Source organism: Streptomyces sp. NPDC046303, assembly GCF_055588085.1.
In genome coordinates this window covers 1-56,635 of sequence record NZ_JBVJFA010000036.1, presented here as the reverse complement: position 1 = coordinate 56,635, position 56,635 = coordinate 1, and the positions used below count along the sequence as shown (strand labels likewise).

50 protein-coding genes and 1 pseudogene (1 of these 51 cut by a window edge) are annotated in these 56,635 nt (G+C 71.3%); 30 read left to right on the top strand and 21 right to left on the bottom strand.

Annotated features, from left to right (window positions below; translation table 11 throughout):
• The 5 genes from ACZ6I1_RS29245 to ACZ6I1_RS29225 all read left to right on the top strand — a co-directional run.
• Nucleotides 1-1,305, top strand: partial view of an MFS transporter gene (locus ACZ6I1_RS29245; protein WP_469291893.1) — the 3' portion only. Its footprint begins 66 nt before the window's first position; the window shows 1,305 of its 1,371 coding nt (coding positions 67-1,371); its start codon lies beyond the left edge, outside the window; the stop codon is at nt 1,303-1,305.
• Nucleotides 1,302-2,447 carry a GNAT family N-acetyltransferase gene (locus ACZ6I1_RS29240; protein ID WP_469291892.1) on the top strand — a complete coding sequence of 382 codons (1,146 nt, stop codon included), beginning with the start codon at nt 1,302-1,304 and terminating at the stop codon, nt 2,445-2,447. The genes ACZ6I1_RS29245 and ACZ6I1_RS29240 overlap by 4 nt, the downstream gene beginning before the upstream one ends.
• Nucleotides 2,444-3,592 carry a LuxE/PaaK family acyltransferase gene (locus ACZ6I1_RS29235; RefSeq protein WP_469291891.1) on the top strand — a complete coding sequence of 383 codons (1,149 nt, stop codon included), beginning with the start codon at nt 2,444-2,446 and terminating at the stop codon, nt 3,590-3,592. Before ACZ6I1_RS29240 ends, ACZ6I1_RS29235 begins: the two co-directional genes overlap by 4 nt.
• Nucleotides 3,589-6,150, top strand: a complete 2,562-nt coding sequence (locus ACZ6I1_RS29230) for an acyl-CoA reductase (RefSeq protein ID WP_469291890.1) — start codon at nt 3,589-3,591, stop codon at nt 6,148-6,150. Before ACZ6I1_RS29235 ends, ACZ6I1_RS29230 begins: the two co-directional genes overlap by 4 nt.
• Nucleotides 6,151-6,554: 404 nt before the next feature.
• The gene (locus ACZ6I1_RS29225; RefSeq protein WP_469291889.1) at nt 6,555-7,271 is read left to right on the top strand and encodes a TSUP family transporter; all 717 of its coding nucleotides are present in this window, start codon (nt 6,555-6,557) and stop codon (nt 7,269-7,271) included.
• Between the two features lie 51 nt (nt 7,272-7,322).
• Here the strand turns inward: ACZ6I1_RS29225 and ACZ6I1_RS29220 are convergent, their stop codons facing one another.
• Entirely contained in the window at nt 7,323-7,538 is a 216-nt protein-coding gene (locus tag ACZ6I1_RS29220) for a hypothetical protein (protein ID WP_469291908.1), read from the bottom strand.
• Between the two features lie 635 nt (nt 7,539-8,173).
• Between ACZ6I1_RS29220 and ACZ6I1_RS29215 the strand changes: the two genes are divergently transcribed.
• The 5 genes from ACZ6I1_RS29215 to ACZ6I1_RS29195 all read left to right on the top strand — a co-directional run bounded on the left by ACZ6I1_RS29215 (nt 8,174) and on the right by ACZ6I1_RS29195 (nt 12,400).
• The gene (locus tag ACZ6I1_RS29215; RefSeq protein ID WP_469291888.1) at nt 8,174-9,040 is read left to right on the top strand and encodes a papain-like cysteine protease family protein; all 867 of its coding nucleotides are present in this window, start codon (nt 8,174-8,176) and stop codon (nt 9,038-9,040) included.
• Nucleotides 9,041-9,054: 14 nt separating this feature from the next.
• Nucleotides 9,055-10,011: a hypothetical protein gene (locus ACZ6I1_RS29210; RefSeq protein WP_469291887.1), complete on the top strand. Its 957-nt coding sequence runs from the start codon at nt 9,055-9,057 to the stop codon at nt 10,009-10,011.
• A gap of 81 nt (nt 10,012-10,092) precedes the next feature.
• Nucleotides 10,093-10,824, top strand: a complete 732-nt coding sequence (locus ACZ6I1_RS29205; RefSeq protein WP_469291886.1) for a TetR/AcrR family transcriptional regulator — start codon at nt 10,093-10,095, stop codon at nt 10,822-10,824.
• A gap of 177 nt (nt 10,825-11,001) precedes the next feature.
• The gene (locus tag ACZ6I1_RS29200) at nt 11,002-11,316 is read left to right on the top strand and encodes a hypothetical protein (protein WP_469291885.1); all 315 of its coding nucleotides are present in this window, start codon (nt 11,002-11,004) and stop codon (nt 11,314-11,316) included.
• A 10-nt stretch (nt 11,317-11,326) separates the two neighbouring features.
• Nucleotides 11,327-12,400 (top strand): M14 family metallopeptidase, encoded by a 1,074-nt coding sequence (locus ACZ6I1_RS29195; RefSeq protein ID WP_469291884.1) that lies wholly within the window; start codon nt 11,327-11,329, stop codon nt 12,398-12,400.
• Between the two features lie 52 nt (nt 12,401-12,452).
• Here the strand turns inward: ACZ6I1_RS29195 and ACZ6I1_RS29190 are convergent, their stop codons facing one another.
• Nucleotides 12,453-13,844: a hypothetical protein gene (locus tag ACZ6I1_RS29190; RefSeq protein ID WP_469291883.1), complete on the bottom strand. Its 1,392-nt coding sequence runs from the start codon at nt 13,842-13,844 to the stop codon at nt 12,453-12,455.
• A gap of 6 nt (nt 13,845-13,850) precedes the next feature.
• Nucleotides 13,851-14,603, bottom strand: a complete 753-nt coding sequence (locus ACZ6I1_RS29185) for a hypothetical protein (protein ID WP_469291882.1) — start codon at nt 14,601-14,603, stop codon at nt 13,851-13,853.
• Between the two features lie 399 nt (nt 14,604-15,002).
• Here ACZ6I1_RS29185 and ACZ6I1_RS29180 point away from each other — a divergent pair, with 399 nt between their 5' ends.
• The 5 genes from ACZ6I1_RS29180 (at nt 15,003) to ACZ6I1_RS29160 (ending at nt 21,529) form a co-directional block, all read left to right on the top strand.
• Nucleotides 15,003-15,923 carry a helix-turn-helix domain-containing protein gene (locus ACZ6I1_RS29180; RefSeq protein WP_469291881.1) on the top strand — a complete coding sequence of 307 codons (921 nt, stop codon included), beginning with the start codon at nt 15,003-15,005 and terminating at the stop codon, nt 15,921-15,923.
• 156 nt (nt 15,924-16,079) lie between these two features.
• Complete coding sequence (locus ACZ6I1_RS29175) at nt 16,080-17,117, top strand: PP2C family protein-serine/threonine phosphatase (RefSeq protein ID WP_469291880.1); 1,038 nt, start codon at nt 16,080-16,082, stop codon at nt 17,115-17,117.
• Nucleotides 17,118-17,239: 122 nt separating this feature from the next.
• Entirely contained in the window at nt 17,240-18,805 is a 1,566-nt protein-coding gene (locus tag ACZ6I1_RS29170; protein ID WP_469291879.1) for an alpha/beta fold hydrolase, read from the top strand.
• A 12-nt stretch (nt 18,806-18,817) separates the two neighbouring features.
• Nucleotides 18,818-20,392: an alpha/beta fold hydrolase gene (locus tag ACZ6I1_RS29165; protein WP_469291878.1), complete on the top strand. Its 1,575-nt coding sequence runs from the start codon at nt 18,818-18,820 to the stop codon at nt 20,390-20,392.
• 30 nt (nt 20,393-20,422) lie between these two features.
• Nucleotides 20,423-21,529 (top strand): serine hydrolase domain-containing protein, encoded by a 1,107-nt coding sequence (locus tag ACZ6I1_RS29160; protein WP_469291877.1) that lies wholly within the window; start codon nt 20,423-20,425, stop codon nt 21,527-21,529.
• Nucleotides 21,530-21,630: 101 nt separating this feature from the next.
• Here ACZ6I1_RS29160 and ACZ6I1_RS29155 read toward each other — a convergent pair whose 3' ends face one another.
• Nucleotides 21,631-22,089, bottom strand: a complete 459-nt coding sequence (locus ACZ6I1_RS29155) for an RICIN domain-containing protein (RefSeq protein ID WP_469291876.1) — start codon at nt 22,087-22,089, stop codon at nt 21,631-21,633.
• Between the two features lie 161 nt (nt 22,090-22,250).
• Between ACZ6I1_RS29155 and ACZ6I1_RS29150 the strand changes: the two genes are divergently transcribed.
• Nucleotides 22,251-26,075: an nSTAND1 domain-containing NTPase gene (locus tag ACZ6I1_RS29150; protein ID WP_469291875.1), complete on the top strand. Its 3,825-nt coding sequence runs from the start codon at nt 22,251-22,253 to the stop codon at nt 26,073-26,075.
• Between the two features lie 4 nt (nt 26,076-26,079).
• Here ACZ6I1_RS29150 and ACZ6I1_RS29145 read toward each other — a convergent pair whose 3' ends face one another.
• Nucleotides 26,080-26,562 carry a hypothetical protein gene (locus ACZ6I1_RS29145; RefSeq protein WP_469291909.1) on the bottom strand — a complete coding sequence of 161 codons (483 nt, stop codon included), beginning with the start codon at nt 26,560-26,562 and terminating at the stop codon, nt 26,080-26,082.
• Here ACZ6I1_RS29145 and ACZ6I1_RS29140 point away from each other — a divergent pair.
• From ACZ6I1_RS29140 to ACZ6I1_RS29130, 3 genes are read left to right on the top strand one after another with little or no spacing between them, the layout of a single operon-like run.
• A complete protein-coding gene (locus ACZ6I1_RS29140) occupies nt 26,464-26,997 on the top strand; it encodes a helix-turn-helix domain-containing protein (RefSeq protein ID WP_469291907.1) in 534 nt (177 codons plus the stop codon). The genes ACZ6I1_RS29145 and ACZ6I1_RS29140 overlap by 99 nt on opposite strands.
• A 25-nt stretch (nt 26,998-27,022) precedes the next feature.
• Nucleotides 27,023-28,213 carry an NAD(P)/FAD-dependent oxidoreductase gene (locus ACZ6I1_RS29135; RefSeq protein WP_469291874.1) on the top strand — a complete coding sequence of 397 codons (1,191 nt, stop codon included), beginning with the start codon at nt 27,023-27,025 and terminating at the stop codon, nt 28,211-28,213.
• 10 nt (nt 28,214-28,223) lie between these two features.
• Complete coding sequence (locus ACZ6I1_RS29130; protein ID WP_469291873.1) at nt 28,224-29,162, top strand: sigma-70 family RNA polymerase sigma factor; 939 nt, start codon at nt 28,224-28,226, stop codon at nt 29,160-29,162.
• Here the strand turns inward: ACZ6I1_RS29130 and ACZ6I1_RS29125 are convergent.
• Nucleotides 29,146-30,678 carry a hypothetical protein gene (locus ACZ6I1_RS29125; protein WP_469291872.1) on the bottom strand — a complete coding sequence of 511 codons (1,533 nt, stop codon included), beginning with the start codon at nt 30,676-30,678 and terminating at the stop codon, nt 29,146-29,148. The genes ACZ6I1_RS29130 and ACZ6I1_RS29125 overlap by 17 nt on opposite strands.
• Before the next feature lie 131 nt (nt 30,679-30,809).
• On the opposite strand from ACZ6I1_RS29125, the gene ACZ6I1_RS29120 reads away from it, so the two are divergent.
• Entirely contained in the window at nt 30,810-32,006 is a 1,197-nt protein-coding gene (locus tag ACZ6I1_RS29120) for a sensor histidine kinase (protein WP_469291871.1), read from the top strand.
• Complete coding sequence (locus ACZ6I1_RS29115) at nt 32,003-32,662, top strand: response regulator transcription factor (protein ID WP_469291870.1); 660 nt, start codon at nt 32,003-32,005, stop codon at nt 32,660-32,662. Before ACZ6I1_RS29120 ends, ACZ6I1_RS29115 begins: the two co-directional genes overlap by 4 nt.
• Here ACZ6I1_RS29115 and ACZ6I1_RS29110 read toward each other — a convergent pair.
• Complete coding sequence (locus tag ACZ6I1_RS29110; protein ID WP_469291869.1) at nt 32,644-33,033, bottom strand: winged helix-turn-helix transcriptional regulator; 390 nt, start codon at nt 33,031-33,033, stop codon at nt 32,644-32,646. The genes ACZ6I1_RS29115 and ACZ6I1_RS29110 overlap by 19 nt on opposite strands.
• A gap of 83 nt (nt 33,034-33,116) precedes the next feature.
• Here ACZ6I1_RS29110 and ACZ6I1_RS29105 point away from each other — a divergent pair, with 83 nt between their 5' ends.
• Both ACZ6I1_RS29105 and ACZ6I1_RS29100 read left to right on the top strand, forming a co-directional pair.
• A complete protein-coding gene (locus ACZ6I1_RS29105) occupies nt 33,117-34,028 on the top strand; it encodes an NAD(P)-dependent oxidoreductase (RefSeq protein WP_469291868.1) in 912 nt (303 codons plus the stop codon).
• Nucleotides 34,029-34,161: 133 nt separating this feature from the next.
• Nucleotides 34,162-34,335, top strand: coding sequence for a CsbD family protein (locus ACZ6I1_RS29100; protein WP_469291867.1), 174 nt, complete (start codon nt 34,162-34,164; stop codon nt 34,333-34,335).
• A gap of 82 nt (nt 34,336-34,417) precedes the next feature.
• On the opposite strand, the gene xdhC is transcribed toward ACZ6I1_RS29100, so the two are convergent.
• The 5 genes from xdhC to sbnA all read right to left on the bottom strand — a co-directional run bounded on the left by xdhC (nt 34,418) and on the right by sbnA (nt 41,875).
• Nucleotides 34,418-35,233, bottom strand: a complete 816-nt coding sequence (gene xdhC / locus ACZ6I1_RS29095; protein WP_469291906.1) for a xanthine dehydrogenase accessory protein XdhC — start codon at nt 35,231-35,233, stop codon at nt 34,418-34,420.
• Nucleotide 35,234: 1 nt separating this feature from the next.
• On the bottom strand, nt 35,235-37,640 hold the full coding sequence (gene xdhB, locus ACZ6I1_RS29090; protein WP_469291866.1) for a xanthine dehydrogenase molybdopterin binding subunit: 2,406 nt from the start codon (nt 37,638-37,640) through the stop codon (nt 35,235-35,237).
• Entirely contained in the window at nt 37,637-39,109 is a 1,473-nt protein-coding gene (locus tag ACZ6I1_RS29085) for a xanthine dehydrogenase small subunit (protein ID WP_469291865.1), read from the bottom strand. The genes xdhB and ACZ6I1_RS29085 overlap by 4 nt, the downstream gene beginning before the upstream one ends.
• Nucleotides 39,110-39,421: 312 nt before the next feature.
• Nucleotides 39,422-40,678 carry a M20 metallopeptidase family protein gene (locus ACZ6I1_RS29080; RefSeq protein WP_469291864.1) on the bottom strand — a complete coding sequence of 419 codons (1,257 nt, stop codon included), beginning with the start codon at nt 40,676-40,678 and terminating at the stop codon, nt 39,422-39,424.
• Nucleotides 40,679-40,897: 219 nt separating this feature from the next.
• Complete coding sequence (sbnA, locus tag ACZ6I1_RS29075; RefSeq protein WP_469291863.1) at nt 40,898-41,875, bottom strand: 2,3-diaminopropionate biosynthesis protein SbnA; 978 nt, start codon at nt 41,873-41,875, stop codon at nt 40,898-40,900.
• A gap of 403 nt (nt 41,876-42,278) precedes the next feature.
• Here sbnA and ACZ6I1_RS29070 point away from each other — a divergent pair, with 403 nt between their 5' ends.
• The 4 genes from ACZ6I1_RS29070 to sbnB all read left to right on the top strand — a co-directional run bounded on the left by ACZ6I1_RS29070 (nt 42,279) and on the right by sbnB (nt 49,711).
• A complete protein-coding gene (locus tag ACZ6I1_RS29070) occupies nt 42,279-44,957 on the top strand; it encodes a Pls/PosA family non-ribosomal peptide synthetase (protein ID WP_469291862.1) in 2,679 nt (892 codons plus the stop codon).
• Between the two features lie 128 nt (nt 44,958-45,085).
• Complete coding sequence (locus ACZ6I1_RS29065; protein WP_469291905.1) at nt 45,086-47,572, top strand: non-ribosomal peptide synthetase; 2,487 nt, start codon at nt 45,086-45,088, stop codon at nt 47,570-47,572.
• A 46-nt stretch (nt 47,573-47,618) separates the two neighbouring features.
• A complete protein-coding gene (locus ACZ6I1_RS29060) occupies nt 47,619-48,674 on the top strand; it encodes a TauD/TfdA family dioxygenase (protein WP_469291861.1) in 1,056 nt (351 codons plus the stop codon).
• Nucleotides 48,671-49,711, top strand: a complete 1,041-nt coding sequence (gene sbnB, locus ACZ6I1_RS29055; protein WP_469291860.1) for a 2,3-diaminopropionate biosynthesis protein SbnB — start codon at nt 48,671-48,673, stop codon at nt 49,709-49,711. Before ACZ6I1_RS29060 ends, sbnB begins: the two co-directional genes overlap by 4 nt.
• A gap of 15 nt (nt 49,712-49,726) precedes the next feature.
• Here the strand turns inward: sbnB and ACZ6I1_RS29050 are convergent, their stop codons facing one another.
• The 5 genes and pseudogenes from ACZ6I1_RS29050 to ACZ6I1_RS29030 form a co-directional block, all read right to left on the bottom strand.
• Nucleotides 49,727-50,230: a GNAT family N-acetyltransferase gene (locus ACZ6I1_RS29050; protein ID WP_469291859.1), complete on the bottom strand. Its 504-nt coding sequence runs from the start codon at nt 50,228-50,230 to the stop codon at nt 49,727-49,729.
• A 41-nt stretch (nt 50,231-50,271) separates the two neighbouring features.
• Entirely contained in the window at nt 50,272-50,811 is a 540-nt protein-coding gene (locus tag ACZ6I1_RS29045) for a hypothetical protein (protein WP_469291858.1), read from the bottom strand.
• A 110-nt stretch (nt 50,812-50,921) separates the two neighbouring features.
• A pseudogene (locus ACZ6I1_RS29040) lies at nt 50,922-51,062 on the bottom strand (zinc-binding dehydrogenase); the annotation flags it as partial.
• Between the two features lie 196 nt (nt 51,063-51,258).
• Nucleotides 51,259-52,332: a zinc-dependent alcohol dehydrogenase gene (locus tag ACZ6I1_RS29035; protein WP_469291857.1), complete on the bottom strand. Its 1,074-nt coding sequence runs from the start codon at nt 52,330-52,332 to the stop codon at nt 51,259-51,261.
• Nucleotides 52,325-52,756 (bottom strand): tautomerase family protein, encoded by a 432-nt coding sequence (locus ACZ6I1_RS29030; RefSeq protein ID WP_469291856.1) that lies wholly within the window; start codon nt 52,754-52,756, stop codon nt 52,325-52,327. Before ACZ6I1_RS29030 ends, ACZ6I1_RS29035 begins: the two co-directional genes overlap by 8 nt.
• Nucleotides 52,757-52,858: 102 nt before the next feature.
• On the opposite strand from ACZ6I1_RS29030, the gene ACZ6I1_RS29025 reads away from it, so the two are divergent.
• Nucleotides 52,859-53,449, top strand: coding sequence for a TetR/AcrR family transcriptional regulator (locus ACZ6I1_RS29025; RefSeq protein ID WP_469291855.1), 591 nt, complete (start codon nt 52,859-52,861; stop codon nt 53,447-53,449).
• An 81-nt stretch (nt 53,450-53,530) separates the two neighbouring features.
• Here ACZ6I1_RS29025 and ACZ6I1_RS29020 read toward each other — a convergent pair whose 3' ends face one another.
• A complete protein-coding gene (locus tag ACZ6I1_RS29020; protein ID WP_469291854.1) occupies nt 53,531-54,007 on the bottom strand; it encodes a tautomerase family protein in 477 nt (158 codons plus the stop codon).
• Between the two features lie 195 nt (nt 54,008-54,202).
• Between ACZ6I1_RS29020 and ACZ6I1_RS29015 the strand changes: the two genes are divergently transcribed.
• Entirely contained in the window at nt 54,203-54,397 is a 195-nt protein-coding gene (locus ACZ6I1_RS29015) for a DUF1918 domain-containing protein (protein WP_469291853.1), read from the top strand.
• Nucleotides 54,398-54,479: 82 nt separating this feature from the next.
• Here the strand turns inward: ACZ6I1_RS29015 and ACZ6I1_RS29010 are convergent, their stop codons facing one another.
• Entirely contained in the window at nt 54,480-54,881 is a 402-nt protein-coding gene (locus ACZ6I1_RS29010) for a J domain-containing protein (protein WP_469291852.1), read from the bottom strand.
• 150 nt (nt 54,882-55,031) lie between these two features.
• On the opposite strand from ACZ6I1_RS29010, the gene ACZ6I1_RS29005 reads away from it, so the two are divergent.
• Complete coding sequence (locus ACZ6I1_RS29005) at nt 55,032-55,415, top strand: hypothetical protein (RefSeq protein WP_469291851.1); 384 nt, start codon at nt 55,032-55,034, stop codon at nt 55,413-55,415.
• Nucleotides 55,416-55,421: 6 nt separating this feature from the next.
• On the opposite strand, the gene grpE is transcribed toward ACZ6I1_RS29005, so the two are convergent.
• Both grpE and ACZ6I1_RS28995 read right to left on the bottom strand, forming a co-directional pair.
• The gene (gene grpE / locus ACZ6I1_RS29000) at nt 55,422-56,114 is read right to left on the bottom strand and encodes a nucleotide exchange factor GrpE (RefSeq protein WP_469291850.1); all 693 of its coding nucleotides are present in this window, start codon (nt 56,112-56,114) and stop codon (nt 55,422-55,424) included.
• Nucleotides 56,111-56,635, bottom strand: a 525-nt coding sequence (locus ACZ6I1_RS28995; protein ID WP_469291849.1) for an Hsp70 family protein, incomplete at its 5' end; no start/stop codon positions are given. The genes ACZ6I1_RS28995 and grpE, both read right to left, overlap by 4 nt.

Below are 56,635 nucleotides of genomic sequence, written 5' to 3'. Positions count from 1 at the left end.
GCCGGGGCCGACGGCCGGCGGCGTCCGCTGATCCTGCGCAACCGTGCCTTCGGCGCCGTGTGGCTCGGCCAGATCCTCACGCAGGCCGCCGTACGCATGTTCCAGGTCGGTGTGTCCTGGTGGATCGTCGCCTACGCCGTGCGCGACGCCCGCGGTCTGGCCTCCGGGCTGTTCATGGCGGCCTGCACGCTGCCCGCCGTGGCGCTGGCGCCCGTCGTGGCCGGGGCCGTCGCCCGGTTCGCGCACCGTTCGGTGCTGCGGACCGCCGCGGCCGTGGCCGGAGCCGCCTCGGCTTCCCTCGCGGTGTGGGCGTACGGCAGCGGCCTCCCGCTCGCCACCCTGTACGCCGCCGGCCTCGCGCTGGCCACCTGCCAGGCGTTCTTCGACCCCTGCCTGACCACCTCGGTGCCCGAACTCGTCGACGACGCCGACATCGAGACCGCCACCGGATTCGAGCTGTCCACCCAGTCCCTGGCCGGCCTCGGCGGAGCGCTGCTCGGCGCCCTGACCGTCGACCGGGTCGGCGTGGCCGGGCTGGCGGCCGGCTGCGCGGCCGCCTACGCGGGCGCCGCCCTCCTCGTCGCGAGCGCGCGTTTCCGCACCGTCGCGACCGACCCGGCCGCAACCGGTCCCGCCGCAGCCGTGCCCCAGCGGCGCACGCTGCGCCGCATCCTCGGTGAACAGCCCTACGTACGACGCATCCTGATCTGTTTCACCGCGGCGAACCTCTTCACCGCGGGGGTGTTCGTCGTCATCCCCCTCTACACCCGCTCGGTCCTGCGGGGCGGTGGCGGCACCGTGGCACTGCTCGAGGCCTCGCTGGGCGCCGGCGCGCTCATCGGAGCCTTCACGGGCGCCCGCGTGCCGGGGCGGCCCACGATCGCGGGTGCCTACTGCCTGGGCCTGATGGCCTTCGCCCTGGTGCTGCCCGGGCTGGTGGCGCAGCGTCCGGTCGTCGCGGGCTGCCTGGCCGTGGCCGGCTGGTGTGCCGGGGCCGTCAGTGTCCGCTTCGTGGCGCTCTTCCAGCGGCTGGTGCCGACGGGGGACAAGCCCGGCTTCTTCGCCGTCATGCAGGCCGTACTGGGCGCCTCCCTGCCGGTGGCGTCCCTGGTGTTCGGCTTCGCCGGCGACTTCCTCTCGCCCCGGACGCTGTGCCTGGCGCAGGGCATCGGCCTGGTCCCCGCCGCATGCGCGCTGGCCCTGCTCGGGTCCGGTCCCTCCGTGCCCGCAGCCGAGCCGGATACGGATACGGATACCGACACCGATGCGGGCCGCGGCGCGGAACCCGTCGGAGGGCAGCGGTGAACCCCGTCATCACCCCGGCCGCCGCCGCGGACATCGCCGAACTGCGCCAGCTCTACTACGCCGTCTACGGACCGCACTACCCCGTGGCCCTCGGCACCGACCCCGCCGAGATGGCCCGGCTCATGGCAGACCCGCACTCCCTGTGGCTCGTCGGCCGCTGCGCCGACACCGGGGCCCTGACCGCGTCCGCCGCCATCCACGGTGAGGCGGGCAGCCGCATCGGCCGCCTGGAGGGCATCGCCGTACACCCCGGGCACCGGTCGGCGGGCCTGGCCGCCTCCCTGACCGAGGCGCTGTGCGCACGGATGCTGGACACGGGGCGGCTGGACTCCGTGTACGCGACCGTGCGCACGGTCAGCGCCGGCCCGCAGCGCGTCGTCGCACGCAACGGCTTCCGTCCGTTGGGCATCCTGCCCAACGCGGTGGATCTGAGCAGCCGCGAAAGCCTCGCGCTCTACGCGCGTCACGCCGCCGGGGTGCTCGACCGCCGGATCCCCGTCACCGAAGTGCCCGCCCCGCTCCTGCCGTTGCTGCGCACCACCGAAACCGCGCTGGGCATCGGCTACCCCGGGGTCCGGGCAGCCGCCGGCCGGCTCCCCGCGCCCGCACCCCAAGGGGCCGTCGAACGGCTGGAGATGATCGAGGCACCCGCCTTCGTGCGCCGCCGCTTCCGCGAGCGGTTCCCCTGCTCCGAGGGCTGGTTCTACCCGCTGCACACACCGAACGTGCTGCTCACCCCCGAGGACGGCCGGTTCGAGGTCTACGCCTACCTCAACCGCGCCGGAGGGTACGGGTCCCTGCTGACCGCCCACCCCGACCCGGCCGCCGCGGCCGGGTACCTCGAACCCGTCACCCGGGCCCTGGCCCGCGCGGGCGCCGGATACGTCGAGGCACTGGTGCCGCTCGCGCACTCCGAGGCCCTCTCGGCGTTCCTCTCCCAGGGGTTCGTCGCCGGGGCCGTCTACCCGGCCATGCGCGCGGACGGCGACGGCTTCCACGACTACGCCGTCCTGTCCCGTTCCAGCGAACGGATCGACTTCCGAGGCGTCGCCGTCGAACCGCCCCTCCAGCCCTATCTGGACTGCTACGTGTCGGCCTGGGCGTCGACGCACCTGCCCACACCATCCGAGGTTGCCCCATGAACCCCCATCTCGCGCCGGTCGCCGTACCCGACCCGGCCCTCCTGCCGCACGTACAACAGCTGTGCGACCTGACCGACCCGTACGCCTTCGGGCCCGCCGAGGACGAACTGTTCGCCGCCGCCATGGCGGAGACCAACGCCTGGCACACCGAGCGCTCCCCGTTCTTCCGCTCCCTCTACGAGGCCACCGAGGCGGCGGAGCCGTACCGGGCACCGCTCGTGCACGCGAACTTCTTCAAACGCCACGAGGTGCTCTCCGTCCCGCGCGAGAAGGTCGAGCTGCACCTGACCTCCTCCGGGACCACCGGTCAGAAGTCGCAGATGTTCTTCGACCACTGGACCATCCGCTCCGCCCAGCGCATGGTCGCCCGGATCTTCGAACGCAACGGCTGGATCACCCCCGACCAGGAGGTCAACTACCTCCTCTACAGCTACGAACCGGCCCCCTCCCTGAACCTCGGGACCGCCTTCACCGACAACTACCTGTGCGACTTCGCCCCGGCACGCAGCGTCGAGTACGCGCTGCGCAACACCGGCGGCGACCACGAGTTCGACCCCTTCGGCTGCGTCGCGGCGCTGCGCCGCTTCGCGCGGGAGGACGCCCCGGTCCGCATCCTCGGCTTCCCCGCCTTCCTCTTCTTCACGCTGGAGCGGATGCGGGCCATGGGACTGCCCCCGCTGCACCTGCCCGAGGGCTCCCTGGTCGTCCTCGGCGGCGGCTGGAAGGGGCACGCCGACCGGCGCATCGGCAAGGAGGAGCTGTACGCCCGCGTCACCGAGCAGCTCGGCATCCCGGGTGAGCGGATCCGGGACACCTTCGGTTCGGTGGAGCACTGCATCCCGTACATCGAATGCGACCACCACCGCCTCCACGCCCCCGTCTGGTCCCGGGTGACGATCCGCTCCACCCGCACGCTCGAACCCGTGCCGTACGGCGAGCGGGGCTACCTGCACCTCGTATCGCCGTACATCACCTCCGTACCGGCACAGAGCGTGCTCATGGGCGACCTCGCCTCCCTCCAGCCGGGCGACGCCTGCGGGTGCGAGCTCCAGACCCCCTGGTTCACCGTCCACGGCCGTGCCGGGGTGAGCCGCAACCGCAGCTGCGCGGTGGCCGCAGCGGAACTGATGAAGGGAAGGGCGTGACCGTGACGGAGACCAAGGCCCCGTACGAGGACCACGGCGACGGCGCGGGCGTCGTCCACCACTACTGGCAGGGCGCCTTCATCGGCGACGAGGAGGCCGGGCGCCGCCTCGCCGGCCTGCCGGGCGCCGTCGAGACCGCTCTGGCCACGGTGCTGGAGACCGAGACCGTCCTGGCCGCCTGCGACGCCCTCGCCACCGCCCTGCGCGACCCGGCCCACCCCGTGCACGCCCGGCTCGCCGCGCACCTGCCCGAAGGCGGGGACCCGGCCCTCCTGGCCGAACTCGGCGGCCTCCTCCGCCGACGCGAGCTGACCCGCAAGCTGCGCCGGGAACTCGGCAGCGCCCACCCCGGCCGGCTGAACCGGGCCGATCCGCGGGAGACGGTCTACGAGGCCTGGTCGCCCGTCGGCCTGGTCGCCCACATCGCACCGGGCAACGCCGTGACGGTCGCTCCGCTGTCCATCGTCGAGGGCCTGCTCGCCGGAAACGTCAACATCCTCAAGACCAGCAGCGCCGACACCCTCCTGACCCAGCACCTGATGGCCGAACTCGCGGCCCTGGACCCCAGCGGTGCGCTGGCGGCCCGGGTGATCGTCCTGCGCTTCCCGTCCTCCCGGCAGGAGTGGCTGCGCCTGATGTGCGCACCGGCGGACGCCGTCGCCGTATGGGGCGGGGAAAGCGCCGTCGAAGGAGTGGCGGCCCATGTGCCGGCCGGCTGCCGGCTGGTGGAGTGGGGACACCGGATCTCCTTCGCGTACCTCACGCGCGACGCCTGGTCGGACGCCGACACGCTCGACGCCCTCGCCGACGATGTGTGCCTGCACGAGCAACAGGCCTGCTCCAGCCCCCAGGTCGTCTACCTCGACACCGAGGACGCGGGCGAGGTGTTCGCCTTCGCCGAGCGTTTCGCCGCCGTGCTCGCGACCCGGCTGCCGGCCGCGCCGGCGCCTTCGGCGGGCGAACCGGACCCCGCCGAGGAGGCGGAGCTGACCACCACCGAGCTGGTCGCCCGGCTGGAGGAACACCTGGGCCTGACCCGGGTGTTCGCCGCGCCGGACGGTTCGTGGCGGGTCATGGCCGACACCCGCTCCCCGCTCACCGCCTCGCCGCTGCACCGCAGCGTGTGGGTCAAGCCGCTGCCCCGCGAGCGCCTGATCACCACCCTGCGCCCGATGCGCCGCTATCTGCAGACGGCGGGCCTCGCGGGCAGTCGGACCGACATCGCCGAGCTGTCCCGCACCGCCTTGGCCGCGGGCGTCACCCGCGTCACGCCGGTCGGCGCCATGCTCGACAGCTATGCGGGCGAGCCGCACGACGGCGTCTACGCACTCCAGCGCTACAGCCGCCGCGTCGCGGTCCAGGCCGACCCGGGCCGCTTCGCGACGACCGCCTGCCTGGACGATCTGGCCCGGCCCGTCGTCCTGCCCCGGCCCGCGGGCCCGCTGCTGGGCAAGGAGGACGTGCAGGAGCCGGCGCGGGCGCTGGAGCGGGCCGATGCCGAGCTGTACTTCCGCAGCGGCGGCAGCACGGGCGCCCCGGCACTCTCGGTCTTCAGCTACGACGACTACGACACCCAGATGCACGCCGCCGCCCGCGGCCTGCTCGCCGCCGGCTACGACCCGGCCGGGGACCGGACCGCCAACCTCTTCTACTGCGGCGGCATGTACGGAAGCTTCATCAGCTTCTTCTCCGTGCTGGAACGTCTCGGCGGAGTGCAGCTGCCGCTGTCCGCGGGGCCCGACCACCGGGCGACGGTCCGGGCCCTCATCGACCACGGGGCCGACACCCTGTTCGGAATGCCCTCCTACCTGTGGCAGTTGCTGCACGCGGAGGCGGACGCGCTGCGCGCCTACGGTGGCCTGCGCAAGGTCTTCTACGGCGGCGAGCACTTCACCGAGGAGCAGCAGCGCACCCTGAAGGGCACGTTCGGCATCGAGGTCGTCCGCTCGATCACCTACGGCAGCACCGACCTCGGCCCGCTGGGCTACCAGTGCACCGAAAGCTCCGGCGGCGTCCACCACCTGCACGCCGATCTGCACACGATGGAGATCCTGGACCTGACCGAGGACCGGCCGGTGGCCCCGGGCGAGACGGGCCGTCTGGTCTTCACCACGCACGCCCGGCGCGGTCAGCACCTGGGCCGGTACGTGATAGGCGACCTCGGGCGGGAAGTCCCGGGCCGCTGCCCCTGCGGCCGGCACGCGCCCCGCTTCGAGCTGAGGGGGCGAACGGGTGACGTGATGCGCGTGGCGACGTACTTCCTCCATCACCGCCGCTTCCTGGCCCTGGCCGAGGAACGGGGCGGCCACCGCGGCGAACTGCAGATCCGGCTCGACGGTGCGGACGCGCGCGAGCGGCTGACCGTACGGGTGGAGCGTGCCGCGGCGACGGACCCGGAGCGGCTGCGGGACGCCTTCCTCGCCGGCTATCCGGAACTCCGCGCGGCGGTGACGGAGCGGCTGCTGGACCTGGAGGTCGAGGCGGTCGACGGCGCGTCCCTGGACCGCAGCCCTACCAGCGGCAAGCTCCTCGCCGTGGTGGACGCACGCCGCCGCTAGGCCGTCTCTTCCGGATGGCGCCGACGACGAGGCCGCGTTCCCGCACCCACCCCCGGGTGCGGGAACGCGGCCTCGGCCCATAGGCGACTGCGAGGCGTCCGGTGGCGGACTTCTGGAGCGCGCCGCACATTGGGAGAGGGGCGCCACCGGGACGCCGGAACCTCGAGGCTCGATCATGGGCACATTCCACCGCCTGCGCAGCGCGCCGACCTCATGCCCGACGTGCTCCGCCCGCGCTCACGTTCCTCCCCGATCTGCGGGGGAGGGCCCGAGGCCGCGTGGCGACGGCCGTGCAGACACCCGTGCCGGGGTCGGCGCCCGTACCCCGATTCCTGTCAGGCTTGCCGCCGAGAGCGGGCCGGATGCCGGCCAGGGGCCGGCGTCGGCCGGGCTGAGGAGTGCTGATGGAGCCCTATCTGGTCCCCGTCGTGCTGATGGCCGTTTTCGCTGCCTTCGCGGTGTCCGCGGCGGCAGGGTTCGGTGGCAGTCTGATCCTGGTACCCACACTGGCCCTGGTGCTCGGCACCAAGCCCGGGGTGGCGCTGGCAGCCCTTCTCCTCGCGGCCAACAACGTGGTCAAGGTGATCGCGTACCGCAGAACGCTGCCGTACCGGCAGGCGGCTCCCGTGATCCTCCTTGTCGCCGTCGGCGCTGCCCTGGGCGCGAGGTTGTTGGTCTCCGCGCCGGAGCAGGCCGTGACGCTGGCCGTGATCCTCAGTTTCGCGGTGGCCTTCTTGGTGGAGTCCTTCCAGTTCACGCGTATCCGGCGGCTGAGCTCACCGCTGCTGGCGTTCGCCTCGGGCGCGACCTCCGGGTTCAGCGGCACTTCCGGCCCCCTGAAGGGGCTCGCCGTCCGCGGGCTGGCCCTGGACCGCCTGCACCTCGTCGGCGCGCTGTCGCTGACGTCGCTCGTCGGCGACGTGACCAAGACGGCGATCTGGACGGACGCGTCGCTGCTCGTGGGCAAGGACTACCTGATCGCGCTCGCGTGCCTGCCCCTGATGTTGTTCGCGACGTTCCTCGGGCGGCGTTTCAACACCAAGATCGGCGAGCGGGGCTACTCGGGGCTGTTCTGGGCCGTGATGGCGGGCTATACGGGACGTCTGCTGGCGGGTTTGTGAAGGACACGGCCGCCCTGCGCGGCCTGCCCGGGGCGAGCGGCGGCGAGCGGCCTACTCCGTGAGGCGTTCCACCACCCGACGCGCGGCCTCGTGCTCCGCTGCGGACGGTGACAGTTCGTCCAGGGTGTCGAGGTCCGTGTCCTGTTCGAGTTCCTTCTCCCATGCCGCGGCGAGCCGCTCCTGCTCCGCGCGCTCCCGGCTGCCCAGAGCCTCCCGGTGGGCTGGATCGAGAGCCGCCAGAAAGCGTTCAACCACGTCCGAGGACATCCGGTACTCCTTGTCGGCGGGAAGGGCGGACATGCGACAGCGCCGTGTCCAGCATGCGAAGCGCCGCCCGGCGCGGGGGTCAGGCGCGGCCGGGGACTGACCCGAATGGGCGCCACGACGACCGGCACCCCGACCGGTAGGGGAGGCCCCGGGGCACGTCCTTTCTCCCTCAAAGCCTGAGGTGGATTATTTCCTCCGCTAAATGATGGAGAGTCACGCGGCGCACACTCTGCGCGATTCAGGTATGTGACGTCGTGTCCAATAAAGAGCTGCGAAGTTTCAATTTTACGCAAAGTCCCACGCTGTCGGATGGCCGCAAAAATGGCCTGGACCAAGCGGAATTGGGCCTCAACTGGCACTGGTAAGAAGTTAATTGACGGTTGGTCACATCACTCATGGATGGTGATTGAATTCGCGACATCTTCGCGCGTAGAGCAACGGCGTTCAGTCCCCGCGATCTCTCTGGCAGGATTCCCGGCACCCAATCCGGTCAGGGAAAGAGGCGCGGTTGTGCGAGGTCGCGAAAGGTCTGGATCTCGGATTCACCGGCTGCGCAGCACTCGATTCTGACCGTTCGTCACTGATGGCGGTGCCGCCGGGCGAGCCGGTTCCCGCCTGTCAGATCAAGGAGCAAGATGCACAGACGTCGCGCGTCCCGCCGCAGGAAAGCGCTGATAGCCGCGATCACCGCCGCACTCTCCGGCGGTCTGCTGTTCGGCTTCAACGCCCTCGCCCAGGCCGATGTGGTCAGCGGCACGGTCATCGGCGGCCAGGGCAACTACAGGACCGTCAACCACCGGGCCAAGCCGTCCCTCACGGCCCAGGTGGTGGGGTCCTCGAAGGTGGGCGCCAAGGTCCGGATGTCCTGCCGGACCACCGGCGACACCGTGGAGAACAACCCGAGGTGGATCTACACCGGCTCGTACTACATCGCCGATGCCTTCATCAGGGAGAACACCACCCCCCTGCCGGTCTGCGGTTCGACCCCGAACCCGAAACCCACCCGGCCGCCCACGCCCACGACCGCGAAGACACTCCCGATCGACATGCAGAAGCAGGTCAGGACCCAGTGGTGCTGGGACGCCTCCGGCGTGACCATCGCCAAACACTGGGGCCGCTCCATCAGCCAGGAGCAGTTCTGCCAACTCGCGGCCCAGGGAACCTGGGTGAACTGCAACAACCAGCCCGCCACGCTGGAGGACATGGCCAACGGCCTGGCCAGGCTGGGACTGAGGAACAGCGGTCGCAGCCTCTACCGCAACGCCTCGTTCGGTGAGTCCGCCGCCGAGATCGACGCGGGCCGGCCGTTCGCCGTCCGGTTCGGCTGGCGCACGGGCGGCGGTCACATGAACGTCATCTACGGCTACGACAGCGCCACCAACATGATCGCGGTCGGTGACCCGTGGCAGACCACCCAGACCTACACATGGTGGAACCACTCCACGTACGCGAACAACAACTCGTTCCAGTGGACCCACTCCCGCATCGGCATCCAGGGCTGAGGAGCAGACCGACCATGCAGACCACGCAGACCATGAGACAGACCGGGCACGCCGCATTCCGGGCCGCCGGCCTCGCCACGGCCGCGCTCGCCGCCACCCTGTGCGGAATCGTTCCCGCACACGCGGCGGAGGGGGACGGCATCGCCGGCTACCAGTCCGCCCAGCAAGCCCTCCGGAGCGACCAACTCCGCGACACCGTCTCCCGGTTCCTCGTCTCCGCCCGACAGCCCCGCACCGCCCCCGCCGCGGACGGCGGCACCGTCGGCGCCCCCGGGAACGCACCCGCCGCGGTTGCCGCACCGCCCGGGTTCGATCTCAACAAGGACCCGGTGCCGATGTTCGAGATCAGCCCCGAGTTCGTCACCGGCAAGGCCCAGGCGAGCCCGCAGACCGCGCTGCGGCTCTCCTACCTGGTCTCCCGGGTGACCGCATCCGACGGCAAACACGCCGCCGTGCTGCTCGCGCCCAAGGGGAACGCCGCCGCGCCGGGAAGCGGCACGCAGCACGTCGGCGCCGAGGGCTGGCAACTGGCCGGGATCCGGGACGGGGACGCCGAAGTCGGCTTCGCCGAGCGCGGCACTCCCCAGGCCCGGACCTTCACCGAGCCGCAGATCCACGCCTGGTACCGGCTCACCGCCGAAGGCGTGGTCGAGCCGCTCAACGAGGAAGCGGCCACCGGCCTCGGCGGACAGCGCGGCATCACCCTCGCGGCGTACCAGAAGCTGGTCACCGCCCGGTACGGCGACAAGATGCCCGGCTCGGAATACGACCGCAAGGGCCTGGCCGGCGGCTACGGAGGCCTCGTGGAGGACCAGCCGGAGCAGCCGGAGCAGGTCACTGCCGCATCCGCCCGACCGGCGGCCGGGGCGTCCTGGCCACCGGTGGCCGCCACCGGCGCCGCGGCCGTAGCAGCGATCGGCGGCGTGATGGTCTACCGCCGCCGCCGGGGAATCGCCACCCCGCCTGCCTAGACCGGCCCGAATCGGACGCAGGGATATTTAGTACAATACTGTATGAAATGTACGGTCTATCCCTGCGTTCGGAGGTGGGACGTGGATGATCCGGACACCCCCGAGAAGCGCGGGCGCCTCAGCCGCCCGCTGGTCCTCGCCGCGGCCGTCGCCCTCGTCGACCGGGAGGGCCTCGCAGCACTGACCATGCGGCGCCTGGCCACCGATCTGGGAGTGGAGCCCATGGCCATCTACCGGTACGCCGCCGGCAAGGAGGGCCTGCTCGACGGCCTGGTAGAGGCCTTCTTCACCGAGGTCAACGACCGGCTGCGCGCCTCGGCCGAAGAGACCGGGAGTCCGGCCGACATGCCCGCGTGGCGGGTGGAGCTGCGCCGGATCGCCCGTGCCTTCGCCGCGGTGGTGCACGCCCACCCGGAGATCCTGCCCGTGGTGGCCACGCGGCCGCTCTCCGTTCCGGTGGCCCGGCGCCCCCCGCCGGTACTCCAACTCACGGAGCACATCCTGGCCGTGCTCGCCCGGGCCGGCTTCGACGACGCCACCGCACTGACGATCTACCGCGCCTTCGCGGCCTGGAACCTCGGCTGCCTCCTCGTCGACAAGCGCCAGGTCATCGACAACCCCGACGAGCCCGACCTCATGCTCCGCCTCGGCCTGCACCGGCTGCCGGCCGCCCAGTACCCGCGGCTGCGTGCGCTTGTCCCCAAACTCGCCGAGTACGACGACGAGCAGGAGCTGATGGCGGGCCTCGACAGCCTCCTGAGCCGGATCCCCGAGGCGCCCCTTGACGCGTTCTACGGCGGAAGCGCACGCTGAAGATACGACGTACACATCGGATATATCGATACCCACTCGCATTCGCCTTCCCCACGCCGCCGCGCCCTGCCTGCGCGGGTACGGCCGGCCGCCACACCCCGATGCCGGCTCGAGCCCCTGCGTCCTGATGTGAGCCATGTGAGCACGTGAGCCCCACGGCGCCCGAGGGAGCCTGTGATGTCCAACGACCACACGATTCTGCGCGTCCGGGTCACTGCCAGGGACCCCGACACCCTGCGCGCACTCCTGCGCGAATCCCACCCCGACGTCGGCGGGCGGGTCCACCAAGCCGAGGACGGCAGTTGCACCATCGACGCCTACGTCACCCCCGAACAGGGCGAGGCCCTCGAACGCGAGGGCGTGACCGTCACGATCGTCGAGGACGCCACCGCCACCGGACGGGCCCGCCAGGCCGAGGTCGCCGAGGGGGACCGGTTCGCTCCAGAGGACGAGGTTCCGCAGGGACTCGCCCTCAAGGTGAAGGACACCTAGGAGGGACGCCATGCCGTACATGAACATCGTCGAGGTCGAATCCGGCCTGACCAGCCTGGCCACGGCGTTTCAGGACACGAGCGACCTCATCGAGCTGCCCGAGCCCTCCGTCGAGGGCCGCACCTGCCACGCCCTGCGGATCGGCACCCACCGCCGAGAGCCCAAGGACGCCGTCGTCCTCACCGGCGGGGTGCACGCCAGGGAATGGGGCAGCTGCGAGATCCTCGTCAACCTCGCCGCCGACCTGCTGCACGCGCACGACGGCGGAACGGGCCTGGCGTACGGCGGTGCGCACTTCACCTCCGCCCAGGTGCGCACGATCCTCGAGGACCTCGACGTCGTGATCTTCCCGCTCGTCAATCCCGACGGCCGGCGCCACAGCCAGACCGTCGACCCGGGCTGGCGGCGCAACCGCAACCCGGCCCAGTCCGGCGGGAACCCCGCCGCGATCGGCGTCGACATCAACCGCAACTTCGACTTCCTCTTCGACTTCGAGACCGCCTTCCACCCGCTCGCACCCGTCCGTGTCTCCAACGACCCGGCCGACCAGAACCAGGTGTACCAGGGCCCACAGCCCTTCTCGGAGCCCGAGACGCGCAACGTCCGCTGGCTGATCGACCACTTCCCGCGCACCCGCTGGTACGTCGACGTCCACAGCTACACACAGACCATGCTCTACGTCTGGGGTGACGACAACAACCAGTCGAACGACGCGACCAGGAACTTCCAGAACCCCGCCTTCGACGGCAAACGCGGAATGAAGAACGACCTGCTCTACGCCGAGTTCCTCGCGAAGGCGGATGGCGACGACTCCGTCGTGCTGGCCGAGCAGTTCTGCAAGGGGCTCCATGCCGTGCGCGGCAAGGTCTACACCCCGAAGCCCGCCTTCGACCTGTACCCGACCTGCGGCACCAGCAACGACTACACGTACGCGCGTCACATCGTCGAGTCGAGCGACGACAGGATCCTGGCCTTCACCGTCGAATGGGGAACGGAATTCCAACCGCCCTGGTCGGAGATGAAGAAGATCGTCCTCGATGTCGACGCCGGACTCGTCCAGTTCTGCCTCACCACGCTCGCCTGAGGCCCCGCGCACGCACGGTTCGCGGCAGGCGTCGCGGCCGTCGCCCGCAGGGTCAGGCGGCGGCCCGGTGGTAGAAGAACGGGTCGATGGACGCGGGTACGCGCGTGACGTTGTCGAGGTCGAGCAACTGGTGGCTGACGAAGTCGGCATGACGCTGGTAGGTCACGCCCTCGGGGAAGTTGGCCGGGTCAGGCGTGTTGTTGCCGGAGAACACACCGTAGAAGTCCCGGCCGACCGAGAGCAGTCGCATGTAGTCGCCCAGGTACGGCAGGCCCCGCCGTGCGGGGACGTTCGCCGGGGCCTGGTGCAGCCTGTGCCGCTCCGGCGGCGTCTGCCAGTCGTCACCCGTCAGCTCCAGCACCGTCACCCACTGCCCTTGCGTGAACTGCTGGAACGCCAGGCCGAGCAGGGAGTCGGTGTTCACCGCGAGCGCCGGATTCTTGACATCGGTGAGGGTGCGCAGGTCGGTGGACCAGGTCTGGCCGTGGTCGGTGGAGTGACGCACGTGCAGCGTGTAGTCCGTGCCCGTCACTCCGCCGACCCGGTCGCACCAGGCGATCCAGACGCTCCCGGCGTCCGTGGGGTCCACCGCGATCGACAGGTCGCCGCCGAGGCGCTCCTGCCCCATCGTCGCGCCGAACTTCACGAACCGCTGGGTGGCGACCCGTTGGCCGGGCGTGGAATCCTGCGCGTCCTTGAGGCCCTCGAACGGGTTCGCGCCGACGGCGCCGTTGTCGTCCCGCGTGACCACCACGTCGAAGAAGACGTTCGAGCCGGACCTGTTCTGCCAGCTCTGGAACACCGCGTACACCGTACCGTCGGGATGCAGGGCCACCCGTACGGGAGGCCCGTCCTGGCCCGTCGTCGCGCGCCGCTCGATCGGATGGCGCTTGAAGCCGGCCGGCGGCGGTGACGTCCGGGCGTTGCCCGACACGTCCACGGTCGCGGTCCGGCCGGTCCCCTGGCCGAAGTCGTTGTGGGCGACGTAGACGCGGTCCCGGTCGACGCCGTTCACGCTCACGCTCCCGGCGACGACCCACGGCTGGTCCTCCTGGTCCCGGGAGAGAAGCAGCTGCATGGGCGCTGTCGAGGAGATCCCGGGGGAGCGCAGGACCTGCATGCGGAGGATGTCCTCCACGGCGGCCTGGGCGTTGAGGATGCCCGCGTACAGGGTGCCCCCCATGGACGCGAAGCTGACCGAGATGTCACCCGTGCCCAGTCCCTGGGTGCCGCCCGGCACGATGCTGCGCAGTACCCACGTGTTCCCGCCGTTGGTGGAGACGTACACGGGAGCGAGCGGACCGCCCATCGGGTCGGGGGTGAACGCGGTCGCGATCATGTCGGTGGGGCGCTCGGGGTTGACCGCGAGGCTGGGTTCGCCGTCCTGGCTCCGGTCGCCGCTGAGCGCGACGGGCGTGATGTTGACGACCTTCAGTGTGGGCATGTCCGCTCACCTCCGTGGGGCTTGCAGCGTGTCGAGCTTCTGCACCGGCTGGTGGTCCTCGGCATGGAGGATCTGGAACGGCGCCCATTCCCGCAGCGCGCCCTCCGTGGCGTGCAGGATCCACATCCCCTCCTGCGACGCCTTGGGCTTCGGCGCCTTGTACCAGCGGAAATCGAGGCTGTTGGGGTACAGCACGTCGACCGGCCCGGGCTGTACCTGCCCCTGCTCGACGGCGGACACCTCGATGCGGGCGCGCCACCAGTCGGGGTAGTGCTCGGACGGCTGGTCGGCGGGCATCTGCTCCAGGGCCACCACCACGCCCACCACGACGGCGTCCGCCCCGGCGGCGTGCGCGACCATGTCCTCGTCCGCGATATCGCGTTGCAGCGCGGAGAAGGGCATGGCGTCGGCGGTCCTGGCCACCAGGGAGATGTTCTCTTGGACGGCGTCGGCAGGCAGCCGCCCCACCTCGGTGACGGCGAGGCCTTCGCCGTAGAGCACCCCGTCGGTGAAGAAGGCGGCGGCGTCGCCGACGGCGGGCGGGTCCAGGTCCCCCGACAGCTGGACGGTGACCTCGCTGCCCGCGAGTTTCTGGAAGGCGTCGGGCGCGTGCAGCACCGTGTCCACCTGGACGACGGCGGTCCGTTCGTCGACCGGTACGTCCGACAGCCGCGCGTGGCCGAGCTGTGTGATCGTGCCGACGAAGCTCAGCGGGGCGCGCCGGACGAGTGCCCGGACGGCCTCGGGATCCTCAGGCATGACGGTCATTTCCTTCCGCCTCGTCCGGCCGCCCGGCGCGAAGCGCGTGCGGCGGCGGGATGGGATCGGCGCCCCTCCCTCGCGCGCCGCGGGCACGCAGGACGGGTGGGGAGAACCGGAGGGGTGGTGGTGCGGGGCGTGGAGGGCCGTCAAGGCAAGCGGACTACCGACGGTCAGGGCGCGCTCACGGACACCTACGATGCACACGTACTCTGTACACACAAGTCTCCGCGCGACCGCGTCACCCGTCAAACACCTCCCTTCCTCCGCCAGGAGTGCCTCTGCGGCTGTGGCGGATAATCGTCGTCGCAGCGTGGAGCGGGGGATGTGGGGGGATCAGTGGGTCCGAGAAGCGGTGGTACGGCGTGCGACGACAGGTTCGAATGGTTCTGTGACGCGGTGTCGAGCCACGTCATGCCGGTGAGCCTCAGCGCCGGCCATCCGTCCGGCTTTCACGCAGACGTCGCCGATCTGGAGCTCGGATCCCTGCGGCTGTCGGCGCTCACGTTCTCTCCCGTGCTGTCGCGCCGTACGCCGGCCCATATCCGCAGGGGCGACCCCGAGCAGTTTCAGCTGGCGCTGGTCACACGAGGCGCCTTTCGGATCGACCAGCGGGGGCACGACTCGATCGTCGCGGGGGACCTGGTCCTGACGGACACGTCGCGTCCGAGCGAAGGGGCGAGCATCGACGAGCGGTGCACGGTGGGCATTCTGCAGGTTCCCCGCTCGATCCTGGCGCTGCGGCACGACAGGGTGGAAGGCATTCTGGGTCAGCGCATCCGCGGCGACAGGGGGACGGGCGCGATCCTCGGCGGCTTTCTGAACACCCTGCTCGCCCAGGGCCCGAGCTGCCGGCCGGCAGAGCTCGTCAGCATGGGGTCCATCGCCCTCGACCTGGCCACCGCGTGCCTGGCACAGCAGCTCGGTACCCCCGAGGCGGCGCCGGCCGAGGCGCGCGCCCAGGAAATGTTTCAGCGGATCACCCGTTTCATCGAGAACAACCTGGGCGACCCGGACCTGACGCCCCGGGCGATCGCGGACCGGCACAACATCTCCCTGCGCTCCCTCTACGCCCTCTTCCGCGACCAGCCCGTCAGCGTGGCGGCATACATCCGCCAGAGCCGACTGGAACGCGCGCACGCCGAACTCGGACGGCCCGAGGTGCGGGGCCATCCCGTGCACTCGATCGCGGCCCGCTGGGGCTTTCCCACCGCCACCGCGTTCAGCCGGATGTTCCGCGACGTGTACGGGATGACGCCTTCCGAATACCGGGCGGCCGTCTCGCGCGGCGAGGCCGCACGCACGCAGTGCCCCGGGTAGCGCGGACCGCAGCGGCACCCGTCGACTGATGCGCGCAGGTGCGGGCAGCCGGCTCCGTTCGCCGGAGTGCTGTGCCCTCATGGCACGGATACCCTGGGAAGTGTGATCGAGTCCGGACGGCCGCGGCTCCGTAGGCGCCCCGGGCCGGGAAGACTTGTGCGGCTGTCGCCGGTCGTCCTGACCGTCGTCATCGCCAGCCTGGCATACACCACTCCGCCGGAAATGGCCTTCAGCCGACTCCTGCCCGCGGCGCCGGCCCTCGCCGCCGCCATGTGGCCGGTGCTCCCCACCGTCCTGCTCGGCACGGTCTGCCTCTTCCTGATGATCGGCCTCAGTCTCGTCTTCCCCGATCTGGGGACGTGGTGGACGGCCGCGGGAATCATCGCGGTCACGGTGGCCGCCGCGTACGGAAGCCATGTCCGGCTCCAGCGGGAGCGCACCCTCTTCCAGGTACGGCTGGTCGCCGACGCGGCGCAGCAGGTGGTGCTGAGCCCTCTGCCACGTCGTATCGGCGGCATCGAGATCGAGTCGCTGTACCTCGCGGCTGCGGCCGAGGCCCGCATCGGCGGGGATTTCTACGAGGTGGTCGAGACGCCGCACGGGGTCCGGCTGCTCATCGGTGACGTGCGGGGCAAGGGCCTGCCGGCCGTGGGGGCGGCCGCGGCGATCGTCAACGCCTTCCGGGAGGCGGCCTACGGGGAGGCCGACCTGGTCGACGTCGCACGCAGACTGGACGCCAGCAGCACCCGCTACAACGCCGCCTTTCCCCCCGAGGGTCCGATGGAGCGCTTCGCCACCGCCCTTCTCGTCCAGATACCGCACGAGGGCAGACGCATCGACATCCTCAACTGCGGACACCCCCCGCCGCTGCTCCTGAACCGCGGGACACTGCGTGTCCTCGAGCCCGCCACCCCCTCGCCACTGCTCAGCCTCGCGGAGCTCATCGGCGACCACTACGAAATCGACACCTTCGACTTCGCCCCCGGCGACCTGCTGCTCCTGTACACCGACGGAATCGCCGAAGCCCGCGCCCGCGACGGCGAGTTCTTCCCGCTGGCCGCCTGGATGCGCCGACAGCCCCCGACACCGCCCCGCGAACTGCTCACGGCCCTGCACCACGACCTCCTGCGCTACAGCCGAGGACGCCTTGACGACGACATCGCCGCCCTCGCCGTACGCCTGCGCGAGACCTGAGGCTTCCGTCCTTGTGCGGGTCTTCGGACCACCCGGTAGCGTTGATGACGTGCGTTCCGCCCATACCGCCGCGGCACACCGCCCGGCGAGGCAGCCGTCGACCGGCAGAGGAACGGGATCACATGGCACAGCACGGTTTCCCTTTCGTCGCGCCGGCCGCAGGGGCCGCTCTGGCCTTCCTGGCAGCCCTCGGCCCGACGCCGGCGGGCGCCGCACCACCGCACACCGGTATCCCCGGCCTCACCGGGCCCGGCCAGGCCGTCACGTCACGGTTCGTACCGGGGCCCTGCCCCAGGACACCCCAACCGATCGAAGCGCTGGCCACCGCCCGGTGCGGCGTACTGGAGGTCCCGGAGAACCGTGCCCGTCCCGACGGCCGGACGATCCGGCTGGCCGTGGCGGTCATCCCGCCCGTCTCGGCGAAGCCCGCCCAGGACCCCGTGGTGTTCATGGCGGGCGGCCCCGGTGGTGAGACGTTCGACGACATCCCGTACCTGGTCTCCTCCGGCCTGAACCGGGATCGCGAACTGATCGTCATGGCCCAGCGCGGCAACCTCTACGACACGCCCAACCTCGCCTGCCCGGAGCTGGACCGCTTCTACGCCCAGTCGGTGGGGCTCCCTTCCTACGCACCGCAGACGGCACGGCTCATGCGCGACGCGGTGAAGCAGTGCAAGGACCGCCTGACGGCCGACGGAACCGACCTGAGCGCATACAACAGCACCGAGAACGCGGCCGACTTCGCCGACCTGCGCACAGCACTGGGCATCAAGCAGTGGAACGTCTACGGCCACTCCTACGGCAGCAACCTCGCCCTGACCTTCCTGCGCCTGCACCCCGAGGGGATCCGCGCGGTGGCGCTCGACTCGGCCGCCCCCGCACCGTACGTCTCCCTGCCGTTCGCCTGGGCCAACGCCCGGGAGGGGCTCGACAACCTCTACAAGGCCTGCGCGGCCGAGCCCCGCTGCAAGAGCCGCTACCCGGACCTCGAGCGCACCCTGAACGAGCAGGTGCGCAAGCTGGAGGCCCGGCCCCTGACGCTGAACGTCAAGCCGCCGCAGGGCGGAGACCCGGTGAAGGTCGTCCTCGACGGCGGCGCCCTGGTGAACCTGCTGGTCGCCAAGGCGATCCCGTTCGCGGACGTCCCCGCGGCCATCGACGAACTCGGCCGCGGACGTCCCGAGCGCTTCGCCACGGCCCGCGCCGCCGGTTCGGTCCAGGTGACCGGCGAGACCGCGCACGGTCTGACGCAGTCGGTGGTGTGCAGCGAATGGGTGCCGGACCACCCGCCGTCCGACGTGCTGAAGGCGGGCCGCGAAGCGTTCCCCGCATGGCCGCGATCGGTCCAGGCCCAGGCGCCCCAACTCCCCTTCCAGGACGAGCTGTGCCGGATCTGGAACGTCCCGGACCGCACCGCGACCCAGCGGGTGCCCACACAGAGCGCGGTGCCGACGCTGTTCATCAACGGCACGTTCGACATGAAGACGGGGGCCAGCTGGGCGCCGAAGACGGCCCGTACGCTGTCCCACGCGACCACCGTGCAGGTGCCCGGGATCGGGCACTGGGTGGTCCCGCAGTCGCCCTGCGCCCAGAAGGTGCTGGCTTCCTTCCTCACCCGCCCGACCGCGCCCGACACCGGCTGCGTGGCGGGTCTCAAGTGGGAACCGTTCACGATCACCCCGAAGTGACGGGGAGGACAGATGACAGGGTCACACGTACGACGGTTGCGCACCGGATCGGCCACGGCGGCCACCGGGATGCTCCTGGCCGGTCTGCTCGCGGTGCCGGCGGGCGCGCAGGAGCCGACGCCCGGAGGGGCGACCGGCACGGTCGCCCGCACCGTGGGCGACGCCCGCTTCGAGCCCGGCCCCTGCCCGAAGACGGCGGACCCGGTCGCCGAACTCGAAGGGGCCCGCTGCGGAACGCTGACCGTGCCGGAGAACCGCACCAAGCCCGACAGCCGGAAGATCACCCTCGGTGTCGCGATCGTCGCGTCCGAGTCCGCCACACCGAAACCGGATCCGATCGTGTGGCTCGCCGGCGGACCGGGCGACGACGCCGTCGGCGAGGCGAAGATGGCGATCGGCGGCGGTCTCAACCGCGACCGTGACGTGATCTTCATGTCCCAGCGCGGCACCTACTCGGCCGACCCGGCACTCACCTGCCGCAACGTCGACGAGTTCAACGCGCGCGCGACCGGCCTCGTCTACGACGCGCCGTCCACCGAGCGCGAGCACGTCGCGGCCACGAAGGCCTGCCGCGACAAGCTGGCGGCGAGCGGAGCCGACCTCAGCGCCTACAACGACATCGAGAGCTCCGCCGACCTCGCGGACCTGCGCACCACACTCGGCCTGAAAGAGTGGAACGTGTACGGCATCTCCTACGGCACGCAGCTGGCGCTCGTCTACATGCGCCTGCACCCCGAGGGAATCCGCGCCGTGGGCATCGACGGCATCCTGCCGCCGTCCACGGGAGGGTCGGCCGTGACCTGGCGCGCCGCCAAGCAGGGTTTCGACGGCGTGTTCAAGGCCTGTGCCGAGCAGCCCGACTGCAACCGCCGCTATCCGAACCTGTCGGCCACCTTCGAACGGCTCGTCCGTGAACTCGAAGCGAAGCCCGTCACCACCACCGTCACGCTCCCCGACAGCGAGAAGCAGGTCAAGGTCGTCCTGGACGGCGGAGCCCTGGTCAACTGGATGACCGCCGCCACCCACGTGGCACCCCAGGTACCCCGCGCCCTCGACGAACTGGCCAACGGCAAACCCCAGCGGATCGCCCAGCAGTGGGCGGGCGGCAAGTACAGCCCCCAGGCCATCGGCCGGTTGTCCCACGGGCTCGTCTACGGCGTCTTCTGCAGCGAATGGACCCCGTACGAGACCCAGGCCGAAGCGCTCCGCGCCGGCAAGGAAACCTACCCCTCCTTCCCCGAATCGGTCCAGGCCCAGGCCCCGCTGCTCACCTTCCTGCGTCCGGACTGCGACGTCTGGAACGTCCCCGCGGCGCCCCCCTCCATCCGCGACGTCACGAAGAGCGACATCCCCACCCTCGCCATCTCGGGCGGGTTCGACGCGCAGACCGCGGCGGACAACGGGCCGTACGTGGCCCGGAGCCTGTCCCAAGCCACCGTCGTGACGATCCCCTACGTAGCGCACGTGGTCTTCGCCACGTCGAAGTGCGCCCAATCCATCACCGTCTCCTTCTTCGAGACCCCCACGGCCCCGAACACCGGCTGCCTGAAGGACCTCAAGCCCCCGAAGTTCGAGATCGCCCCTTGAGCCAACCCCCGCTCCGGTAAAGGAAAGAAGGTGGTGTCGGTGAACCGGATGGCGCTGATGTGCACCGCCGGGGGCGCCATGGCCGTGGTGGCACTGGCCGGTGTCTGCGGCCCGCAGGCGTACGCGGCCGGCGACGACCGTGAGAAGCGCAGTACGGAAGTCCTCCGGGAACTGGTGCCTTCCCCCGACGGCCCGGGCTGCGCCGCGGCGGTCGGCAGCCGCGGAAACGTCGTCTGGGAGGCGGGGAGAGGGAAGGCCGACCTGGCGACCGGGCGGGCCATCACGCCGGCGACCGTCTTCGACATGGCCTCGAACTCCAAGCAGTTCACGGCAGACGCCATCCTCCTGCTCGCCGGGCGGCAGCGCCTCGCGCTCAGCGACCCCCTGTCCGAGTTCCTCGACAACGCGCCCGACTGGACGCGACGCGTCACGCTGGCCGACCTCATGCACCACACGAGCGGCATCACCGACTACCAGGACCTGCTGGAGGACAAGGGCGTCGAAGTGACGGATCCGGCCGGCCAGCAGGACGCGATCAAGGCAGTCCTCGCCTCACAGCCGGAAGATCCGCCCGGCCGGCGCTTCTCCTACTCCAACTCCAACTACATCCTCCTGGCCCATGTCGTCGAAAAGGTCACCGGAAAGCCCTTCAAGACGTTCGTCCAGCAGGAGTTCTTCACCCCGCTGAACCTGCGCATGACGGTATCCCCGGCGGCAGACGTCCCCGGCAAGGCGAAGTCGTACGACGAGAAGGACGGCTCCTACACCCCGAACTCCTCCCCCTGGACCCAGTACGGAGACGGAGCCGTCCAAGCCACGGCCGGTGAACTCGTGCGCTGGGCCGACAACTACCGCACGGGCCGCATCGGTGGCACGCAGCTGCTCACCGGGGTGACGCAGGGAGCGGTCAGCGTCGGCGACGTCCTGCGCCGGCGCGGCATCGAAGAAGGCCGATATGGGGCCGGAATGCTCCTCCTGCCCGACAAGAGCCTCGTCCACCGCGGCGACTGGGAGCAGTTCCACAGCACCTTCAAGGTGAGCCCCGACCGCAATACCGCCGTCACCGTCGTGTGCAACACGGAATCACCCGACAACTTCCGCGCGGCAAACCAACTCCTGGACATCTGGGCCAAATAGAAGTGGTCCGGAGCACCCTGCTGATGCCGCAGGAGCAGCTGAGCGCGGCGGGACGGACGGAGACCCGGTCCGGCACGTGAGGTGCCGGACCGGGCCGGCGTTCAGAAGTCCCAGCTCTGGCTCCGCGCGCCGTTGCAGCTCCAGCTCACCAGGAGCTGCCCGTTCTCGGGCCGGCCGGCCAGGATGTCGAGGCACTTCCCGTTCACCCGGTTACGGATCTCGCCGCCGTTGCGGAACCACTTCTGGTGGAGACCGCCGTTGCAGTCCCACACGGCCACCGAGCCCTGGTCACCCAGATGGGGACCGTAGATCTCCAGGCACTTTCCGTTCATGGCGGAACGGATCTGCTCACCGTCCCACCGCCACTGCTGGTTGGTGTTGCCGGTGCAGTCCCACGTCACGGTCGAAGCGCCGTTCTCCTGATGGAACGCGAAGATGTCGGCGCACCTCCCGTTCAGGTGCGACTTCAGCAGCGGTGCCGCGGCGAATGCGGGCCCGCCCGTCAGGGTCGCCCCGGCCAGCAGCCCGGTGGCCGCCGCCAGCAGCATCAGTCGTCGCATGGACCTCATGGTTGTTTCTCCTTCGTGTCGCCGTGGCGCGGCTTGCGCCGGACCCTGTCTAGCCGCCGATCGTTGTCCGGCGCCGGAACGTGGATTCCGGACATCAAAAGCTGGACAAACACCACCCATCACGGCTGCGGAACGACGCAGAGAGGAAGGCCATGCCACGCCCCGAACGGCCGCTCGACCCCGACACCGGTCCGCTGACACGCTTCGCGGCCGACCTTCGGAAGCTGCGCGAGGCGGCGGGCCGGCCGCCCTATCGGGCACTGGCCACAAAGGCGCACTACTCGTCCACGACACTGTCCGACGCCGCGGGCGGGCACACGTTTCCCAGCCTTGCCGTCACGCTCGCCTACGTCGAGGCCTGCGAAGGGGACCGTCGCGCCTGGGAAACCCGATGGCATGCGGTCGCCGCCGAGCTCGCCGCGAGCGCGCAGGGCGCCGATCCCCGGGAACCCGGCGGGCAGAGCGCGCCCTACGCGGGGCTGTCGGCGTTCCAGCCGGAAGACGCCGACCGCTTCTTCGGCCGCGAGCGGCTGACCGGCGAGCTGCTCGCGAAGGTGCGTGACAGCCGGTTCCTGGCGGCCTTCGGGCCGTCCGGATCAGGGAAGTCCTCGCTGCTGCGGGCGGGGCTCGTCGCCCGCGCGCGGGCATCGGGACGGCCGGTGCTGCTGTTCACGCCGGGCCCGCACCCCGTGGAGGAGTGCGCCGTCCAGCTGGCCGCGGTGACCGGAGTGGCTCCCGGCGCCCTGGTGACCGAGCTGCTGGAGGATCCCGGGGCGCTGCACCTGCGGATCCGGCAGGCCGTGGTCGACCGTACGCCGGACATCGACGCGCTGATCGTGGTCGACCAGTTCGAGGAGGTCTTCACCCTCTGCGGGGACCGGGAGGAACGAGACGCGTTCATCGCCATGCTGATCGCGGCCACCGCGCCGGCGACCAGCCGGACCCGGGTGGTCCTCGGCGTCCGCGCCGATTTCTACGGCCACTGCGTCCAGGACCCGCGGCTGGTCGAGGCGATGCGCGACGCGCAGATCGCGGTCGGCCCGATGAGCAGCCAGGAGCTGCGCGAGGCCATCACCCGGCCGGCCGTGCTCGCCGACTGCACGGTGACCGGCCCGCTGCTGGCGGCCGTGGTCGCGGACGCGACCGGTCAGCCGGGTGCGCTCCCGCTCGTCTCGCACGCGATGGTCGAGACCTGGCGCCGCCGCAGCGGGAGCCGCCTGACCCTGGAGGGGTACCTGGCCGCCGGCGGCATCCAGCACGCGCTCGCGCAGACCGCCGAGGCCGCCTACCGGGCGCTGTCGCCGGTCCAGCAAGACCTCGCCAGATCGCTGTTCCTCCGGCTGACCGCGCTGGGCGACGGCACCGAGGACACCAGGCGCCGGATCACCAGGGACGAGCTGGACCCGAACCCCGACACCGCCTTCGTCCTCGAATCCCTCGCCCGGCAACGGCTGGTGACCCTGGACGAAGGGTGCGTCGACATCACCCACGAGGCGATCATCCGGTGCTGGCCGAGGCTCCGGGGCTGGCTGACCGAGGACCGGGACCGGCTGCTCCTGCACCGGCAGCTCACCGAAGCGACCGCCGACTGGGAGATGCACCACCGTGACCCGCACGCCTTGTACCGGGGTGCCCGCCTGGCCGCGGCACTGGACCTGGCCCACGCGGACGGCAGCCGGCTGACCTCCAAGGAGAGGCGCTTCCTCGAGGCGAGCCGGGAAGCGCAGGCCGGGGAGATGGCCGCGGTCCGGCGGCGGACGGTCCGCCTGCGGCAGCTGGTCACGCTGCTCACCGTCCTGGTGGTCATGGCGGCCACTGCGGGCGGCCTGGCCGTCGACTCGCGCGATGCCGCACTCCGGCAGCGCAACGTGGCCATCGCGCGCAAGGCCGCCGCGGACGCGGCCGATGTGCGCCAGCAGGACCCCTCGCTCGCCGCGCAGCTGAACTTGGCCGCGTACCGTCTGGCAGCCACCGGGGACGTGCGCGACCAGCTCATGAGCGCCTTCGCCACGCCGTATACGAGCCGGCTCACCGGCCACACCTCCGACGTGGTCTCGATCGCCGTGGACCCCGCGAGCACGGTCCTGGCCAGTGCGAGCTGGGACCGTACGGTCAGGCTGTGGGACATCGGGGACGCCCGTCACCCCGCACAGCTGGCCGTCGTGAACCAGCCGGAGCGGCTGAGGTCGGTGGCGTTCGCCGAGGGCGGCCGTGTCCTGGCCACGGCGGGGGAGCGCTCGGTACGGCTGTGGGACGTGGCGGACCGGCGCGCGCCCGCCGAGCTGAGCACGCTGCCGGATCAGCAAGCCGCGCCGACCTGGGTCGCGTACCGGCCGGGCGGCGTCCTCGCCACCGGCCACGCCGACGGGGCGGCGAGGCTGTGGAACGTGCACGACCCGCGCCGCCCGCGGCTGTCGGCCACCTTGCGGGGCCACGGCGCCACGGTCACCTCGGCGGCGTTCAGTCCGGACGGCCGCACGCTGGCGACCACCGGCGACACCACCATCCGGCTGTGGGACGTCAGCGACCCCGTCGAGCCGCTCCTCCTCGACGTCCTGCGCGGACACACCGACACGGTGACCTCGGCCGCCTTCAGCCCTGACGGCCGGCTGCTGGCGACCGGAAGCTGGGACCGCACCGCGCGGCTCTGGAACATCGCCACCAGTCCGCGGACGCGGCCACCGGCCGTCCTGCCCGTCCATCCTGCGATCGTCTGGTCGGTGGCGTTCAGCCCGGACGGCAGCACCCTTGTCTCGGTGGGCGGGACCACCCAGTTCTGGGATGTCGCCGCCCCGGCGAAGCCCAAACGGACCAGCACGGTCCAGGGCGGTTTCTACCAGGCCGCGTTCAGCCCGGACGGCCGCCTGCTCGCCAACTCCGACCGGCTCCTGGACCTGCGGGACCTGTCGCTGGGCACGCACGACGACGTGGTCACGTCCCTGGCGTACGAGCCGGGCGGCCACCTGCTCGCGAGCGGCAGCTGGGACGGTACCGCACGGCTGTGGAAGGTCACCGGCGGCGGCCGGGCCCTGTGGCCGCTGTCGGTCCTGAACGGGCACACCAAGTTCGTCCGGTGCGTGGCGTTCAGCCCCGACCGGCGCATCCTCGTCACCGCCGGCGAGGACACGACCGTCCGCGTCTGGGACGTGGCCGATCCCCGCCGACCGCGGCTGACATCGGTCCTCAGCCCGGGCGCCGGCGAAGTCGGCGGCGTGGGCTTCGGGCCGGGCGGCCGCCTGCTCGCCGTCTGGGCGCAGGGCAAGGCCGGACTGTGGGACCTGACCGATCCCGGCAGCCCCCGGCCGCTGGGCCGGATCGCCGAGGACGGGCCGGATGTCACAGCGGCCTCCTTCCGGCCGGACGGCCGCACGCTGGTGACGAGCAGCGGCGAGTCCGGTTCGCTGCGGTGGTGGGACATCAGGGATCCGCGCAGGCCCCGGGAACTGCCCTCCCCGTTCCGGTCCGACCCCCTGACCGGCGGCGTATTCAGTCCGGACGACCGCAGACTGGCGGCCTACCACCGAACGGACAAGACGGTCTGGCTGATTGACGTCAGCGACATCGGCCGCCCGGCGAAGGTGGGGGAGCTGCAGGCGTCCGGTTCCTGGATCTACACGCTGGCCTTCGCCGCGGACGGCCGCCGACTGGCAGCCGGGGCCGCGGACGGCAAGGCGCTGCTGTGGGACGTGGGCGATCCGGCCACCGGCACCACGCCCAACACTCCCGCCACGCACACCACTTCCCCTGCTCCCACCGTCCTGGCCGGCCACTCGAACCCCGTACCGGCCGTGGCGTTCAGCCCCGACGGCACTACCCTGGCCACCGGTGGCAACGACTTCACGCTCCGGCTGTGGGACACCGGCCTGGACAGGGTCGCCGCCCGCATCTGCGACAGCGCGTACCCCCGGATCACCAGAGGCCAGTGGGCCCAGCACTTCACGGCGATCGGCTTCGCCCCACCCTGCCCCGCCACATGACGACTCACGTCGCAGCGTTCGACCGGCTCGACGGATCCTGCTCCGAGGCCGGCGGCAGGTGCGTGGTGCGGTCCTGCCGCGCGGCTGCGCGCAGCGCTGCGATGACGGCCGTGGTCGTCGGGTTCGCGGTCTCGGTGCGCGGTGGCCTGACGGGGCAGGTCACGGTGAGCTGCGGATGGCGCGAGCCCAGTGCGGTCAGCGCGGGAGCCACGATCCGGGCGACGGTCGACGGCAACGCGCCGAGGGTGACGGCGGCGCCGACCGTGCCCTTGACCGCTGCGACGGCGCATTCCGCTTCCTCCAGGGCGGCGAGGATCCGATCGGCGTGTTCGAGGAGGACGCGGACCGCCTCCGTGAGTGCGACGGTTCGCCCGTCGGGACGCGGCAGATCGACTCCCACATCGTTCCGCAGCGCCGACGGCTGCGAGGCACCCGCCCCGGTGGCCAAGCGGTACAGGGCTTCCTCGGGCCCGGCCTGGTAAACCACGGGCCGGCTGGCGGGACGGCCCGTGATGCCGGCGCAGGAAGCCGCCGCCTGCTACGCACACGCCGTCCGGAATGGGGGCGCGCCCACATCCCCGCCGGCGTGGACGTGGAGCACGTCAACCGCCTGTCGCAGCAGCTGATCGACGCCGCCGACGCCGACGCCGACGCACTCCCGCTGTTCGCCGGCTGGCGCGCGCAGCCTCGCCCCGAGGACGACCCGGTCGGCGCGGCCATGCAGCGCGTCCACGTCCTGCGGGAACACCGCGGCGCGAGCCACTACGGATGGCAGGAGCCGCAGCCCGCTGCCGCGTCCCAGGTCCCGCCTGCGGCGCGCCGAGCGGCTCACCGACGTGCGCGGGCGTCGATCGGCTCGGTGACGCACGTCACCCCGACTCCTGTCAGCAACCGTGGCGCCGTCTCGTTCAAAGCGCAGTGAACGAGAACGAGACAGGAGCAACGCCATGAAGCACCGCATCGTCGTACTCGGAGCCGGATACGCCGGGGCCTTCGCCGCCGGGAACCTGGCCCGCCGGCTTTCCCCCGCCGACACCGAGATCACCGTCGTCAACGCCGTGCCCGACTTCGTCGAGCGGATGCGGCTCCACCAGCTCGCGAGCGGCCAGGACCTCGCGTTCCGCAAGCTCGACGACGTCTTCGCGGGAACCGGTGTACGGCTGCGCCTGGCACGCGTCACCGGCGTCGACCCCGAGCACAGGACCGTCGCCGTGACCGGCGAACACGGCGACGGCGAACTCGCGTACGACACGCTGCTCTACGCGCTCGGCAGCTCCCTGGCCCACCACGGCGTCCCCGGCGTGGCCGAGTACGCCTTCGACGTCACCGGACGCTCCGCGGCGCTATGGCTGCGCGAGCGCCTGGCCGGCCTGGGCGCGGGCGGCACCGTCCTGGTCGTCGGGGAGGGGCTGACCGGCATCGAGACCGCCACCGAGTTCGCCGAGTCCCGGCCTGACCTCTCGGTCCAGCTCGCCGCCCGCGGCGAGCTGGGCGCCTGGCTCTCCCCGAAGGCCCGCCGCCACCTGCGCCGGGCCTTCGACCGCCTCGGCATCACCGTCCACGAGCACACCCGCATCGAAGCCGTCGAGCCGACGCGGGCGATCGCCGCCGACGGCACCTCCCTTCCGGCCGACGTGACCGTCTGGTCGGCCGGGTTCGCCGTGCATCCCCTGGCGGCCGCCGGCGGCCTGGACGTCGCCGAGACCGGTCAGATCGTCGTCGACCGCACCATGCGCTCGGTCTCGCACCCGGACGTCTACGCGGCCGGTGACTGTGCCTACGCGATCGGCGACAACGGCCGGCCGCTGCCGATGTCCTGCGCCTCGGCCGGCGCCACCGCCATCCAGGCGACCGCCGCGATCATCGCGCGCCTGACGGGCAGCGAGGTCCCGCCGACCGGGCTGAAGTACCACGGCAACCACATCAGCCTCGGGCGGCGGGACGCGATCTTCCAGATGGTGGACGGGGACGCCCGCTCCACGTCCCGTTACCTGGGCGGCCGGACCGCCGCATGGGTCAAGTCGGGCGTGCTCAAGGGGGCCGGGTGGGGCATCGCCCACCCGACGTTCGGCATGCCGAAGCGCAGGCGCCGCCTGGCCGGCGCCCCGGACCGGGCCGGTGTGGACGTTGCCGCATAGCCTGTTCCGCATGGACAGCGAAGCCATCGATCGGTTCGAGGCCAGCCGGGGCCGGCTGGCCTCGCTCGCGTACCGACTGCTCGGCTCGGCCTCCGACGCCGAGGACGCCGTTCAGGACGCGTTCCTGCGCTGGCAGGCCGCGGACCGCGAACGGGTCGAGGTGCCGGAAGCATGGCTGACCAAGGTCGTCACCCATCTCTGCCTCGACCGGCTCCGCTCGGCGCAGGCGCGCCACGAGCGGGCGGCCGGTGCCTGGTTGCCGGAGCCGCTCCTCGAGGGCGACCCGATGCTCGGCCCGGCCGACACCTTCGCACAGCGCGAAGCGGTGTCCTTGGCGGTACTGACCCTCTTGGAGCGCCTCTCGCCCGTCGAACGGGCCGTCTACGTCCTGCGGGAGGCCTTCTCCTACCCCCACGCCGAGATCGCGGTGATCCTCGACATCACCGAGTCCGCGAGCCAGCAGCACGCCCACCGGGCCCGGATCCGGGTCGCCGCCGAACGCCGCCGCGGCGGCGAGACCGACCCCGCGTCCGCGCGCCGGGTCGTCGAGGAGTTCCTCGCCGCCGCCACGTCGGGGCGTATCGAACGGCTGGTGGCGCTGCTCACCGACGACGTGACGGCGGTCTCGGACGGCGCCGGCCTGGCCAGGCGCCTGCTGCGCTACACGACGCGCGAGCGTGTCGCCGCCTTCGTGCGGGCGGGCTTCAAGCCCACGCCGGCGAAGCGGCGGCTCGCCGGCGGCTCACTCGCGATGCACATCGCGCGGGTCAACGGCTCCCCGGCCGTCCTCGCCGTGGTCGACGGCCGGGTCGTGGGCGCCGTGGCCTTCGAGGTCAGCGGCGGCAAGGTCGCGTCCCTGTACGGCATCGCCGCCGCGGACCGGATCGTGCGGCTCAACGAGGCCTGGCGGCAGTGCGAACCGGCGGAGCCGGTCATCGGCGCATGGTGACCGGACCCACCGGCAGGCGGCGCAGGGCAAGGACCAGAACCGTCGCCGTGTACGCACACAGCACACCGATCCCGGCCCACCACGGGAGGGGGAAGTAGCCGGCGGAGGGCGCGTAGTGGGCGATGACCTGCGGATGGGCGATGAGGGTTTGCTGTGCGGCGAAGCCGGCCGCCGGAGTGACCCGCAGCAGCCACTGTGACAGGCCGTCGGGCAGCAGCGGCACGGCGGTCACGGCGTACGGAACCGCGATCGTCACGACGGCGACGAGGATCGCGAGCCGGCCGCGACGCAGTACGGCGCCGAGCGCGAGGGCGAGCACGGCCGCGAGGCCGAGCAGGGCGGCCGTGCCGACGACGACGCGCACCGCGGTGAACGGGGACACCCCGGCGACGAAGACCCCGTTCCCTTCGAGGACCGCCACGCCCGCGGGGAGCACGATGCCCGCGGCGAGGAGGCCGGTCGCGAACGTGACGGCGCCGACGACGACCGCCTTCGCCCCCAGCTCCCGGCGGGTGACCGGCAACGCGCTACCGCCCGCCGGATCGCGACGGTACCCGGAGGTGCCGAAGCGCACCGCGACCACGAGCACGATGAGCAACCCGGGGGTCAGGCCGACGAGGAGGCGTTCCACGGGACGGCCGCCCTCGGTGACGGCCGGCCCCACGTCGCCCGTGCCCGCGACCGTGACCGTGCCGTTCGCCCCGGCCACCGCCCCGGACGGTTGGTGGTACTTCTCCCAGTCGGTGGTGTTCATCTCGCCGATGGCATCGCTGCGCCAGTCCCCGCCGGAGGCCGTGCCCTCCAGGCCGATGCTGTCGAAGTCACCACCGGCCTGCGTGAAGCGCACCTCCGCCGTCGCGCCGCCGAGTCCGGCGGTCCGCAGGGTCAGGTCGCCGGGGGACGCGGCGAACAGGCCGACCTGCACGGTCTCCGGCAGCCCGGACAGCTTCGCCGTGCCGACCTCCACCCACCGCTCGCCGTCGGTGGATTCGTAGCCGGTGAGGGTGGGGCCCGACCGCGTCAGCCGCAGCCACAGCGGCGACTGCGGCGAGACCCGGCCCGCGCTGACCGCGCTGCCGGCGATGTCATGGCGGTAGTCGTACTGCATCCGCACGCCGTGGCTGCCGGTGAGCATCAGCGCCGCGTAGGAGGACCCTTGGCGGACACCGTCCTTGATCATGATTCCGGCCTTGGCCCACGGCACCAGACCCGCCACGATCTGGTCGTGGTGGGGTGGGGGATAGGTGATCGTGCCCGTCATGGACGTCATCCGGACGGTGATACTGCCGGTCTCCCCCAGGTCCCGATGGTGGAAGAAGGACCGGTCGGTGACGCGCGAACCGTCCGGCCCGATCGGGTCGGACGGGCACGGGCCGTCACAGGACGCGTGGCTGCCGGACGCGTGGAGCAGGCCGAGGGCGAGGACGGCCAGGGCCACGGCCGCCATCGCGACCATCCGGCCCGCGCGGCGGAACCCGGCCCACTCCTGCCGGAGCATTTCTGTGGTGGTGGTCATGGTCCGGTTCTACGCATGCGCCGATGACCTCGTCCGAACGGTCGCCGTCATACCGCTGTTAGGTGCGGCGCGGCATCCTGGGTGCGGGACACGGGCGGCGGGCCGTGCGAGGAACCGGAGGAACCATGGGCATGCGGCGCAGCGGGACCGTCGGAACGCGCTTCACGATCCTGTACGCCGTCGTGTTCCTCGCGTCCGGAGCAGGGCTGCTCGCCTTGACCTACCTGCTGTCCGGCAGCCGGTCGACCACCGCCGCTGCCGGCCAGTCGCCGCCGCCCTGGCAGCCAGGCCAGCCGGGCCAGTCCGGGCAGCCCGGCCTTGCCGCCGCCGAACAGCACATCCGCGACCTGGAGACGCAGCTCGCGCAGGTGCACGTGCTCCAGTCCCGCCGCCTGTTGGCCGGTTCGCTGATCGCGCTCATCGTGATGGCGGGCGTCTCGCTCCTGCTCGGCCGGGCGTTGGCCGGCCGTGTCCTGCGCCCGCTGCGGACGATCACCGCGGCGACGCGGCGGATCTCCGCGGAGAATCTGCACCAGCGGCTCGCCGTGTCCGGACCCGCCGACGAGGTCAAGGAGCTCGCCGATACGGTCGACGGGCTACTGGAACGCCTCGAAGCCTCGTTCACGGCGCAGCGCCGGTTCGTCGGCAACGCATCCCACGAGCTGCGCACACCGCTGGCGACGATGCGGGCGTCGCTCGACGTGGCCGTCGCCAAACCGGAGCCCGCGGCGCAGACCGTCGCGCTCGCCGACCGGGTACGGGCCGAACTCGACCGGGTGGACCACCTGTTGGACGGCTTCCTCGTCCTCGCCAGGGCGCAGCACGGCGCCCTCGCCGAGCGGGCCCGGGCTCCCGTGCCGCTCGGCGGGCTCACGGCGCAGGCGCTGGCGGCCCGGGCCGCCGACATCGCCGCGAAGAGCCTGACCGTGGGCGGCGAGCTGCGGCCGGACACCTGGACACGGGGCAGTGAGGCCTTGTTGTCCCGGATGGTGGAGAACGTGCTCGACAACGCGATCGTGCACAACGAGGCGGGCGGCTGGATCCGTGTTTCCACCGAGCACGACGACACCGGGACGCGCCTGGTGGTCGAGAGCGGCGGTCGGGTCCTCGAGCAGGACCAGGTGGACCGGCTGGCGCAGCCGTTCGAGCGGCTGGGCGCCGACCGGACCGGGTCGGAGCAGGGGTCCGGCCTCGGGCTGTCGATCGTCGCGGCGATCGTCGCCGCGCACGGCGGCCACCTCGCCCTGTACGCCCGGCCGGAGGGCGGCCTGCGGGTCGCGGCGGCGCTGCCCCCGGCGGCCGGCCCGGAAGAAGGGACGACTCCGTGAGGGTGCTGGTCGTGGAGGACGCCCGGTCGCTCGCCGAGGTCGTCGCCGAGGGACTGCGCGATCAGGGGATGGCCGTCGACCTCGCGCACGACGGCCTGAGCGCTGCCGCGAAGCTCGAGGTGAACACGTACGACGTGGTGCTCCTGGACCGGGACCTGCCCGGCATCCACGGCGACACGCTCTGCCAGATGATCACCGAGCAGGACGATCGCGCGATGGTGCTGATGCTCACCGCGGCCGGGGCGCCCGACGACCGGGTCAGCGGCCTCACCCTCGGCGCCGACGACTACCTCGGCAAGCCCTTCCACTTCCCGGAGTTGATCCTGCGCATCCGCTCCCTGGCCCGCCGCAGGCCGGCCGCCCGGCCGCGCACGCTGCGCGCCGCCGGCCTCGAACTCGACCCGGTCCGCCGTACCGCCCTCCGGGCCGGCCGCCTGCTGGACCTCTCGGTCAAGGAGTTCGCCGTCCTGGAGGCGCTCCTGCGCGCCAGCCCGGGCTTCTTGAGCGCCGAAAACCTCCTCGAACAGGTCTGGGACGAGAACGCCGACCCGTTCACGAACACCGTGACCGTCACGGTGGGCCGCCTGCGCCGCAAACTGGGCGGCCCCCCGGTCATCACGACGACCCCCGGGGTGGGCTACCGCATCGCCGAATGAGGCAACTGCTCGACAGCCCCTGCGGCGACCGTTTCGAAGCCTTCGCGACGCATCCGCTCGGCCCCCCACGCGCCGAGCGGCCCGAGCGCCTGGTTGAGCGTGCGCCCGTGTTCGGTCAGGGAGTACTCCACCCGGGGCGGCACCTCGGCATAGACCTCCCGGTGCACGAGCCCGTCTTCCTCCATCTCCCGCAGGTGCTGGGTGAGCATCTTCTCGCTCACTCCGGGCAGCCCGCGGCGGAGCTCGGCGAAGCGGCGTACGCGATGGGTGTCGAGTTCCCAGAGGATCAGCCCCTTCCACTTGCCGCTCACCACGTCGAGCGCAGCGTCGATGCCACAGATATAGGGACCGCGCCTCGGTGCCTTGGCCATCCCTGACCCCCTTACCAAAAGGTGAGTACCGCAGAAAATAGTGGGTACTTCCCAGCCTAGTGGTGCTCTCGGAGCATGGAGGGGTGAACGAACGAGAGAACCACACCACCAGGAAGAACAGGGCCGTCACCGTCATCGGGCTCGGCCCGATGGGACAGGCGATGACCCGAACGCTCCTCGCCGCCGGCCACCCGGTCACCGTATGGAACCGCACCGCGAGTCGGGCCGCCGGCGTCGTCGGTGACGGGGCGACACTGGCGGCGACAGCCAGGGAGGCGGTCGAGGCGAGCGACCTCGTCATCCTCAGCCTCACCGACTACCAGGTGATGTACGACATCCTCGACAGCGGCGCCATCGCGTCGCTCGCCGGGCGGACGCTGGTCAACCTGAGCTCTGACACCCCCGACCGCACGCGTGCGGCAGCGGCCTGGGCAGCCGGCCACGGCGCGGCGTTCCTCGCCGGAGGCGTCATGGTCCCGGCGCCGATGGTCGGCACGGAGGCGGCCTACGTGTACTACAGCGGCCCCCACGAGGTGATGGAGAACCACGGGGCGGCGTTGTCACTGCTCGGAACACCGAGGTATCTGGGTGAGGACCCGGGCCTCGCCCAGATGATGTATCAAGCCCAGCTCACGGTGTTCCTCACCACCCTGTCGGGGCTGATGCAGGCCACCGCGATGCTGGGTACTGCCGGAATGAAGGCCGGGGAAGTGCTGCCGGAGCTGCTCGCCGCCGCCGACTCGATCGGCGACATCCTGAGGGCCGGTGAAGAGAAGCCCGGCGCCGCGCTCGACGCGGGAGAGCATCCCGGCGACCTCAGCACGGTCGCCATGATGGGTGCGACGGCCGACCACATCGTCGAGACCAGCACGTCACTCGGCCTCGACCTCGCGCTCCCGTTGGCTGTGCGGGCCCACTACCGGCGCGCCCTCGCGGACGGGCACGGCAGCGACAACTGGACGCGCATCATCGACGGCATCCGAGTACCGCGCTGACCAGCCGCCCGGCCCGGTGAACCCACGCCCAGCCGGGCTCCTGCCCACCCTTCATGACACGAAGGGGGTTTGCGGGCGGCGAGTGCGAGCAGGAGCGGGTCACGACCAATCCGGTACGTCACGAGGAGGTCCCATGTCGGGCACCGAGAAGAGCAAGGCGCGCGCCGAACAGGCCAAGGGCAAGGCCGAGGAGGCCATCGGCCGCGCGATCGGCAACGAACGCATGATTGCCGAGGGCCGGGCCGAACAGGCGAAGGGCAAGGCCCGCCATGCCAAGGAAGACGTCAAGGACACCTTCCGGCGCTGACCGCGCGGCCCACGGCCGCTGACGGGCCGGGCCCCGACCTACTCTCCCAGGTCGGGGCCCGGCGGCTTGCGCTCCCCACCGGCTATGCCCGGTGGCGGTCCTGTTCGAAGGTCCGGAGGAGGTCTGCCGCGACGCTCACCGCGATCGTGGCGGGTTCCTTGCCGGTGATGCCGGTCATGCCGATCGGCGTCCTGATCCGTTCGATGGCGGCGGCGTCGTGGCCGCCCTCGGTGGCCAGGCGTTGCCGGAACCGCACCCATTTGGCGGCCGATCCGATCAATCCGATCGAGCCGAGACCGGCGGTGCGCAAGGCGGCGTCGCACAGGGCGGCGTCCTCGGCATGATCATGGGTCATGATCAGGACGTGGGTGCCGGACGGCAGTTCGGCGAGCACCTCCTCAGGCAGCAGCGGGGTGTGGTGTACGTGGACCTGTGCCACCGCATCCGCGAGCACGCCGAGCCGTTCGCCGGTGAGCACGTCGGGGCGGGTGTCGATCAGGTGGAGGTCCATGTCCTGGCGGGCGAGGATGCGCGCCAGCTCCAGTCCGACGTGTCCGACGCCGAAGACCGCCACGGACGGGACCACCGGCAACGGCTCGAGCAGGACGCTGACGGCCCCGCCGCAGCACTGCACGCCGTGGCGTCCGGTGACCTTGTCGTTGAGGGCGAACTCCATCAGCTCCGGCTCCGGATCGGGCGTGCCGTTCAGCTCGCGCGCCCGGTCGATCGCGACGGCCTCTATGTTGCCACCGCCGATCGAGCCCCAGGTCCCGGTCCGTCCGACGACGAGTTTGGCACCGGCCCGGCGCGGGGCGTGGCCGCGCACGGTCGCGACGGTCACGAGCACGCCGGGTTCCCGGCGGGCCCGCAACCGCGCGACCGCGGCCACCCACGTCATGTCAGGCATTGCTCAAGGCACTCGTGCCGGTGTCGGTGGGGATCCCGCTGCCGTTGCGAGCGTGGCCGTTGCGCCGTACGCCGCCCCCGCGAGCTGCTTCGACCGCCCAGTACACGGCCTCGGGTGTCGCGGGGGAGGCGAGTTCCACGCTGACTCCGACGGGCCCGAACGCCGCGGCGGCCTGCCGCAACGCTTCTCGTACCGAGAACGCCAGCATCAGCGGAGGCTCACCCACCGCCTTGGACCCGTAGACCGCGCCCTCCTCGGTGGCGTTCTCCAGCAGCCTGACGTTGAACTCCTCGGGCATCTCCGAAAAGCTCGGCAGCTTGTACGTGCTGGCGGCCTGGGTCAGCAGCCGGCCGCGGTGCGGCCCGTCACCGGTGTCCCAGCGCAGGTCCTCGAGGGTCAGCCAGCCGGCGCCCTGCACGAAACCACCCTCGACCTGACCGATGTCGATCAACGGGGAGAGGCTGTCGCCGACGTCGTGCACGATGTCCACCCGCCGGATGCGGTACGCGCCGGTGAAGCCGTCCACCTCCACTTCTGTGGCGGCGGCCCCGTAGGAGAAGTACTTGAACGGGGAGCCGTGGAAGGCCTTCGCGTCCCAGTGCAGACCCTCGGTCCGGTAGAAACCGGCCGCCGACAACTGGACCCGCTGGAGGTACGCGGTACGCACCAGGTCGTCCCAGGCCAGCTCCGTGTCGTTGCCGAGGGCCCGCGCGACGCCCCCGACGATGCGCACGTCCGAGGCGTTCACACCCAACCGGGTGCCGGCCACTTGCAGCAGCCGCCCGCGCAGTTGTTCGCAGGCGTTCTTCACCGCCGCGCCGTTGAGGTCCGCCCCGGCACTGGCGGCGGTGGCGGAGGTGTTGGGCACCTTGTCCGTTCGGGTCGGGGCCAGCCGCACCTTGTGCAGCGGGATGCCCAGCGTGGTCGCGGCCACCTGCAGCATCTTCGTGTGCAGGCCCTGCCCCATCTCGGTGCCGCCGTGGTTGATCAGGACCGAGCCGTCCTTGTAGATCAGGACCAGCGCGCCGCCCTGGTTGAAGGCGGTGAGGTTGAACGAGATCCCGAACTTGATACCGGTGACCGCGAGCGCCCGCTTGGTGTGCGGGTGCGCGGCGTTGAAGGCGGCGATCTCGCGCTTGCGCTCGGTGAAGCCCGCGTCGTCCTGGACCTGCCGCCAGACGGTGGAGATCCGTTCGGGGTGGGTGACCGGCTGCCCGTACGGTGTGGACTGGCCCTGCCGGTAGAAGTTGCGCTCCCGCAGTTCCATCGGATCCAGGCCGAGCAGCGGCGCGCACCGGCCCATGATGTCCTCGATCACCAGCATGCCCTGCGGTCCGCCGAAGCCGCGGAAGGCGGTGTTGGAGACCTTGTTGGTCTGGGCGATGCGACCGGCGATGCGCGCGTGGGGAATCCAGTAGGTGTTGTCGATGTGGCACAGCGCGCGGGCCACCACCGGCTCGGACAGGTCCAGGCTCCAGCCACCGTCCGCGGTCAAGGTGGCGTCCAGGGCCTGGATGCGCCCTTCGGCGTCGAAGCCGATCTTCCACGCGGCGTGGAACCCGTGGCGCTTGCCGGACATGGTCAGGTCCTGCGGCCGGTTGAGCCGCACCCGAACCGGCCGACCGGTCAGCTTGGCGCCCAGCGCGGCGACGGCCGCGAACCCGTGCGGCTGCATCTCCTTGCCGCCGAAGCCGCCACCCATCCGCAGGCACTGCACGGTCACCTCGTGGCTGTGCAGGCCGAGGACGTGCGCGACGATCTCCTGGGTCTCCGAGGGATGCTGGGTGCTGCTCTGGACGAACATCTGCCCGTTCTCGTCGACGAGGGCCAGGGCCGCGTGCGTCTCGAGATAGAAGTGTTCCTGATCGGAGAACTGGAACTCTCCGGTGAACACATGGGCGGAGTCATCGAATCCGGCGTCGACGTCGCCGGTCAGCATCACGGGCCGGGCACCGTGGAAACAGCCGGCCGCGATCGCGTCCTGCAGCGTGATAACGGAGGGCAGTTCGTCGAGTTCCACCTCGACGGCCGCCGCACCGAGCCGGGCCGCCTCCAGAGTCTCGCCGAGCACCCAGGCGACCGCGTGCCCGTGGAACATGACCTCGTCGGGGAACAGCGGTTCATCGTGCTTCATACCGGCGTCGTTGACGCCGGGCACGTCCGCAGCGGTCAGCACGCGGACCACGCCGGGCACGGCCAGCGCGGGTTCCGTACGCAGCGCGGTGATCCTGCCGTGGGCCTTCATGACCTGGACGGGGTGGGCGTGCAGTACGTCCTTGGTGCGGTGGACCAAGTCGTCGGTGTAGAGCGCGGTGCCGGTGACGTGCAGGCCGGCGCTCTCGTGCGGCATCGGAACACCGACCACCGGCATTTCGGGGCGCTCGGACAAATGACTCATGACGACACCGCCTCGGTGGTTTGCGCGTACAGCTTCAGCAGGCTCTGGCCGAGCATCGCCGAACGGTAGGCGGCGCTCGCGCGGTGGTCGTCCATCGGCGTGCCCTGGGCCCGCAGCACCTCGGCTGCGGCCTCGACGGTCTCGGCCGTCCAGGGCTCGCCCTCCAGGGCGGCCTCGGTGGCGAGGGCGCGGATCGGGGTGGCGGCCACGCCGCCCAGGCCGATGCGTGCCTTGCGGACGGTCCCGTCCTCGATGTCGAGCGCGAAAGCGACCGCCACGCTGGAGATGTCGTCGAAGCGCCGCTTGGCGATCTTGTGGAAGGCCGTGACCGGCGACAGGGGCAGCGGGATGCGCACCGCGCGGATCAGCTCGCCGGGACGGCGCACGCTCTGCCGGTATCCGGTGAAGTAGTCGGCGAGGGGGACTTCACGCTCACCGTCGGCGCCGGCGAGTACGAGCGACGCCTCCAGCGCGAGCAGCACCGGCGGGCTGTCGCCGATGGGGGAGCCGGTACCCAGGTTGCCGCCGAGGGTCGCACTGTTGCGGATGAGCCGGGACGCGAACTGCGGGAACAGCTCCGCGAGCAGCGGGATCCTGCCGTCGAGCCGGCGCTCGATCTCGGTGAGAGTCTGCGCCGCCCCGATCTCGACGTGGTCGGATCCGACCCGCAGCTCCCGCAGTTCGGGCAGCCGGTCGACGGCGACCACGCAATTCGCCCGGCGGGAACGGATGTTGACCTCCACGCCCCAGTCGGTGCTGCCGGCGACCACGACCGCGTCGGACCGCTCCCGCAGCAGCCGCAGCGCGTCGGCCAGGGTGCTCGGCCGCAGGAACGCGCTGTCGTCCTGCCGGTACGCGGTGGCGACCGGTTCGGGTGGGGACTGCTCGCGGCGCCGCGCCAGCGGGTCGTCCTCGGCGGGCGCGCCGACGGCGAACGCGGCGTCGCGGATCGGGCGGTATCCGGTGCAGCGGCACAGGTTTCCGCTCAGCGCGTGCAGATCGAAGCCGTTCGAACCGTGTTCGGAGCCGGTGCTCTCGGCCGAGTGCGGGTCCGTGGGCGTGCAGCGGTCGGGCCGGTAGTACTCGGAGGCCATGCTGCACACGAATCCCGGTGTGCAGTAACCGCATTGGGATCCGCCGCGGACGGCCATCTCCTCCTGCACGGGGTGCAACGCGGCGGCCGGCGTGCCGGATTGGCCGGCGGGGGCGAGGCCTTCGGAGGTGACGACCTCCTGACCGTCGAGGGCCGCGACCGGGACCAGGCAGGCGTTGACCGCCACCCAATCCGTGGGCTTGCTCACCCCGGGACGGGCCACCAGGACCGAACACGCCCCGCATTCACCCTCCGCACAGCCCTCCTTGGGGCCGGTGAGGCCGCGCTCGCGCAGAAAATCCAGCACCGAGGTGTGCGGTGCGGCCGGTGAAATCGGTGTTTCTTTTCCGTTGACCGTGATCCGCGCCGCTACCATGGCACGTCCTCATTCCGGCGCGCGGTCGATCTGACTTTCGTAGTCGCCATTTCAGGAGCTTTCTCTTTCGGTCGCGCGGCTCGAGAACCCGCAGCGCAACACAGCGGCACGCAAAAACGTGCCGTAGGCGGTGACAGAGAAGGGAAGATGCCGGGGCCGCACAGTGGGCACGCCGGAAAAGGGCTGCTCAACAGCCGTGTGCTACACGACCCGGAGTCCAGGCGGTCTGGTGGGAGGGGCGAGGCAGTTCGGAGATGGTCGGCATCCGGCTTCGCCTCCTTCCAGCAGCTCACGAGTCGGTTGCGCCCGAAACTACGTTGCCGCTGGTTCATCGGTCAAGCCATTGAGCATCGACCGGGCCGCGGCCACGTGGAGGGCCGCTCCGGTCGCCAGGGCGGCCTCGTCGAAGACGACGCGGTGGGAGTGGCAGTCGGGTGCCTGTGCGGCGGGGACGCCGGGAGGGCGCGCCCCGAGGAAGGCCATCGTGCCGGGCACGTGCTGCAGGACGTAGGAGAAGTCCTCGGCGCCCATGAACGGCTCGGGCAGCCGGTGGACCCGATCGGGTCCGAGCAGCGCGGCCGCGGTGTCGTGGAGGGCCGCCGTGCACGCGGCGTCGTTGACGACGGGCGGGTATCCCTCGGTCAGGGTGACCTCGGCGCGGGCTCCGTGGGCAGCGGCGACATGGTGGCTGACGCGCGTGATGTTGTCGCGCACCAGTTGTCGGGTGGCGGGGGAGAGGGTGCGGAAGGTGCCGTGGATCTCGGCGGTTTCCGGGATGACGTTGCCCGTCGTCCCGGCGTGGATCGAGGCGATGGTGACCACGGCCGGATCGAAGATGTCGACGGTCCGCGTGACCATGGACTGCAGGGCCTGGACGATCTCGCAGGCGACGGGGACCGGGTCGAGTGCCCGGTGCGGTGTCGAGGCGTGTCCGCCGCGGCCGTGGACGGTCACGTGCAGCCCGTCGGAGGCGGCGAAGGTCGGCCCCGGCCGAAGGTGCACGGTGCCGCTGTCGAAACGCGTGGTGATGTGCAGGGCGAAGGCGGCCGCGACGCCGCTGCCGTCGGCGGTCTCCAGCACCCCCTCGTCGATCATGTGCCGGGCCCCGCCGCCGGATTCCTCCGCCGGCTGGAACATGAAGACGACACGACCGTTCAGCTGCGGGCGGCGGGCCGCGAGCAGCCGGGCCGCCCCGACGAGCATGGCGGTGTGGGTGTCGTGACCGCAGGCGTGCATGGCGCCCGGCACCCCGGAGGCGAAGTCCAGACCGGTCTCCTCGTCCACGGGCAGGGCGTCCATGTCGGCGCGCAGCAGGATCGTCGGACCGGGCCGGGCGCCTTCGAGCGTGGCCGTGACGGAACTCAGGCGCGTGCCGGTGGTCAGGTCCAGCCCCAGTCCGGCCAGTGCCTCCAGGACGGCCTGCTGCGTGCGGGGCAGTTGCCGGCCCAGCTCGGGGAAGCGGTGGATGCTCCGGCGCAGCGCCACCATGCCGGGCAGGGCGGCGTGCGCCTCGGCGAGCAGCCCCTCGAAGGCTCCCCGGGGCGGGATCCCGCCGCCCTCCGCCGTCACCGCGCCACCGCCGCATCCCTCGGGTACGGGACCGGGCGGGGCCTCGGTTCTGCGGGGCCGCCGGCCAGTGTCGCGACACGCACGGCATCTCCTCCTCGGGAACGGTCGTACGGGGATCATGCTTGCCCCGCATCCCGCCCGGCCACGCCCGATGCCCTCCTTGAGGAGGACGCGGGCCGAATGGCCGTACGCGGGTCGCGCCGGGGCACGCTCGGCGGGTCAGGCCGCGGTGGCGGCGACGGTCTGCGGGCGGAGGACGTCCTCGCCGTAGAGGTCCTGCACCCAGTCGGCCTGGTAGACGGTTTCGAGGTAGCGCTCGCCCAGGTCGGGGGCGATGGCGACCGCGGTCACCTGCTGTTCCCGCTGCGCCAGCCATTGGGTGGCGCCGTTGACGACGGTGCCGGTGGAGCCGCCGAAAACGAAGCCGTGGCGGGCCAGCCGGTGGCACGTGCGGATCGTCTCGGATTCGCTGACGTGTACCACGTCGTCGACGTAGGAGGTGTCGAGGAGCGGGGGGCGGATGCTGGTGCCGAGGCCGGGGATCATGCGGCGACCCGGCGTGTGCCCGAACGTGGCGGAGCCCTCCGTATCGACCGCGACGATGCGTACCGGGCGGTGCCAGGTGCGGAAGTAGCGGGCGCACCCCATGAGGGTCCCGGTGGTGCCGGCCCCGATGAAGAGGACGTCGAGCTCGGGAAAGGCGCGGGCGATGGCCGGTGCGGTGGTGCGGTAGTGAGCAGTCTGGTTGTGGGGGTTGGTGTACTGGTTGAGCCATACGTAGCGGTCGTCGGAGGCGCACAGGGCGCGGACGCGGTCGATGCGGGCGCCGAGCAGGCCGCCGGTGGGGGAGGGCTCGGTGACGATGTGAACCTGGCTGCCGAGGGCTTCCAGGAGCAGCCGGGTCGCCAGGTTGCAACGGGAGTCGGTCACGCACACGAACGGGTAGCCCCTGCTCGCTGCGATCATGCTCAGCGCCACGCCGAGGTTGCCGGATGAGGACTCGACCAGGATGGAGCCGGGGGTGAGGAGGCCGTCGCGTTCCGCGGCCTCGACCATCGCGGTGGCGGCCTTGAGTTTGACGGACCCCGCGAAGTTGAATCCTTCGCATTTGAGGAAGAGCCGGTGCCCGGTGATCGCCTCGAGGTCGACGTAGAGGTCGTCCTGGATGAATGCCTCTGGGGTGGATATGACCGGCATGGGTCGCCTCCTTGGTGTGCGCTCACGGCGGCGCCTGGTGCCGCCGGCCTGCGTGGGGGCGGCTCGGGGAAGACGCCGCCTTCCGGCACGCCTTAGGGACTCCTCCAGTACGCGGGCTGACCGCGTATGTGTCATGTCACCGAATGTCGGGACTTGACATCAGGTGTGATCACTGGCTCGGGCAGGGACCGCTCGCCCTCAACGGGCGCCGTTGACGGACAGTGGTCGCACGGTGACTCAGAAGGGCGCCGTACTGCGGCGGGGCGTGGTGTCAAGTCACGAGATCCAGCGGCATGACGGACATCTGCCGACACGGCCTACTGGAGGGGCGGCGTCGCGCCTGGCGGACGCCGACCCCCACGGACCGCGGGAGCCGCCCGGCACACGTCATCGAGGAGCAGACATGGCAGACACATCCACCGACACCTGGACCGCCGGTCCGCCCGGCACATCCGGGGGCCCGGCGGCCGAGACGGCGCGGCTCCTCGCGGAGGTGCTGGCCGATGTCCTGGGTGTGGAGGAGGTGAGGGGAGACCGCGACTTCTTCGCTGATCTGGGCGCTGATTCGATGGTGATGGCGGGCTTCTGCGCCCGGGTCAGGAAGCAGGCGCACCTGCCGCCCGTATCGATGAAGGACGTCTATCGGCACCCCACGGTCGACAGCCTGGCCACCGCGGTCACGCGTACCGCACCCTCCGAGCCTTCCCATGCCGCGCCCGCGTCCGTGCCCGCGCCCGCCTCCGTGCCCGCGCCCGCGTCCGTCCCCGCGCCCGCCTCCGTGCCCGTCCAGCCCGCTGCCCCTCCGCCCGCCCCGGCCTCGGCACCGGCGTCTGCCGCGGCGCCCAGCGCGGTGGCGCGGGCGGGCACGGCGCAGTACCTGCTGTGCGGAACGCTGCAGTTCCTGGTGTTCCTCGGCTATTCCTCCCTCGCTGCCCTGACCGCGGTCCGAGGCTTCGAGTGGATCGGCGCCGGCACCGGTGTCCTTGACGTGTACCTGCGATCCGTCCTGGTGGGCGGCGCGGGCTTCGCCGGCCTGTGCATGCTGCCGATCGTGGCGAAGTGGGCCCTCATCGGTCGTTTCACGCCCCGCGCGTTCCCCGTCTGGAGCCTCACCTACGTGCGCTGGTGGCTGGTCAAGACCCTGATCCGCACGAGTCCTGCCCGTCTGTTCACCGGGTCACCTTTGTACGCCGCGTATCTCAGGGCGCTGGGCGCGAAGATCGGGCGCAACGTCGCCGTCTTTTCCTCGCACCTCCCCGTCTGCACCGATCTGCTCACGATCGGCGACGGAACGGTGATCCGCAAGGACGTGCTCTTCTCCTGCTACCGCGCACACGCCGGTCTCATCCAGACCGGCCCCGTCACTCTCGGCAGCAACGTCCTCGTCAGCGAACAGACCGTCCTCGACATCGACACGTCGATGGGCGGCGGGGCCCAGCTCGGACACGCCTCCAGCCTGCACGCCGGTCAGACCGTCCCCGCCGGCGAGCGCTGGCACGGGTCACCGGCCGAGCCCACCCGTACGGACTTCCGTACGGTCCGTGCCGCCGACTGCTCCACCGCCAGGAAAGTCCGCTACACCGTCGGGCAGTTGCTCGCCCTGCTGCTGGTGTACCTCCCGCTGGCCACGGGCGGCGTCACCGTGCTGCTGGGCCCGCTCGCGCAGCTGAACACGCCGCTCCCGGAGGGAACTTCGGCGTTCACCAGCGGGACGTTCTACCTCGGTGCGCTGGCCGCGTCCTTCGTGCTGTTCTTCGGCGCCGTTCTGGCCGGGCTGGTCGTCCAGGGAGTGGTGCCGCGCCTGCTCAACCTGTGGGTGAAGCCGGACACGGTCCATCCGCTCTACGGCTTCCACTACGGTCTCCATCGGGCCATCGCGCTTCTGACCAACAGGAAGTTCTTCACCACGCTGTTCGGGGACAGCTCCGCGATCGTCCACTACCTGCGCTACCTCGGCTACGACTTGTCCCGGGCCACACAGACCGGTTCGAACTTCGGTACCGGAGTGAAGCACGACAGCCCGTTCTTGAGCTCCGTGGGCAGCAGGACGATGGTCGCCGACGGGCTGTCGGTCATCAATGCCGACTACTCCAACACGTCCTTCAGGCTGTCCCGGGTCTCGATCGGAGCCCACAGCTTCCTCGGCAACCGCATCGCCTACCCCTCGCAGGCCAAGACCGGTGACAACTGTCTGCTGGCGACGAAGGTGATGGTCCCGGTCGACGGAGCGGTACGGGAGAACGTGGGCCTGCTGGGCTCGCCTGCCTTCGCCATTCCGCGCACGGTGATGCGGGACACCCGGTTCCAGGACCTGGAGAGCGGCAGCGAGCTGCGCCGGCGCCTGGCCGCCAAGAACCGGCACAATGCCGTCACGGCGGGCCTGTACCTGATGGTGCGGTGGATCCACGTCTTCGCCGTGCTCCTCGTCGCCCTCGGCGCCAAAGCCCTCTACCCCTCGCTGGGTGCGTCGGCGTTCGCGCTGGCCGGTGTCCTCACACTGCTGGTCACCGTCGTCCACTTCACGCTGGTCGAACGGGCCGCCACCGGTTTCAGGGCCCAGGAACCCCTGTACTGCTCGATCTACGAGCCGTCGTTCTGGCGGCATGAGCGCTTCTGGAAGATGGCGTCGGCGGACTACGCGCGGATCTTTGACGGGACACCGTTCAAGAACGTCGTGTGGCGGCTGCTCGGCGCGCGGATCGGCAAGAGGGTCTTCGACGACGGCTGCTTCTTCCCGGAGCGGACCCTCGTCACCATCGGCGACGACTGCACGCTCAACGCGGGCACGGTGGTCCAGTGCCACTCGCAGGAGGACGGCGCTTTCAAGTCCGACCGCACCGCGATCGGTGACGGCTGCACCCTGGGCGTCGGCGCGTTCGTCCACTACGGCGTGACGCTCGCCGACCGCGTGGAGCTCGCCTGCGACTCCTTCCTCATGAAGGGCGAGCAGGTCCCGCAAGGGGCCCGGTGGGCGGGAAACCCGGCCCGGCAGCTGTCCGACCACACCACCCCGACACCCCCCGCAACGCCACCGGCCCGCCCGTCCGGCGCCCACGCCCCGCACGCCCTCGGCGGCTTCTGATGCCCCACCACACCTTCACCGGAACAGGAGAGACCCCCGTGAAACCCCACGCATCCACCAGCAGCGAGTTCTGGCACGGCGTCCTGGCCGCCGGCAGCGGCTTCACACCCCTTCCCCGATGGACCCGGATGCCGGTTGAGGGCGTGGCCGAGTACGAGACACCGGTACCGGCCGGGCTGGCGACCGCACTGCCCCGACGGGCAGACGACCTGGAGGTTCCGCTGCACTGCGTGCTGCTGACCGCCCACGCGAAGGTGCTGGCTGCGCTGAGCGGCGAACAGGAGGTCACCACCGGTTACGTCGCCGCTGCCGGCGGCCGGCCCCTGCCGTGCAGGCTGACGACCGAGCCCGGCTCCTGGCGGGCCCTGCTGCTGCACACCCGCGACACCATCGCGCACCTGCAGGCCCACCAGGACTTCCCCGTCGACGACCTCAGCCGCGAACTCGGCCTGACGGAACCCGCCTTCGAGACCGTGCTCGACCCGACCGGCATCAGCGGCGCCCTCCCCGGCACGGACGTCACGCCGGCCCCCGCCCGGGCCGCGGGCGGCAGCACCGCGGCCGCGGCCCCGGCGGCGCTGTGGACGGGCATCGTCCGCCACGACGACGGACGGCTGACGCTGCGGCTGCGCTACCGCACCGACGTCCTCGACGCGGACTGCGCTGCCCGCATCGCCGGATACCACCTGACCGCGCTCGCCCTGATCGCCGCCGACCCGGACGCCGATCACGCACGCCAGAGCCTGGTGTCGGCCGAAGAGCTCCGCTTCCAGCTCCACGGCCTCGCCGGGCCGCGCCGAGACCTGCCCGACCGCCGGGTGCACGAGCTGTTCGAGCAGCGCGTACGGCAGCACCCGGACGCCGTCGCCGCCCAGCACGGCGACCGGAAGTGGACCTACCAGGAGCTCAACACCCGCGCCAACCGGCTGGCCCGCGCCCTGCGGGCCCAAGGGCTGCACCCTGAAGGGGTGGTTGCGGTGGCGATGGAGAGGGACCTGGACTGGCTGGCCGCCGTCCTGGCCGTCTTCAAAGCCGGCGGCGCGTACCTGCCCGTCGAGCCGCACCTGCCGGCCGAACGCATCAAAGCCATGCTGGCGCGTGCCGGATGCAGGATCGCGATGACACACCCGGCCGCCACCGCCACCGCCCCCACCCTCCAGCCGGCCCTCGCATCCCAGCCCGCGGTCCGGACGCTGTTCGTCGACACCGCCTACGGCCAGGAGCATGGCGGAACCGATCTCGGTATCGACGTCGCACCCGGCCAACTGGCCTACATCTACTTCACCTCCGGCTCGACGGGCGAGCCCAAGGGCGCGATGTGCGAGCACGAGGGCATGCTCAACCACCTGTACGCCAAAGTCGACGACCTCGAGATCGGCGAAGGGCAGGTGGTCGCCCAGACCGCGCCCCAGTGCTTCGACATCTCGCTGTGGCAACTGCTCGCCCCCCTGCTGGTGGGCGGGCGGACCCTGCTGATCGAGCAGGAAGCGATCCTCGACGCCTCACGGTTCGTCGACACCGTCGCCCGCGGCCGGGTCACCGTGCTGCAGGTCGTCCCCTCCTACCTCGACGTCGTCCTGTCCCATCTCGAGCAGCACCCCCGCACGCTCCCGGACCTGCGCTACGTGTCGGTCACGGGTGAGGCACTGAAGAAGGAGCTCGCCCAGCGCTGGTTCATGGCCCAGCCCCACATCAAGCTCGTCAACGCCTACGGGCTGACCGAGACCAGCGACGACACCAACCACGAGGTCATGGACCGCACACCGGACTGCGACCGGGTTCCGCTGGGCCGACCCGTCAACAACGTGCACCTCTACGTCGTCGACGCTCACCTCAACCCGGTGCCGCTCGGCGCGCCCGGCCTGATCGCCTTCTCGGGGGTCTGCGTCGGCCGAGGCTACGTCAACGACCCCGAACGCACCCGGCCGGCCTACCTCGCCGATCCGCACCGCAAGGGCAGCCGCCTGTACCTCAGCGGCGACGTCGGCCGCTGGCGGCTCGACGGCAAGCTGGAATTCCTCGGGCGCCGCGACCACCAGGTCAAGATCCGCGGTTTCCGCATCGAGACCGGCGAGATCGAGAACACGCTGCTCCGCGCACCGGGAGTCCGCGACAGCGCCGTGGTGGTCACCGAACGGCCGGACCACAGCACCCACCTGGTGGCGTACTACACCGCCCCGCACCCGATCGACAGCAGCATCCTGCTGGACCGGCTGTGCGCGTCGCTGCCCGGATACATGGTCCCCTCGGCCGTGCACTGGCGGGAAAGCCTCCCGCTGACCGCCAACAGCAAGATCGACCGCAAAGCCCTGACAGCGCTGGCCGCGCAACTCCACTCCGCCGAGGACGAGGTCCAAGCGCCCCGTACCCCTGCCGAACAGCGGCTGGCGGCCGCCTGGGCGAGCGTGCTCGGCATTCCGCACGACCGGATCGACCGGCGCGACGACTTCTTCGGCCGAGGCGGCACCTCCCTTTCGGCGGTGAGACTCGCCGTCACCCTGGACCGCGCCGTGTCCCCCGCGGATGTCACCCGCCACCCCGTCCTCACCGATCTTGCCCGGCTCCTGGACACCCCACTCCACCAGCGCCCCACCACCCAGCCGGCTTCACCCTGACCTCCGGCCTCCTCCCCCCACACACACCGACGAAAGGACCACGACCATGTCGTTCACCGCCCCCACCCCGATCAGCCCCCGCCCCGTGCCCGCTGCCGCGTCCGCACCCCGCGTGGACCTGCATCCCGGCAAACCCCCGATCCTGCACGCCCCCACCCCCGCCCCGGCCGATCCACCGGCCTGGGCAGCCGAACACCGACACACCCTGCGCGACCTCGTCACCGAACACGGCGCCGTACTCGTCCGCGGGCTCGGCCTGGGCGACACCGCCCAAGTGACCTCCGTCTTCGGCCGATTGACCCCCGCCCTGATGACCGACACCGAAGCCTTCGGCCGCCGTGAGACCTACGCCCCCGCCGTGTACTCCTCCACGGCGTGGCCCGCCAACCAGCCCATGTGCATGCACCACGAGCTCAGCTACACCCACCGGCCTCCCGGTCTGCTGCTGCTGGCCTGCCCGACGGCGCCCACCATCGGCGGAGCCACCGCACTCGCGGATTCCGCCACCGTCCTGGACGCACTGCCGCCGGAACTCGTCCAGCGGTTCGAACGGGAGGGCTGGCTGCTCACCCGCACCTACAACGACGACATCGGCGCCTCCTGGACCGAGGCGTTCGGCACGGACGACCGGGCAGCCGTCGAGCACTACTGCCACGCCAACGCCATCGAGTTCGCCTGGCAGGGCGACGGCTCATTGCGTACCCGCCAGCGCCGCCCGGCCGTGGTGCGCCATCCGGCCACGGGTCGGCGCTGCTGGTTCAACCAGATCGCGTTCCTCAACGAGTGGACGCTGGCGCCCGAAGTACGGGAGTACCTCGTCGACGTCTACGGCCCCGAAGCCCTCCCGTTCAACACCCGCTTCGGAGACGGCGACCCGATCGGCGAGGACGTGGTCCAGCTGATCAACACGATCTACGACGAGCACACCGTCCGCGAGCCGTGGCAGTCCGGCGACCTCATGCTCATCGACAACATCCGCACCGCCCACAGCAGGGAACCGTACGAGCCGCCCCGCGAGGTCCTCGTCGCCATGGCCGAACCCCAGCCCCCGGCCCCCTTCCCGCCCACCCCCACCGCAGCCCCCGAGGGGAGCACCCGATGACCACGTCCCCGATCGCGGTACCCCCGTTCGCCGTGATCTCCGGAGCCCAGGTCCAGGACGTCCTCCAGGGCCAGGAGCAGCAGATCACGGAGCTGGTCGAGGCCACCTACGACCTCCACGCCGCCGGGGAGTCGGTGAACCCGCCGTCGTACTTCCTGCGCTTCCCCGACCGCCCGGCCGCCCGCATCATCGCGCTGCCCGCCTCGATCGGCGGACAGGCGCGGGTGGACGGCCTCAAATGGATCTCCAGCTTCCCCGGCAACGTGCAGGCAGGCATCCCCAGGGCCTCGGCGGTGCTGATCCTCAACGACCCCGACACCGGCTACCCGTTCGCCTGCCTGGAGAGCTCCATCATCAGCGCCACCCGCACGGCCGCGATGGCCGCCTCGGCGGCCGACCGGCTCAGCCGGGGCCGCCGGACGCGTCCGGCCAGGGTCGGATTCTTCGGAACGGGCCTCATCGCCCGCTACATCCACACCTTCCTGACGGCAACCGGCTGGACTTTCGACGACATCGGCGTGCATGACATCAGCGCCGACAGCGCGGCCGGCTTCCGCAGCTACCTGGGAGACACCGGTACGGCCGCCCGGATCACCGTGCACGACAGCCCCGAGCAGCTGATCCGCTCCAGCGACCTGCTCGTCTTCGCGACCATCGCCGACCGGCCACACATCACCGACCCGGCATGGTTCGACCACAACCCCCTGGTCCTGCACGTGTCGCTGCGCGACCTCGCCCCCGAAATCCTGCTCGCCTCGACCAACATCGTCGACGACATCGAGCACTGCCTCAAAGCCGACACCTCACCCCACCTGGCCGAACAGCTCACCGGCACCCGCGAGTTCCTCACCGGCACGCTGCACGACGTCACGACCGGCCGGGCGGAACTCCCGCACGACCGGCCCGTGGTGTTCTCACCGTTCGGCCTCGGTGTGCTCGACCTCGCCGTGGGCAAACACGTCCACGACGAGGCCGCCCGCACCGGCCAACTGCACGTCATCGACAGCTTCTTCCACGAACTGCGCCGATACGGATAGAAGCGCGCTCCCGCCTCACGGCAACGAGCGGGTGAGCCACGCCACTTCGCCGTTGTCTTCGGTGGAAACGCGATCCCGTTCGAACCCGAGCTTCTCAAGGACACGCAACGAGGGCGTGTTCCACGTACCGACGGTCGACCAGAGCCGCTTCCGCCCGGTCGCGACAGCGGCATCGAGCACCGCGCCGGCCGCCTCGGTGGCGTAACCGCGCCCCTGCGCACGCTGGAACAGCTCGTACGCTATTTCCGGCTCCTCCAGGGTGGAGCGGCCGATGATCAGCCCGCAGTACCCGATGAAGTCGCCTTCGTCACGGCGCTGGATGGGCAACAGGGCGATCCCCGTGGTCGCCGTCGCGGCGAGCAGCTCCGCGATGGAAGTCCGGATGTGCTCCACGGCAGGGGTCCCCTTGCCCCGTTCGGAGAGGAGCGCGCAGAACGCGGCGGCGTCCGACTCGGCCCACGGCCGCAGGATCAGCCGCTCGGTCTCAAGGTGGAACGGCATCGTCTCGTAAGTGGTCATGCCCCCACTGTGCCGCGCGGTGAAGCCGTGCGTCCTTCGGATCACTCCGGGCGGGCGCTCAGCCGCAGACCGACCTGGAGCTCGTGCTCCCCGGAAACGGTGCCGAGGTGCTCGCCGGCGAAGGCGCTCTCCAGTACGGCACGGACCTGGCGTACCGGTTCGGCGGCGCCGTCCAGCTCGGCGGTCACGGGTGAAGCCGGCCGGCCCCGCGGACTCGCGCCCGGCGCCCGGCTGCGGACGTCCACCGTCGTCGACCAGATGATCGGAGCCGCTCCGGTCCCGGCGGCCTGCGCCGCCGGCGGGGTCGTCCCGGGGAACGCCTCCGCCAGGACGTCGAGCACGGCCGCGGCGTCCGCCCGGTCGCAGTGACTGACCAGTACGTTCACCTCGGACTCGGCCGGGCCGCGCTTCTCCTGTGCCCGTGCCTCCTCGACGCGCGCGGGATCGGCTGCGGGCCCCGATCCGGTTCCCGTACGGGAGGGCACGCCGGGCGGCCGGCCGTGCTCGTCCAGCATGGCCCCCGCATCCGGGAGCAGCGTGCCGCGCCGCTCCTGGGCGTCGTGCTCGCGGTTCGTGATCATCGTGCGCCTCCGGGTCGGGGTGCAGCCCCGACGGGCGAGGCCGACCGTTGACGGGCACGTCTGGGTGCCTCACCCGGCGGCTATCCGCAATCGCCGGCGCCAAACCCTTCTCATCGCATGGCGACGACGACCTTGCCGGCCTTCGCACGGCCCTTCTCGACGCACTCCAGGGCCTGCCGGGTCTCGCCGAAGGGGAAGACGCCGTCGATCAGCGGCGTGAGGCGGCGCAGCTGGTCGCCGCTGGCCTTCATGCAGGGATCTCTCGAGCGTCTCGCCGCCCAGGCTGTCCAGGACCACGTCGTAGTCGTGGCGTCCGTTGCCGATGCAGTTCCTCCTCGTCTCGCTGCTCAGGAGGGGCGCCGGCGCTGTGGGTGAGGTGGTGCGGCAGGGGAGATGTCATCGGGCTTCTCGTTGCATGGCCGCGTACGGCCGCCGGGGGTGGGTGGGTCACGTCGGGGCCGGGGCCGGGGCCGGGGCCGGGGTCGGGGTGATGTCGCGTACGAAGACGGGCTTGAGGTGCTTCTCCGGCAGCGCGTCCGGCAGTTGCTCCCAGTCGAGGACGTGGGAGACGACGCGTTCGGGTGAGACGTTGCCGGAGGAGGCGAGGCCGAGGGCGTCGGGGATGTGTGCGCGTACGTTGTCGCGGGCGATGCGCAGGGTGACTCCGGTGAGGTACATGTCGAGCAGGGGGAGTTCGCCGGGGCGGAAGTGGTTGCCGGCGGACTCGCAGATGCCCTCCGGGACAAGGGATCCGACGGCGAGGGCGAGCTGGTCGACGCGGCCGGTGGCTTCGACGGCCAGGTCGAATCCGTGCCGGATCGGCTCGATCGCCTCGGCCGTGCGAGCGCCGTAGCTCTCGGCGAGACGGCGGTGTTCGGCGTCCGGGTCGACGTACAGGACGTCGCCGGCGCCGAGCGCGCGGGCGATGTCGCACACGTACAGGCCGATGCTGCCGCGTGCGACGACCAGGACCCGGCCGCCCGGCCGGGCCTTCAGGTGCGGGGCGACCAGGCGCCAGGCCAGGGACCAGTTGTCGCTGGCGGAGGCCATGGCGACCGGGTCGAGGCCGGCGGGCAGCGGGACGAGCATCGCGTCCGCGTACGGCACGCGCACCAGGTCGGAGAAGAGTCCGCCCCAGCTCCCGCCGATCGGCGCGCCGTACATCGCCATAGGGGGGACCGAGGTGCAGTGGGCGGTGAGCCCGCCGCGGCAGTGGGCGCACGTGCCGCAGCTGATGGACCAGGGCACCACGACCAGGTCGCCCGGGGCCACGCTGGACACCTGGTCGCCTATGTCGGTGACGCGGGCCACGCATTCGTGTCCGAGGGCGAACGGCGGATCGATGCTGTGCCGAATATGCGGCTGCCGCCACGTGGTGTGCCCGGCGAGGATGGCGGAGTCCACGTCGCAGGAGGTGGCGGCGACGGGGGCGACGATCGCCTCCTGGGCGGACCGGACCGCGGGGTCGGGTGCCTCGCGCCATTCCACCGTGCGACGTGCGACGTAGGTCAGTTCACGCATCGGCCTGCCGCCCCTTCGCCAGGGCGACGAGGTCGGCGTACCGGACGACGGAGCCGCCCGCGCCCCAGGTGCCGTCGGGCTGCTCGTGAACGAGCACCCACACCCGCAGCGCCTCGGCCGGGGCCAGGCCGGCGGCCGCGAGCACGGTGGCGGTGGCCTCCTCGACCAGGCCCGCCTTGCGCCGCTCCGACAGCGCCCCCTGCGGAACCGTCACCTCCACGAGGAAGCGGGGCGCGTCGTCCTCGGCCGTTCCCTGGGCGCCCTCGGGCAGCTCGGCGAGGTAGCTCCACGCCTGCGCCCGGAAGAAGGCGGTGTCGGGCACGCCCTCCCACCGCAGCAGCACGGCGGCGAGATCTCGCTGGATCGTCGCGCGCCCCTGATCGGTCAGGGCGCCGCTCGGGACGGTCAACCGGATCATCGGCATGGCAGCTCCTCGGTCCTCGAAACTCGAACTCGTTATAACGATCGTCATAACGAAGGTGAGGCTAGACTATGACGATCGTTATAGCCAGAGGAGAGTGCACGAGTGGCCAAGAGCAGCGGCGGTACCCCGTCCCGCGAGCGGATCGTGGCCGGTGCGGCCGACATGATCAGCAGGCGCGGGCTGAGCGCGACGAGCATCCGGGAGATGGCCAAGCACGCCAAGGCGCCGCTCGGCTCGACGTACCACTACTTCCCCGAGGGCAAGCAGCAGCTGGCGACGGAAGCCGTCCGCTACACGGGCGAATGGGTCGCCCGCAGTCTGCGCAAGGAACTCGAGGCGGGTCCCGCCGCCGGACTGCGCGCCTTCCTCGCCCTGTGGCGCAAGATCGTCGTCGACACCGATTTCCACGCCGGCTGCCCCGTGCTGGCCGTGGCCATCGAGGAACCCCCGGCCGACGAGGTCCCGCCCGCCGTGGCTGCCGCGGCCGAGGTCTTCGACCAGTGGGAGGGCCTGCTCGCCGACTCCTTGCGGGAGCACGGCGCCGGCGCCGAGCAGGCGGCGCAGGTCGCCACGCTCATCGTCGCGGCCGTCGAGGGCACCGTGGCCCTCTGCCGCGCCAAGCGCAGCACCGAGCCTCTGGACCGCACCGCGGCGCAGCTCCAGACCCTCATCGCCGCCGCGATCGACGGCTGACGGCGGAGCGTCGGCCGCGATCACCGCAGCGCGGCCGGCGTCCTGCCCGGTGAACGGGCGGGGGCTCCGGCCGCGCGCCCGTCACGTGCCGAGCGCGGTGCGGACGGCCTCGGCCTTCTCGGGGGTGAACACGCCGGTGTCGAGGAGGGAGAGGACGGACAGGACGGCGCCGCGCGAGCCCCAGCTCCCCTCGTCGATCACGCGGAAGGTCACCCACCAGGTCGGCGACGGCTCCGCCACGCCGCAGGCGTCGGCCATCGCGGCCAGGACGCGCGTGATGACCTCGCTGCGGACCTCCTGGCGCCAGTCGCCGTCCATGACCGTCACGTCGATCACCATCGCGTCGGCGTCCGGTCCCGCATCCGCCAGCAGTCGGCCGCCGATGGCCATCGCGTCGGCCTCGCGCTCGGTGAAGTGCACCTGGAACCCGACCCGCGCGGCCGGCGCGAACCGGCCGACCTCCGGTACGAGCACGGCGTCCGTCAGCGTCTCGGCCAGCTTGCGGCGCTGCTCCGGGCTCAGGCGCCCCTTCGAGCTGTTCACGGTGATGACGGTCACGATTCTCCCTATGACGACTGTTATAAACCGAGCCTACCATGGGGGTATGACGAGTGTCATAACGCTGCTGCTCTCGTGGGGTCTTCACGGTCAAGCGGCGGCGCCGGGGCCACGTTCGGGTGACGCCGGGCATGGCTCACGGCCTGGCCGGGTATTCCGGCGGAGGCCATCACAGCCTCGGAACGGAGATGCGGTATGCAAGCCAGCGTGGGCGACAGAATCGTGGTGCACGGGCGGATCGTGGGTCAGCACGACCGGACGGCCGAGGTCATCGAGGTCCTGGGAGAGAACGGGAGCCCGCCGTACCGGGTCCGGTTCGAGGACGGACACGAGACCCTCATGAGTCCCGGCCCCGACACCGTCGTCCGCCACTTCGCGGATGACGAATAGCCGCTTCTTCAGGACTGCGAAACGATGTCAATACCGACCGAATTCCGGTGGCACCGCATAAGACCCATGGCCATTGAGAGGGCTATATCCCGTAAAGCAGCCAGGCTATGAGGCGCTCGAACGGTTCCTCGTACGGCTGCGATGCCCTCGGGTATACGCCCCTACGAGGGTCTGCCGCAGGTCGCGCATACAGGCGCTCCGCCGAGGGTCTCACGCGTACGGGTATGCGTACCGGGCGGCCTGCGGCCTGCGGCGATTGACGGCGCTCGGCGTCGTAGGCGGACCGTCGCAGTGGATCGTGCAGGGTGTGGTAGGCGTCGATGACTTCGGCGAGTTCCGCCTCGGCCGCGGACCCGCTGGGGCGGGCATCGGGGTGGAGGGTGCGGACCAGCATGCGGTAGGCGCTGGTGATCTGCTCCGGCGACGCCTCCGCCCGGAGTCCGAGGACGGCGTAATGGTCGCGCGACCGGCGAGAGCCGCTCATTCCCCTCACCTCCGGAATAGCCGGAGCGACCCCTCTTCTTCACCCGTCATAAAGCCTTTGGCTGAGGTTGTCAAGGCAGTCCGGTGCGGGTATATCGATAGCGTAGGGAGAACGGCCGTCGAAGGGAGGCGACAGGATATGATCACCGACATGGCATTGGAACGCGTGGAATTCACGTGCGGCCGGTGCTGGTACGACTGGAGTATCGACTACGACGTCCAGCAGTACAGCGACGAGGGCGGTACCTGGGAGTACTTCTCCCGCGACGGCATCCCCGTACCCTCCCCGTACACCCCTGCCGGCGCCTCACCGTGCCCGCTGTGCGGCCGACAATGGGTAGGCCGCCTCCTGGCGCGCAGGCGCATTCCCGCAGCACCCGGTGCAGCCGGCACGCCGCGTGAGAAGGTCGCCGACGTGGCCCGTCACCGGCCCGAACGGCGGGGCGCACCCCTGCTGGGCTCCACCGAGCACACCCAGCCGGGACAAGTGGAACTGTCCGCCCGCGAGGAAGCCGCCGCGGCTGCGGGCTGCTGACGTCGCTCAGTCCTGGCCGGTGCCGGTGCCGCTCTCGGCACCGGCACCGACATCGGTATCGGTATCGGCCGTGATCCGGCCGGGCCGTGCGTGCTCGGGGGGCTCGCTCACCGTCACCTGTGCCGGACGCAGGAGGTGTTGTCCGACGCGGTAGCCGCGTCTGAGCACGGCGGTGCAGGTGGGCTGGTCGACCTTGTCGGACTGCCGGTACGAGATCGCTTCGTGGCGCGTGGGGTCGAAGGGTTCTCCGGGCGAGCCCACCTCCTGAAGGCCGAGCGTGGCGAGCTGGGTTTCCAGCACGTCCGCGACCGCTCGCAGGCCGGGGTCGGTTTCGCCGTGCTCGCGCGCCTGGTCGATCGCGTCCAGGACGGGCAGCAGCCCGTGCAGGACGTTGGCGACCGCGATTTCCCGTATCGCCAGGCGGTCCCGCTGCACCCGCTTGCGGTAGTTGTCGTATTCCGCCTTCAGGCGCTGCAAGTCGGCGGTTCGCTCGGCGAGCTCGCTCCGCACCGTGCTGCCTTCCGCAGGGGAGGCGCCCGGCGTTCCGTGGCCACCGCCGCCGCTCCCGGTGTGCTCGGGAGTGCCGCTGTCCGCTGCTGCTCTGAGCTCGAGCGTGACGGGATCGATGCGCCGTTTGTCCCTGATCACGATCGGGGGTGGCTGCTTTCGCGGTCCTCGGGGAGACTTCGGGCGGCTCATCGGGCATCTCCCTTCGGGCTCTCGTCGTCGACGATCTCGGCGTCCACGACCTCTTCATCCGTGCGCGTCGACGACCCCGCGTCGGATGCCGGCCCGCCACCGCCCGCGGCAGCTCCCTGGGCGGTCTGGGCGCTCTCGTACAGGGCGCTGCCGATCTTCTGTGCGACGGCGCCGGCGCGCTCCGTCGCCGTGCGGATGGCTGCCGTGTCCTGCCCCTTGAGCTTCTCCTTCAGGTCCCCGATCGCCGTCTCCGTCTCGGACTTGAGGTCGGCCGGGATCTTGGACTCGTTGTCCCGCAGCAGCCTCTCGGTCTGGTAGACGAGCTGTTCGGCGCTGTTGCGGGTCTCGGCCTCCTCCTTGCGGCGGCGGTCCTCCTCGGCGTGCTGCTCGGCCTCGCGGATCATCCGGTCGATGTCCTGGCGGGGCAGCGAGGAGCCGCCGGTGACGGTCATCTTCTGCTCCTTGCCCGTGCCGAGGTCCTTGGCCGTGACGTGCATGATGCCGTTGGCGTCGATGTCGAA

What these genes read in the sequence shown, in the direction of transcription:
- ACZ6I1_RS29235 (WP_469291891.1), top strand. Translation starts at nt 2,444, where the DNA reads ATGAACCCCCATCTCGCGCCGGTCGCCGTACCCGACCCGGCCCTCCTG.
- ACZ6I1_RS29225 (WP_469291889.1), top strand. Translation starts at nt 6,555, where the DNA reads ATGGAGCCCTATCTGGTCCCCGTCGTGCTGATGGCCGTTTTCGCTGCC.
- ACZ6I1_RS29220 (WP_469291908.1), bottom strand. Translation starts at nt 7,538, where the DNA reads ATGTCCTCGGACGTGGTTGAACGCTTTCTGGCGGCTCTCGATCCAGCC.
- ACZ6I1_RS29215 (WP_469291888.1), top strand. Translation starts at nt 8,174, where the DNA reads ATGCACAGACGTCGCGCGTCCCGCCGCAGGAAAGCGCTGATAGCCGCG.
- ACZ6I1_RS29210 (WP_469291887.1), top strand. Translation starts at nt 9,055, where the DNA reads ATGCAGACCACGCAGACCATGAGACAGACCGGGCACGCCGCATTCCGG.
- ACZ6I1_RS29200 (WP_469291885.1), top strand. Translation starts at nt 11,002, where the DNA reads ATGTCCAACGACCACACGATTCTGCGCGTCCGGGTCACTGCCAGGGAC.
- ACZ6I1_RS29195 (WP_469291884.1), top strand. Translation starts at nt 11,327, where the DNA reads ATGCCGTACATGAACATCGTCGAGGTCGAATCCGGCCTGACCAGCCTG.
- ACZ6I1_RS29190 (WP_469291883.1), bottom strand. Translation starts at nt 13,844, where the DNA reads ATGCCCACACTGAAGGTCGTCAACATCACGCCCGTCGCGCTCAGCGGC.
- ACZ6I1_RS29185 (WP_469291882.1), bottom strand. Translation starts at nt 14,603, where the DNA reads ATGCCTGAGGATCCCGAGGCCGTCCGGGCACTCGTCCGGCGCGCCCCG.
- ACZ6I1_RS29170 (WP_469291879.1), top strand. Translation starts at nt 17,240, where the DNA reads ATGGCACAGCACGGTTTCCCTTTCGTCGCGCCGGCCGCAGGGGCCGCT.
- ACZ6I1_RS29165 (WP_469291878.1), top strand. Translation starts at nt 18,818, where the DNA reads ATGACAGGGTCACACGTACGACGGTTGCGCACCGGATCGGCCACGGCG.
- ACZ6I1_RS29155 (WP_469291876.1), bottom strand. Translation starts at nt 22,089, where the DNA reads ATGCGACGACTGATGCTGCTGGCGGCGGCCACCGGGCTGCTGGCCGGG.
- ACZ6I1_RS29150 (WP_469291875.1), top strand. Translation starts at nt 22,251, where the DNA reads ATGCCACGCCCCGAACGGCCGCTCGACCCCGACACCGGTCCGCTGACA.
- ACZ6I1_RS29135 (WP_469291874.1), top strand. Translation starts at nt 27,023, where the DNA reads ATGAAGCACCGCATCGTCGTACTCGGAGCCGGATACGCCGGGGCCTTC.
- ACZ6I1_RS29130 (WP_469291873.1), top strand. Translation starts at nt 28,224, where the DNA reads ATGGACAGCGAAGCCATCGATCGGTTCGAGGCCAGCCGGGGCCGGCTG.
- ACZ6I1_RS29125 (WP_469291872.1), bottom strand. Translation starts at nt 30,678, where the DNA reads ATGACCACCACCACAGAAATGCTCCGGCAGGAGTGGGCCGGGTTCCGC.
- ACZ6I1_RS29120 (WP_469291871.1), top strand. Translation starts at nt 30,810, where the DNA reads ATGCGGCGCAGCGGGACCGTCGGAACGCGCTTCACGATCCTGTACGCC.
- ACZ6I1_RS29110 (WP_469291869.1), bottom strand. Translation starts at nt 33,033, where the DNA reads ATGGCCAAGGCACCGAGGCGCGGTCCCTATATCTGTGGCATCGACGCT.
- ACZ6I1_RS29100 (WP_469291867.1), top strand. Translation starts at nt 34,162, where the DNA reads ATGTCGGGCACCGAGAAGAGCAAGGCGCGCGCCGAACAGGCCAAGGGC.
- xdhC (WP_469291906.1), bottom strand. Translation starts at nt 35,233, where the DNA reads ATGACGTGGGTGGCCGCGGTCGCGCGGTTGCGGGCCCGCCGGGAACCC.
- xdhB (WP_469291866.1), bottom strand. Translation starts at nt 37,640, where the DNA reads ATGAGTCATTTGTCCGAGCGCCCCGAAATGCCGGTGGTCGGTGTTCCG.
- ACZ6I1_RS29085 (WP_469291865.1), bottom strand. Translation starts at nt 39,109, where the DNA reads ATGGTAGCGGCGCGGATCACGGTCAACGGAAAAGAAACACCGATTTCA.
- sbnA (WP_469291863.1), bottom strand. Translation starts at nt 41,875, where the DNA reads ATGCCGGTCATATCCACCCCAGAGGCATTCATCCAGGACGACCTCTAC.
- ACZ6I1_RS29070 (WP_469291862.1), top strand. Translation starts at nt 42,279, where the DNA reads ATGGCAGACACATCCACCGACACCTGGACCGCCGGTCCGCCCGGCACA.
- ACZ6I1_RS29065 (WP_469291905.1), top strand. Translation starts at nt 45,086, where the DNA reads ATGCCGGTTGAGGGCGTGGCCGAGTACGAGACACCGGTACCGGCCGGG.
- ACZ6I1_RS29060 (WP_469291861.1), top strand. Translation starts at nt 47,619, where the DNA reads ATGTCGTTCACCGCCCCCACCCCGATCAGCCCCCGCCCCGTGCCCGCT.
- sbnB (WP_469291860.1), top strand. Translation starts at nt 48,671, where the DNA reads ATGACCACGTCCCCGATCGCGGTACCCCCGTTCGCCGTGATCTCCGGA.
- ACZ6I1_RS29050 (WP_469291859.1), bottom strand. Translation starts at nt 50,230, where the DNA reads ATGACCACTTACGAGACGATGCCGTTCCACCTTGAGACCGAGCGGCTG.
- ACZ6I1_RS29045 (WP_469291858.1), bottom strand. Translation starts at nt 50,811, where the DNA reads ATGATCACGAACCGCGAGCACGACGCCCAGGAGCGGCGCGGCACGCTG.
- ACZ6I1_RS29035 (WP_469291857.1), bottom strand. Translation starts at nt 52,332, where the DNA reads ATGCGTGAACTGACCTACGTCGCACGTCGCACGGTGGAATGGCGCGAG.
- ACZ6I1_RS29030 (WP_469291856.1), bottom strand. Translation starts at nt 52,756, where the DNA reads ATGCCGATGATCCGGTTGACCGTCCCGAGCGGCGCCCTGACCGATCAG.
- ACZ6I1_RS29015 (WP_469291853.1), top strand. Translation starts at nt 54,203, where the DNA reads ATGCAAGCCAGCGTGGGCGACAGAATCGTGGTGCACGGGCGGATCGTG.
- ACZ6I1_RS29010 (WP_469291852.1), bottom strand. Translation starts at nt 54,881, where the DNA reads ATGAGCGGCTCTCGCCGGTCGCGCGACCATTACGCCGTCCTCGGACTC.
- ACZ6I1_RS29005 (WP_469291851.1), top strand. Translation starts at nt 55,032, where the DNA reads ATGGCATTGGAACGCGTGGAATTCACGTGCGGCCGGTGCTGGTACGAC.
- grpE (WP_469291850.1), bottom strand. Translation starts at nt 56,114, where the DNA reads ATGAGCCGCCCGAAGTCTCCCCGAGGACCGCGAAAGCAGCCACCCCCG.